We start from the raw sequence: 57,671 nt of genomic DNA, 5'->3' as shown, positions 1-57,671 counted from the left end.
AGACTGTTTGTTTTAGTCGGCCGCCAATTTGCACAAGTTCTAACGTTAATGCTTCACTTAGCAATCTATCATCTTTTTATTGGCGGTGTGCAAATCACTTCCGGTCAAGAGCATGACCAATTCAACCATTATGCATCGGTTTCTAATGAATGGACTGGATTAATCTCTGCTTATCACAATGAACTAATGCTAGAGCCATTTATCGTTATGGTTCCTGTAACCGCTTTTGCCCTTTTGGTGCTTTGCATTAACATCATGACGAAAGATTTAGAACAGCATTTTAAGAATCGATCTTTGTCTAAATAAAATGGCTGTTTTTGTATTCATTGTTGCTTTTGAGAGTAGTTGATCTCCGTTTTAAATTGATCACTTTTCGCGGGGCAGGCGGTGCCATGGTACGTTTCACTTTCAAGTGTCATACCTGCCCAGCTGTCCTAGAACGATTTTGGCGAAACAAGTCTAGTATGGAAAATTAAACAACAAAAACCGCTCTCTCAATTAAGGAGAACGGTTTTTCTTTAGTTACCAGCGCCTCTATACTTTGTCACTCCAACGTTCCATAACGTTACAGCGACCAAGAAAAACACGATTCCAACAACCGGTGTTAAGAACGCATACGTATACCACTCTTCACGTTCTAAGAAATAGGAAGATGGATATACACCGACAAACGCGAACGGAAGGATCCACGTTAACACATACTTGATCACTTTGTTGTAGATATCAACTGGATATCTTCCGTAGTTTCCGATGTTGTACATCATCGGCATTATATCTGTTCTCGAATCAGACCAGAACCCGATCGTTGCAAGAGCAATGAAAATACCTGCATACACGAGTGCTCCGCCTATTACTAACAGAATGAAGATGAACGGATCGTACCAGCTGATCTCTAGACCCAGCTTATCACCTGCATAGAACATGACCACTAATCCTGTAACTACACCGAACAGTGATTCTAACTCCATTCGTTCAAGTACAATTTGAAAAAGACTGTGAACGGGTCTTGTTAAGATACGATCCATCTCGCCTTTTACAATATATCTGTCTGTAAAATCCCAGATATTAAAGAAAGAAGCAAAGATCGAGAATGGAACTAAGAAGAATCCGTAAATAAAGATCATCTCATCCTTACTCCATCCGGCAAGAAGATTCGTATGGCCGAATACGACTAGGATAAAAACTAAATTTACCGCTTGAAATAATAGATCTGAAAAGATTTCGACGATCATATCAGCACGATACGTAAGCCTTGTTTTTAAATATTGTCCGACGTATTGAAAAAAGATTGAAATATACTCCATCTGCTTCTAACCCCCTTGAACCACAAGCTGACGCTTCGCCAAAATCCATAGCCCATACACCGGAATGATAAGGAGTAGCGACCATATTGCTTGGTTAAGAAGGGCTTCATAGATCTGTGAGCCTTTAAACCCTTCAGTAAAAATCATACTCGGGATATAGCTGATCCCTTGAAACGGCAAGTAGCTCATCACGTTCTGAGCCCACATCGGATAGAAACTTAACGGTAAGATAAGTCCAGAAAACAAATCGATCACGACACGTTTTGCCCGAATCAAGCCATCATTATTAAATAAGAAGAAAGTTGCGATTCCAGCTAACAGATTGATCTGTGTGTTAATGATAAAGCTGAACGTGATCGATAGGAAAAATAACAACCATGTACTTGCGTTCGTGGATAATTCAATAGGAAACACGAGCGCTACGATGATCATTCCAGGAACAGAGAAGAATAAAAGCCTGAAGATTCCTTCGCCTAAGCCTTGCATCATCTTCATGTTTAAATACGGATAAGGACGGACCATCTCAACGGCCACTTTTCCTTCTTTAATTTCCATCGCAATCTCTCGGTCGATGTTGTTAAAATAAAAGGCTCTTGCCATCCACGCAACAGCTATATACGTTGTCATCTGAGTGATAGAAAGACCTTGTATGTTTTCTTTTCCTCCATAGATGGCACTCCATAGAAAGTAATAAGCTCCTATATTAATGCTATAAATGAGTATTCCACTGTAATAGTTCGTTCGGTATGCAAGCATCATTAAAAAACGGATGCGAATCATCTCGATATACTTACCCATGACGAACAGCACCTTCAACATAAATATTTCGGATGATCTCTTCTGTTGAGATCTCAAGAATCTTCAAGTCAGCAATCTTTTTAGCCGCAGTCACTTTTCCGATCACACCTGAAATCACGGTCTCGTCAGCATCAACCGAAGCAACCCATACTAGGTCACTCTCGCCTTTTTCCCAAACCACAAGATGTTCTTGTGTAAGATGCTGCAACTCTTCCACCGTTGCTTTTTCACTAAACTGAAACTGAATCTGTTTTCCTTCTGCCCAATTTTCACGAAGCTCTTTTAGTGGTCCATCATAAATAATTTTTCCTTCATCAAGCATAACCACTCGTTCACAAAGCGCTTCAATATCTGAAAGGTCATGCGTTGTTAAAAGAATCGTCGTACCGTATTTCTCGTTAATTCTCTTTAGAAACTCACGAATTTTTAACTTTACGAGCACATCAAGTCCGATTGTCGGCTCGTCCAGAAACAATAGCGGCGGATTATGAATAAGAGCTGCAGCTAATTCACAGCGCATGCGTTGTCCGAGTGAAAGTTTGCGGACAGGCTTGTCGAGCAACGGTCCGATATCAAGTGTCTCGATCACATCTTTCATATGCTCTTCATACTGTTGATCCGGCACATTGTAGATCTTCTTTAATAATCTGAAAGACTCTTGAACAGCTATATCCCACCATAACTGCGATCTTTGACCAAAGACGACGCCAATCGTTTTTACAAACTTCTCCCGCTCTTTATGCGGATTCATACCGTTAACAACAATTTTTCCGTCAGTCGGGGTGAGGATCCCTGTCAGCATTTTAATGGAAGTCGACTTACCTGCACCGTTCTCTCCGATATAACCGACCATCTCTCCTTTTTTTATCGTAAAAGAGATGTCGTCCACTGCTGTCTTGATCGTATAGTTTCGTGTAAAAAGATCACGAAACGCCCCCTTCAGACCTGATCGGCTGGAGAAGGATTTAAATTCTTTTTTTAAACCTTGTACATCTATAATGTTCTGCATAGAAATGCCTCCGTAATTTTTTTCGCTATAAATGTTGTTCTTTAAAGTGGTTGATCTGCGCTTCAGGTGCTTCGCTTTCCGTGGGGCAGGCGGTGAGCCACTCGCCGCTTTGCGCCCTTAAGTGTCTCACCTGACCGCTAGTCCCACAGGAGTCTCGCACCTTCCGCTCCAATCAACTAGTCAATGAAGAAAATATCAAAATAGAAAGTAACCTTTCTTAGAGAATCCAATTCTTAGCCTTGTAAGGTCCAAATTTTGCAATGTGAAATTTAAAGTTTCCTAAATAAAGAAACTCAAGGCACTCGATAAGTTTACTCCAATCACATTCATAAACTCAAATAGTTGAGACTATCTTGTCATAGTTTCCCATCTCTGTTCCTCGCGCTTATTCATGCTACAATATGAATTGAACTTAACTGACGTATCGTTTACAGGAGGTATTTATAGATGAATCATACGAAATCTGAAGCTCTCTATGATGAAGCGCTTCTACATATTGTTGGCGGTGTTAACAGTCCGTCCCGATCATTTAAAGCAGTTGGCGGTGGTGCACCTGTATTTATGGAACGCGCACAAGGCGCATATTTTTGGGATGAAGACGGCAATCAGTACATCGATTATCTAGCTGCTTATGGTCCTATTATTACCGGACATGCTCATCCTCATATCACAAAGGCAATCGTGACAGCCGCACAAAACGGTGTTCTTTACGGAACGCCTACTTCTCTTGAAGTAAAATTCGCGAAGATGTTAAAAGAAGCGATGCCTGCGATGGATAAAGTTCGTTTCGTAAACTCTGGAACAGAAGCGGTCATGACAACGATTCGCGTCGCTCGTGCTTATACAGGACGCGATAAGATCATCAAGTTCGCTGGCTGCTATCACGGCCATTCCGATTTAGTTTTAGTTGCAGCTGGCTCTGGTCCTTCGACTCTAGGTACTCCTGATTCAGCTGGTGTTCCAAAATCTATCGCGCAAGAAGTGATCACCGTTCCATTTAATGATGTTGACGCTTATCGTGAGGCGATGGATAAATGGGGAGATCAGATCGCTGCTGTTTTAGTGGAACCGATCGTTGGAAACTTCGGGATCGTCGAACCGAAAGAAGGCTTTTTGCAAGCTGTTAACGATATCACCCATGAACATGGCGCACTTGTAATCTATGATGAAGTGATTACAGCTTTCCGTTTCATGTATGGAGGCGCACAAGATCTTCTTGGTGTTAAACCAGACATGACAGCGCTCGGAAAGATTATCGGCGGCGGACTGCCGATCGGCGCATATGGCGGAAAACAAGAGATCATGGAAAAAGTAGCACCACTCGGACCTGCATATCAAGCTGGAACGATGGCAGGAAACCCAGCATCGATTTCAGCGGGTATCGCTTGTTTAGAAGTTTTAAAAGAAGAAGGCGTTTACGAGGAAATGGACCGCTTGGGTGCTATTCTTGAAAAAGGTTTGCTTGAACAAGCTGAGAAACATGGTGTTTCCGTAACGATCAACCGCTTGAAAGGTGCTTTAACCCTTTATTTTTCAGATGAAAAGATCGAGAACTATGTACAAGCAGAAGCAACAGATGGTGAGATTTTCGGAAGATACTTCAAACACATGCTGCATGAAGGGATCAACCTTGCTCCATCCAAATATGAAGCGATGTTCTTAACAACAGCGCACACCGAAGAAGACGTTCGCGCAACGATCGAAGCAGCTGGCAGAGCATTCAGCTCCCTATAAGTTTTATAGAAATATGAAAGAATCCGTCATGGTACGGATTCTTTTTTTGATTTAAGGGAAAACCTGTAATAGAGCGTTTTTGTTTTTCATAAGGTATATAGGTCTGTTACTTTTCACAATTTGTTAACAGATATTTACTTGATTAAAAGGTCGAAACAGTTTATAGTGTTTGAGATTATTAACATTTTTTATGAGAAAGGAATTATTGCAGTTATGAAACTAGGAGCCCGAATGATTAAAACGGGTTTAGCCATTTCTTTATCGATCTACTTAGCGATGTTGTTTCAATTGGATCAGCCGGTCTATGCCGCGATTGCCGCTACATTTGCGATCCAGCCATCCATCTATAGATCGTATCAAACCATTTTAGAACAAGTTCAAGGTAACTTGGTGGGTGCCATTTTTGCTATTATCTTTGTAATTTTACTAGGAAACAACCCATTTGTTATCGGATTCGTTGTCGTACTTGTCATTGCAGCGAACTTAAAAATGAAGATTGAGAAAACGATTCCGTTATCCATCGTTACTGTGATTGTGATCATGGAGAGCCATACGGAAAACTTCATCGGTTTTGCGATCGACCGTTTCTTATTGATCATGCTTGGCGTATTATCAGCGTTCTTAGTTAACTTGGTATTCATGCCGCCTAAATACGAAACGAAACTGTATTATAAAATTTCCGATCACACGGACGAAATCATAAAATGGATTCGCATGATTACCCGTCATGCTACAGAACATAGTGCCATTAAAGAAGATCTGACTCATCTCAAAGAAAACCGCTTTAAGATGGATCAATATTACTTATTGTATAAAGAAGAACGTACGTATTTTAGAAGCAATAAGTACACCAAAACACGAAAACTGGTTCTTTACCGCCAGATGATACAAACGACAAACAAAGCACTAGAACTGTTGAAGAGTCTTCACCGCCATGAAAACGAATTGAACAACATGCCTGAACCTCTTCAAGAGCTGATCCAATTAAAACTTGATGGCTTGACCAACTTCCACGAACAGATGCTGTTGAAGTACACAGACAAGATCCGTGCACAGCATACGCTTGATATGGATGATGCTATCAATAAAAAAGCACTCATGAAATGCATCATGAGCTATTACAAAAATCCAGAGAACGAAGATTGGATCGAACTATTCCCCGTTTTCGCCCTGATCATAGATTACGCAGACCAATTGGAACACTTAAACACACTGGTAGAAAGCTTTAAGAACTACCACCAGGAAGACAGTGAAGTTCAGTTGGACCAGCGGTTTGAGGACTAACATGTGTTCGAAGCCAACCCTTTTTTGAGGGTTGGTTTTTTTGTTTGTGTGGGTAGCGAATTGTTGTGTACACCAGTCTATAGCGGACATTACTCGGTACGCCTCTGTCGAAATATGTCTAGGATTGTAGACTCGTGGATAAACCACTAAAACTTTAGGATTCGAGGATAAAACTCGTGGATTAAACACTATTTCTTGTGGATTCATAGGTGAAATTTGTGGATTGAACTGATTTTAAATGTGATATTAGGTATCTTGGTCTTTGAGCTAAACGTAAGAATGCGGCAAAATGGAGTTCCATGATCCTAACTAAAATTGTAGGAGGCGCTTCATTTGAAAAAAGAAAGAAAAGCACCTATTTTTATTACCAAATTATCTAAATTGGTCAAAAGAATTCCACCCAATCATTTTAAGAAACAAGAATTTCAAGATTTGTTGCGGAATCATTCATCCGGCTTTAAAGGCGAGCAGTCACTCGAATACTTTTATCGTTATCTGCCCAAGGATATTCTTTACTTACATGGTCTTCGAATATTAGACGATGAATATTTTTTTCAAATGGACACTCTTCTCATTACTCCAAGTTTCATTACAATCCTTGAGATCAAATATATGGCTGGCCATCTTTATTTTGAAGACCAATTCTTTCAATTCATTCGAACTCATGCAGGAAAAGAAGAGGCATTTCCAAATCCGATTGATCAAGTTTCTCGCCAAAAAATTCATCTTACTAGGGTATTAGAACAACACAAAATGAATTTCTTACCTATTGAGACACTTGTGGTTATGACACATCCCGCAGGAATTATTGAAGCGGCACCAGGTTATAAAAAAGCTAATGAGATAGTCATTAAGAGTTCGAGTTTACAACAAAAGTACGAAAGTCTAATACAGAAATATACAGAAACTATGATTACTCAAAAACAGGTTAAAAAACTTGCAAGACTTCTCCTTAAGTTAAGCTCCTCGTACGATCCAGATATTTGTGAACTTTTCCAAGTAAATAAAAATGAGCTCTCAAAAGGGGTATTTTGTCCAACTTGTCCTCACTCCATCATGAACTATGCTTGGGGGAAATGGCATTGTTCTACTTGTAATACTTCTTCAAAAACTGCGCACATTGAAGCTCTTCAAGATTACGCACTATTAATATCAAATCATATTTCAAACTATGAGTTTGCATGGTATTTAAATTTACAATCTAGCAGCCAAGCTTACCACCTTCTTCGTTCATTAAATCTACCCTCAACTGGTACAAATCGAACAAGACTCTACAACCTAACCCCCCTCCTAGAAAAAACCACATAAAAAAGAAGCTCAGCCTAAGCCAAGCTTCCTCACATTCAACTAATCGCTAACTCTTCATTCGTGGATCTAGTGCATCACGCAGGCCGTCACCCATAAGGTTGAATCCGAGTACCGTGAGCATGATCGCTAAGCCTGGGAACAATACGGTCCATGGCGCTTGAATGATAAAGTCTTTTGAATCCGCGAGCATCTTACCCCACTCTGGAGTTGGTGGCTGTGCACCCATTCCTAAGAATCCAAGAGCTGCTGCTTCAATGATCGCCGTTGCGATGGCAAGTGTTCCTTGAACGATAATTGGAGCGAGACTGTTCGGGAGGATATGATGAATCAGTATCCTGAAGTCGCTCATTCCGACCGCTCGAGCTGCTGTAATGTATTCCTCTTCTTTTACACTAAGCACCCTTGAGCGCAACAAGCGTCCAAACGTTGGAATGTTTATAATCGCGATCGCGATCAACGCATTTTTTAGAGAAGGTCCAAGTACAGACACAACTGCAATAGCAAGTAAGATACTTGGAAACGCCAGTAAAATATCAAAAATACGGGAAATGATGCCATCGACCCATCTTCCATAATATCCTGCAATAATGCCAAGCAAGGAACCTACGATAACGGAGCCAGCTACCGAGAAAAATCCTACCCAAAGCGAGATGCGAGCACCATGAATGACACGGCTTAAAATATCACGGCCGAATTCATCCGTTCCAAACCAATGTTCAGCAGATGGAGCGATGTGTTTATCTTTTAGCTCAACTTCACTATAGCTGTAAGGTGCAATCAGGTCCGCGAAAATCGCAATCAAGATAAATAGCGATACGATCGATAGACCGACAAGAGCGATCTTATTCTTTTTGAAGCTTCTCCAAGCATCTTTCCAAGGAGAGATTACTTTGTCTTCCACAGGTTCCACTGGCATATGCTGTGGCTGCGGAACTACGGGAGGTGTTGATCTTGTGAGTTCTGACATTCTAATCCCTCCTACTTGAATTTAATTCTCGGGTCAATTGCTGCGTACAGCAAATCAACGAGTAGATTGATTAATACAAAAATCGTTGCGACTACTAAAATACCAGATTGGATAACCGGATAATCACGATACGAGATCGCATCATAGATGTATGTACCAATGCCCGGCCATCCGAAAATCGTCTCAGTCAGGATTGCACCGCCCAATAGCAGTCCCGTCTGAAGACCGATAACTGTTACTACTGGGATTAACGCGTTTTTCAATGAATGCTTGTATACGACCCAAAACATTTTCATCCCTTTAGCACGAGCCGTTCGGATGTAGTCTGAGCGCATAACTTCAAGCATGCTTGAGCGAGTCATACGCGCGATAATTGCCATCGGTATCGTAGCTAGTGCAGCTCCTGGCAAGATGAGATGTTTGACTACCTCAGCAAACTGATCCATTCTTCCTTGAATCAATGTGTCGATCAAATACAGATGCGTGATCGGATCAACCGGGACACGAATGTTGTCTCTACCTGTAGTCGGTAGAAGATCAAAGTGAATAGAGAAAACATATTGCTCCATTAATCCAAGCCAGAAGATCGGCATAGAAACACCAACTAGCGCAAGAACCATAGCCGTATAATCGAACCAAGAGTTTTGAAACCACGCGGAAATGATACCTGCGTTAACTCCAATCACGATTGCAATAACCATCGCAACTAAAGCAAGTTCAATGGTAGCTGCTAGATACGGCCACACTTCTTCTGCGATCGGAACGTTCGTTTTTAATGAAACTCCTAGGTCTCCTGTAAAAAGACCTGTCAAATAATCAATAAATTGCGTGTACCACGGTTGGTCTAATCCAAGTCGCTGAGTTAATGCAGCAACAGCTTCCTTTGTGGCCTGTTGCCCTAAAATTAATTGTGCTGGATTACCCGGGATAGCGCGAATCATCATGAACACGATAAATGTCATCCCTAAAAGTACAGGAACGAGCGTTGCTAACCGTCTGATCGTATAGGCAAACATAGGGTCACCTCTTTCTTAAGAAGAATTACAAGTATGTTAGGTTACGAGTTGTGATTCTTGAAAGGCGTTGCTTTCCACTCCAGGATGCTCGCTTTCCGGGGGGCGTGCGGTGAGCCTCTTAGCGCTAGGCGCTATTAAGAGTCTCACCTGTCCCGCTGATCCCCCAGGAGTCTCGCACCTTACTTTCCAATCAACGTATCAAAGGGGTTATGAAAGACTACCTTTTAGAGAATCGTTTTCCAAAAAAAGAGGAGCAGGCTATTTTAGGCCATACTCCCCGCCATACATTATTCGAAAGATACGTCCGCGAAAGATTGAGAACCTGTTGGATGTGGAACGAATCCTTTAATCTTGCTTGCTCCAGCTAATTGAGGCTTAGAGTGAACAAGTGGTACCCATGGAGCATCTTCATGGATGATTACTTGTGCTTGTTTGTAAAGCTCTTCACGCTTCGCTTCGTCAGCCGTTGTTTGAGCTTCAACTAAAAGCTTATGAACGTCTTCGTTCGCATAACGAGAGTAGTTGTTAGAGTCGATCGTGTCTTTATCAAGAAGCGTATAAAGGAAGTTATCCGCATCTCCATTGTCACCTGTCCAACCTAACATGAACATTGGTGCTTCACCTTTTTGAACTTTCTCAAGGTAAGTACCCCACTCAAATGTTACGATGTTCGCTTTAATATTCACTTTTGCAAGTTTTGCTTGAATCGCTTCAGCTACTTTTTGACCATTTGGCATATATGGACGTGCTACTGGCATTGCCCAAAGATCCATTTCGAATCCTTTTTCCATACCTGCTTTTGCTAAAAGTTCTTTTGCTTTTGCTTCGTCATACTCACGATCTTGAATCTCATCGTTGTATCCAGCGATTGAAGGAGGCATTGGGTTTTTAGCCGGCTCAGCTGTTCCTTCATAGAAGTTGTCGATGATCGCTTGCTTGTCGATCAAGTGGCTGATCGCCTGACGTACTTCTTTTTTATCAAATGGTGCTTTTTCAACGTTAAATCCTAGGTAACCAACATTCATAGATGGACGTTCGAACAACTGAAGCTTCCCATTGTCTGAAACTTTTTTCATATCAGATGGATTAAGAGCATCCATTAAGTCGATTTCGCCTTTTGTTAGTGCATTCAAACGAGAAGAGTTATCTTTGATTACTTTAAACGTTACGCCATCAAGTTTCGGCATATCTTTTACCCAATAGTCAGCATTCTTTTCAAGAACGATCGTATCGTTTGGCTTCCAGCTCTTGAATTTGAAAGGACCTGTACCAACTGGCTCTTTGCTTAGCTTGTCGCCGTCTAATGACTTAGGACTCGCGATTGCGAACGGGCTCATGGCTACGTTCTTTAAGAATGGAGCTTGTGGCTTGTTCAACGTAATAACTACTTTGTTCTCACCATCTGCTTTTACATCTTTAATGACGTGGCCTTCGTCACCTTCAAACCCACCAAACATAGATCCGTAGTATGCGAATTTCTCACCATCTTTACTTTGTGCCCAGCGGTCAAAGTTCTTTACAACTGCATCAGCGTTGAACTTCTCACCATCGTGGAACTTAACACCTTCTTCAAGCTCGAATGTATACGTCAAGCCATCTTCAGAGATCTCCCATTTCTTTGCAAGACCAGGAACGATATCTGTGTTATCTTTTCCGTAGTTTACTAGTGGCTCATAGATTTGCTCTGTTACGATGAATGATTCACCGTCAGTAACCACAGCTGGATCAAGTGCTACAGAATCTCCGCCACGACCGTAGATCATGACATTGTTCGGATCGACTTTTTCGTCGTCTCCTCCACTGCTATCTCCTCCTGATGAACACCCTGCCAACGCAAGAGATAAAGCGAGCATTAAAGCAAATAAAGTTAATAAACTTTTCTTCATCTTCTTTCCCCCAGTTCTCATTTTAGTTATGCCTTTGTTTATATGTACGTGTCTGCCGTTATTCGTAAAGGTGGCAGGCAGCGTAGTGGCCTTCAGCAACTTCTTTTAAAACAGGCTTTACGGTTCCACAATGATCCATCGCTGCAGGGCAACGTGTATGGAACGGACAACCAGCAGGCGGATTCGATGGACTCGGAACATCTCCTTGCAGGATGACACGGTCCTTTCGATGCTCTACATCTGGTATAGGAACAGCTGATAAAAGAGCTTGTGTATATGGATGTTTTGGATCATCATAAAGCTTTTCACTATCAGCAAGCTCTACGATATGACCCAAATACATAACTCCCACTCGGTCACTGATATGGCGGACTACGCCAAGGTCATGCGCGATAAACAAATACGTAAGATCGAACTCTTTTTGAAGATCTTGTAAAAGGTTTAATACTTGAGATTGAATGGAAACATCCAGTGCAGATACCGGCTCGTCCGCGATAATGAGCTTCGGATTCACGGCAAGTGCTCGTGCGATTCCGATACGCTGTCTTTGTCCTCCTGAAAATTGGTGAGGATATCGCTTTGCGTGCCAGCTTGAGAGTCCTACCACTTCAAGCAGTTCTTTTACTCGTCTTTTTCGTTCCGCTTTATCTTTTACACCATGAACGATTAGTGGCTCTTCTAAAATTTTCTCAACCGTATGACGCGGGTTAAGGGAAGCAAAAGGATCTTGAAACACCATCTGCATCTCGCGGCGTTTCTTTCTCATCTCACTCGAGGATAATTTCGTTATATCCTCGCCTTCAAAGTAGATCTTTCCTTCAGTAGGTTCTAAAAGTCTCAGGAGCATGCGTCCTGTCGTGGACTTACCGCACCCGCTCTCTCCTACGAGGCCGAGTGTCTCCCCTTTTTTTATGTAAAAAGAGATTCCGTCTACTGCCTTTACTTCGCCAACGGTCTTGCTCAATAGTCCGCCTTTAATCGGAAAGTGCATCTTTAAATTTTCAACTTTAACTAATGGCTGTGTCTGACTCATGCAGATTCACTCCTTTCCCGTCCTCGTAAAGCCAGCATCTGACTTGATGACTGCCTTCTTGAGTTTTAAGATGAGGAGTTTCAGTTATACACCTTGTTCCTGCATGCTCACAACGTGGTGCGAACGAACAACCCGTTTTGACAGAACCGGGTTTCGGTACGTTTCCAGGTATAGAATATAGACGGCCAACCTTCTCCCTCATGTCTGGTACGGACTTGATCAACCCAACCGTATAAGGGTGCTTCGGATCTTGGAAGATGGTTTTCACTTCACCTTCTTCGACCACTTTTCCAGCGTACATTACAACAACGCGCTCACACATCTCAGCAACTACACCAAGATCATGCGTAATCATCATGATGGCGGTGTCTGTTTCTTTGTTTAGTCGTTTCATCAGATCTAAAATCTGGGCTTGAATCGTAACATCCAAAGCGGTAGTAGGCTCGTCCGCTATCAGAAGTTTAGGGTCACAGATCATGGCCATGGCGATCATGACACGCTGACGCATACCTCCTGATAATTGATGAGGATATTCTTTTACAAGCTCTTCTGCCCGTGGAAGCCCCACTAGCTTAAGCATCTCAACGGCTTTACCCATCGCTTCTTTTTTGGACCATTTTCTATGTATGCGTAGTGATTCAATAAGCTGCTCACCGATTGTTATAACCGGGTTCAAGCTTGTCATCGGCTCCTGAAAAATCATTCCGATTTCATTGCCTCTAATTTGCCGCATCCTTCTTTCTGGTGCTGAAGCAATATTTTCACCTTTAAAGAGAATCTCTCCTTCAATTTTCCCAGGCGGTGTAGGTACTAGTCCCATTACGGATAATGACGTCACACTTTTACCGCAGCCCGATTCTCCTACGATACCAAGCACTTCACCAGGATTAACGTGGAAATCAACACCGTCCACAGCAGGGATTGCGCCATCGTCTGTAAGGAAAGAAGTTCTTAAGTTCTTCACTTCTAGAACTGGATTTCCCATGAGATCTCACTCCTTTCTCTAAGCTGCCAAATTTCCTAGAATATTACTTCTCTGTTGAGAATTATGACACTACTCTGACAATTTGACAATATTTAATTTTCAGAATAGTCGACAAATATGTCTTATGTTGTAGTTCTTTCGTATGATTTTCATGTGCCTTTGAAACTACAATCCCGTTTAAAAGCTATAAAAAAGACCAGCATCTCTGCTGGTCTCGTCTAAAATTAACTTAGTTGTTGAACCATGAATAGGTCATAATAGGCGCCTTGTTTTTCCATCAATTTCTTATGGTTACCGATTTCTACGATCCTGCCGTGATCGATCACGATGATTCGATCCGCATGCGTTATAGTGGAAAGTCGGTGGGCCACAATGAACGTTGTTCGATCTTTTGCAAGTTTTTCTAAAGCTTCCTGAATCAAATGTTCACTCTCAAGGTCGAGGGCAGAAGTTGCTTCATCAAGAATAAGGAGCGGTGGATTTTTTAAAAAGACACGAGATATAGCCACTCGCTGCTTCTGACCGCCAGATAGTTTAACTCCACGTTCCCCGATCTTGGTATCATAACCCTCCGGAAGGCTCATTATGAATTCATGTGCATTAGCCGCTTTAGCAGCCGCAATCATCTCTTCATCTGAAGCCTCTGGATTACCCATAAGAATATTCGCGCGAACAGATTCACTAAAAAGAATATTATCTTGAAGAACCATACCGATATTATCTCTTAGTGTTCGCACTTTAAAATCGCGGATATCCGTTCCATCGAGCTTGATGCTTCCTTCTGATACGTCATAAAAGCGTGGAATCAAGCTGATCAACGAAGATTTACCTCCGCCACTCATTCCCACAAGAGCAATCGTTTCCCCTGCTTCAACCGATAAGGAAACATTATGTAACACATCAGCTTCTTCCTCGTTGTAAGTGAATGATACATTTTCAAAATCAAGCTTTCCTTTTACCGATGTTAAGGGTTTCGCCTGAGGAGAGTCTTCAATATCATAGGACTCATCTAAAAACTCAAACATCCGGTCCATAGACGCGATCGATTGTGTCAGTGTTGTAGATGAATTCACTAGTCGTCTAAGTGGATTATATAGTCGATCCATATACGCTACAAAAGCAACTAAAGCCCCAATTGTAATGTTTCCTTGAATGCCTTGATACGCTGCAAACCCAATAACAAGAAGTGGCGCGATATCTGTTACAGTATTAACTACCGAGAATGTCTTTGCGTTCCATTTTGTGTGATCCATTGCACGGTCTAAGAAGTTGCGGTTTCGTTTATCAAACTGAACCTGCTCGTGATCTTCGAGTGCAAAACTGCGAATGACTGACATACCTTGAACGCGTTCATGCAGATGGCCTTGCACTTCAGCCAGAGCCTGCGAACGATCTTTCGTTAATTGACGAAGTCGGGCATAGAAAAATTTTACCGAAAACCCGTAAACCGGAAGCATGGATAAGGCTACGATCGTTAGCCAGAAATCCATAGAGAACATGATGGCCGCAGCAATAATTATCGTCGCCATATCTAGCCATACATTCATAAGACCGGTAATGACAAACGTTTTTGTTTGCTCAACGTCATGGATGACTCTTGAAATAATTTCGCCTGATTTATTGTTCGAATAAAAACGCAAACTCAAGCGTTGGATATGATCAAACATCTTATCACGAATGTCATATAAAACCTTCGTCCCCACCCACTGTGCATAATATTGTCTCCAGTATTCGATTGGTGGTCGAAGCACAACAAATATGAGTGCAGCTCCGCCCATGAGCCAGTAAAGTTTGTTTAACTTCTCATCTACCGGCAATGAGACTTGAATGATATCATCCACTACATATTTTAAAATCAGTGGTGTTAGCAACGGGATACCAAACTTGGCTAACCCGATTAAAATCGTCCAAAAGATTTGCCACTTGTATGGTTTTACAAATTTCAAATAACGTTTAATACTATCCATTTCATTTCACCATTCTTTCTTTCATAAAAAGAAAACTTGGCAAAGCGCCAAGTTAACCAAAGATAAAAAAAGGATAACCTGTTGACTCTTCAACAGGTTTTCCTTTTTATCGGAATTCTAAATATCTTTCGTACCATTGTTCCACAAATCCAGGTTCAAACGGCCCCTTTTTTTGTGTGACCATCAAGATTAATTCTTGAAGGTTCTTCTTAATAATCGTATCGAGCTGACTCGGATACCTCATCATTCTTTTATGCAGCTCATATTCATCTTCATCCAATAAGATATAAGTGCCATCTGGAAATACTTTTATATCAAGATCATAATCAATATACTTCAATGCTTCCTTGTCCCACATGAATGGTGAGCCTAGGTTGCAGTAGTAATAAATCCCGTCTTCTCGTATCATTCCGATCACGTTAAACCATTGCTTCGCGTTAAAGTAGCAAATGGCCGGTTCCCTCGTGCGCCATTGACGCCCGTCAGATTCAGTAACAAGAATCCGGTCGTTACCACAAATCACCTGACTAGGAGTCCCTTTCAAAATAACCGTATCTTCCCAGTTTCTATGAAGATAACCGTTATGCTTATAGCTTTGGATATTGATTATACTTCCGGTTGCAGGAAAACTCATCTCTCTCTCCTTTCTGCCCGAGTTCCGGAAGCTAATGTTACCTATTGAATTGTTAATTCTCCTTCCTCTTTAACCAATTGTCGGTAATTCACCAGCTCCATTAATAAACCTCGTTCTTCATTTTTTTCGATGTTTTTATTCCCGATCATTACTTTCTTTCATAACACACGCTTTTTTTCTCTTCTTTATTATATCGTTTTAAGAATAGTTTGGAAATGTACTTGTCCCTGTTTTTTTCATAAAAGCGCCTTTTTTCAAATAATTCCACTCGTCACTAGTATTCCCATCGGTCATGTTTAGAAAACGTATGTAATTCTTGTGAATGTCAGATAAAAAATGAAGAGGAACCAAAAAATGCTCCCTAGTGATTAGGGAGCATTCCTGGATAGAGGTTATTTTTGTTGTTGGTTTTTACCTTGTTGAGACTGTTGGTTTTGTTGGCGAACTTCTTGAGCGTTAGTTTCGCTAGCAAATTCAGTCCCGTAAGATTGACCAGCTTGTTGTTGTTGAGCGTTTTGTTGCTTTTGACGAGCTTGTTGTTGTTGTTGTTTTTGTTGTTTGTCCATGTTTTTCACCTCCACGAAATATAATTTACCCGGTGTAGTCCTTTTTTATAAGCACTTTTTTTATTAGATATTTCCAGTATTAAAACATTGAGATATAGGGGATAAATTAATGAATAACTAAATCTTGATAAAAGGAGGGACAACTCATGTATGTAGGAAGAGATATGACGGAATTGAGTATGACGAGTAAGACCGATTGGAAGGATGCGGAACTCGCATATTTTCACCACTCTTTGCAGCAGGTGGCTCCTTATTTAAACGAAGAAGGAACTAGCATGCACCGCGAGATCATTAAGGAGATTGAAGCAAGAGGCGGAATGAAACGAGATGAAGCCGATTGGACGCATGGGACTGAGGTTAAATACGATTGATATCCTGATTGACTGGGAATCGCTTATAAACCCTGGGAATCGCTCATAAACCCTGGGAATCGCTCATAAACCCTGGGAATCGCTCATAAACCCTGGGAATCGCTCATAAACCCTGGGAATCGCTCATAAACCCTGGGAATCGCTCATAAACCCTGGGAATCGCTCGTCCAGCAAGCCTACCAGCTGCTGGACGAGCACAAACAAACAAGCCCCTGCACACTGCAGGGGCTTGTTTTTCCTTCATATCCTTTAAAAGTTACTATAAGACTGTCCGCCATCCACGTTCAGCGTACTTCCAACGACCCATGATGACTTTTTGGAAGCTAAAAACACTACAACGTTGGCTACTTCTTCTACCGTCCCAAATCGGCCAGCAGAAATATGTTCCTCTACAAACGAATTGATTTTGTCTGGATCTTGTTCCAATCTTTTTTTCCAATTTCCTGTTTCATGCAAGATCGATCCAGGGGCGACGCCATTTACTCGAATCCCCTTCTTGATCATCTCGTCACCAAATGACTTTGTGAAGGAAATCATGGCTGCCTTGCTTGCATTGTACGTAGGCTTACCACCAGATTCCCGGCCAAAAATAGATGAAATATTAATAATAGCTCCACCGTCTGATTTCCCGCTCATTATCGCTGCCGCTTTCTTGCTCAGATCAACAGCTGAAAGAAAATTCAGATGCATCGCTTCTTCAAACTGCTCGATGCTTGTCTCCATAACAGAAGACCCATTGCTTCCACCTGCATTGTTAACCAAAACATCAATCGTTCCAAACTTTGTAACGAACTCATTCATCACTTCTTCACGATTATCGGCATTCGTTACATCACCTTGAAAAATTTCGATCCCATCTTTTTGAGCAGCTTCCAGATCAGCCAAGTTACGACCGACGATTCCTACTTTTGCACCTTCTTCTAAAAAGGCATGAGCAATACCTTGACCGATCCCTTTAGATCCACCTGTAACAAGCACAACTTTTCCTTCAAGATCTAAGTTCATACAATTAATGCCTCCTTTATAAGCCGAATGATTTTTTGATGAGAGACAGGAAATGGATATGTGTCAAGCTCGTCTACACTGACCCATTTCCAATCCGCCGGCAGCTGTTCTAAATTATCTTCACTTTCGATTTTTCCCTGCCAAATTTGAATTTCCCATTTCAAGTGAGAAAAAACATGCTCAATGTATCCTGCTTTATCTTCTACAGATGCTCCCAAATTCGTCTGTTCTTGTACATATCCAACCAACGCATTTATTTCTGCATCTTTGTGCTCTCCCACATACTCGGTGTTCGGAAATTCCCACATGTTAGCAAGCAAGCCTTCTGATGGTCTTTTGTGAATAAGAATTTTTCCATTACTATTCACTAGCACACCTGCAGTCATCTTAGCTGTTCTTACTTTTGTTTTTCCTAACTTTACAGGAAGTTCAGCTTGTCTTCCACTCTCAAACCCTCTGCATAATTCTCGCATCGGACATAATAAGCAAGCTGGTGATTTGGGTGTACAAATCAATGCACCTAGCTCCATTAAAGCTTGATTAAAAGAAGACGGATCTTCATGTGAGATCAGTTCCCTCACTGCTTTTTCAAAGAGTATACGCGTTTTTGGTTTACTGATGTCTTCTTCAATCAATAGAATTCGTGATAAAACACGCATAACATTACCATCAACGGCAGGTTCTGGAATACCGTACGCAATACTTAGAACCGCGCCTGCTGTATATGGGCCAACTCCCTTTAATCCAGCGATCTCTTTTGGCGTATTCGGTACTTTTCCTCCATAAGATTCGCATACTTCTCTTACTGCGGTTTGTAAGTTTCGAACTCGGGAATAATAACCTAGACCCTCCCATGCTTTTAAGACTTTTTCTTCATCCGCATAAGCGAGGTCCTGAAGCGTTGGGAACAGTTGAGTAAAACGTTCGAAATAAGGAATAACCGTATCTACTCTTGTTTGCTGAAGCATAATCTCAGAGACCCAAACACGATAGGGGTCTTGATTTTCTCTCCAAGGCAATGTTCGTTTGTTCTCGTTATACCAAGTTAACAAATGGTCTTGAAATTGTTTCACATATGAATCATTGAGGGAAAATATACTATTACTTGTTGTGTTCAATTTACAGATCTTCCTTTGTATTAAGCTTTTCAAACGCCCAGCAATGGACTTTTTCAAGTCCTCCTGTTACACATTCATTAAGAGTTGAAAAAACAGGATGCTGTAGAGACATTCGATTTTTTTTAATCGTATCATATGATGCTTGATCGTTAACTTGGAAACATTCAACATATAATGATGGCTGATCAGCTGCCTTATACCATTTAATATCCGTAGCACCACAAGCTTTAAGCTCACTAATTACAGAAACCATTTGAGACTCATAATATTGAATGGAATCCGGACTTACTTTATACTCCATAAAAACCGTTAACATATTATTTCACTCCATTCCTACATAGGAGGTGATCGCCTTGGATACAGGCACACATATTGTAATGGGGCTCGGGTTAGGTGGATTAGCGATGCTGGACCCTGCAATTGCAAATGATCCAGTAACCTCCCAAGCCATTCTTGCTGGGACACTAATCGGTTCCCAAGCACCCGACTTTGACACAGTACTTAAACTTAAAAATAATGCGGTATACATCCGCAACCATAGAGGGCTTACACATTCATTGCCTGCTCTTGTGATCTGGCCGCTGCTTTTATTTGGGGCTATCTCATTATTTGTTCCTGAAGCTGATAACGGAAAGCTTTTGTTATGGACAGCGATCGCAGTTTTCCTTCATGTATTCGTTGATATCTTTAATGCTTACGGCACACAGGCACTGTACCCTGTTTCAAAGAAATGGATCGCACTAGGTGTCATCAGTATCTTTGATCCCTTTATCTTTTTCTTGCATATAGGAGGTTTGTTGCTCTGGTATGTTGGTGTTGATCCAGGATACACGTTCCTAACGGTATATATCATACTTGTCGTTTATTACATTATTCGAATCATGTCCAGGCAGCGAGTAAATAAGATTGTGCTGAAAAAGATTCCAGAAGCTGAAGAGATTTATGCTAGCCCTACGATTCGTTGGGGACAATACCATCTTGCCATTAAATCGAAGCATGAATTCTTTGTAGCCGGTTTGAAAAATGGAAAAGTTACGGTTTGGGATACGTTTGATCGTCTAGCTGTTCCAAAAACGAAATTGATCGATGCAGCGAAAAAAGATAAAAATATATCTGCCTTTCTTTCCTTTTCTCCTGTACACAGGTGGGAAGTCGAGAAAAACGATCACGGGCACCTCGTTCAATTTATTGATCTTCGATATAGAAGTAAAGGACACTATCCTTTTGTCGCGATGGTACAGTTAGATGAGAACTTGAACATCATTACTTCTTTTACAGGCTGGGTTTATTCTGAAGACCGCTTAAAAAAGAAGATGGAATTCTCTCCACTCGACCTCATCAACAATAATGAATAGGAAGAAGACGGGCTTATTGAATAGGCCCGTCTTTTTTTACAAATCGCTGAAATTTAGGATTGTTTGAAAAATACTCATGAAGCTTATGGCCATATGAAGTAATCAGTTGGGTTACCATCTTCTCAGTAACCTCTTGTCCTTCATACTCCCATCCCGCTTTCGCTCGAGTAGACTCAAAATCTTCCCATAATCCTTCCACCCATTCCCTTGCTTCTTGATTTGTAAGGGCTGGGTTCTTTTTTTGCAGTAATTTCGCCAATCTGTCAAAACGCTCTTCCATTATTCTCCCTCCTTAACCAATTTTTAAAGAAACCCCCGTCACATAAAGGGTTCTCTCACGTTTCATACTAGTTGAGAACCGATAATAAGGAGGTAATCACATGCGCAATAAATCGAAAAACTTCCCTAATCGGATCTCCTTCTCAGGTGAGCCGAGATCAAAAGAAGAATTCTCTTCTAAACGGCCAGATGGATCCATTCGTGACCATCCGCAGGAACGAATGTTTTTGTCCAATCAACACCGAGATGATCAGTAACTCTTGCGGTTATGAATTTCATTCTGGGGGGTGAATCAGTTGAACAAGAAAGACTACTTCTCATCAACGCGATTTAACGGTAAATATTCTGACCCCTTTCACTCACCGCGTGCCAATTCGAAGCATGCGTACAACCAAGTGAACGGGGAGACCCAGCAAGCATTAAATAACTATGTGCTTGAAATTCAAACACGTAAGCGTTCATAGTGACGAATAAAGGAGCGGTCCTGTACCGCTTCTTTATTTTTTTAGAGCCTTTGTTGATTTTATTTTTGAAGTTATTTTCTCTTAATGTTTACAGATCCATCTCTGACTAGTTGATTGGAGTGTAAGGTGCGAGACTCCTGGGGGATCAGCGGGACAGGTGAGACACCTAATGGCGCAAGGCGCCGAGGTGGCTCACCGCACGCCCCCCGGAAAGCGAGCACCTGAAACGGAAATCAACCACTTCCATGAACATCAATGTAAAACCAGTTAACCTTCAAGAACTGAAATCGGCAACGCTTCGAGTGCACTTTGATTATTTTTGTAACCCCAGGCAAAAATACCATTTAGGTACAGCACAGAAAAAGTCGATCCTGGGTCCCCTTGAATTCCGTACTCTTTCCCGCTTTCGATCGTTGACGGGTCCATCAGATAGCATTTACCCATCGCGATCTTGCGTTCATAAACTGCGTACTCACTTACCATACCCATTTGTTCTGCTTTTTGTGCTTTTGCTCGAAGGGAAGCAATTTCGCCTTTAATTTCAACTTCTGTCATCTCGCTGAATCTTTTTTCCATTTGATTACTTCCTTTCTTTTCTGTACCCTATATATGCTTAAGAATTAACTACATAGGAGTGATAATTTTGAGTAAGACTGTCATTATTACGGGCGGCGGTTCAGGCTTAGGACTCGCACTAGCCCGCGAATATAATAAAACGTACAACGTATATCTCGTTGGTCGTAATGAGAAAAAATTAGAGGAAGCTGTTCAATCATTCACTCACAGCGAAAACAAGGTATCGTTTAAAGTTTGTGATGTTACGAATTACGAACAAACAGAATCCATATTGCAATCCATCTTTCAAAGTGAGAACGTTCACTTGTTGATCAATAATGCAGGTATGGGAGTTTTCGAGCCTCTTGAAAACTTATCTAAAACAGATATTACAGGAATGCTTGAAACGAATGTTTATGGCACGATTTTCCCAACGAAGATTGCTTTCCCGTTATTTAATAAACAGGGCTTTGGCAAGGTCATGAATATCATTTCCACTGCTGGCTTACGCGGAAAGGTAAATGAATCCGTCTATTGTGCTTCTAAGTTTGCCGTTAGAGGATTTACAGAAAGTCTCGTAAAGGAATGGGACGGATCGAATATCTATCCCACAGCCGTCTATATGGGTGGAATGGATACGCCATTCTGGGATGAATCCACTCATATTGCAGATCGCTCACGTTTAAAGTCTCCAGAGCAAGTTGCGTCACTAATCGTTGAACAGGACGACAACCGACCTGAAATCTTTATAGATCGTTAATTTCATCCCCGTTAAGCAGTTCTGAAATCACTTCGGAATTGAAGCCTTTGCTGTAAAGAAATTTCTTCATGCGTGACTCATATTCAAAGCCACTATACTTCTTATATTTTTGGTGAGCTTTGCGAGCATGCGCCAGCAAGGCTTCTTTTTCATCTTCAGCAGATTGACTGATCTTCGCTTCTTGAAATGCCATCTCAATAACATCCCACATATAGCCTTTTTGCTGAAGCTGCTGAGCAATCCTTTGCTTTTGTTCTTTCTCAGAACGTTTCTTTCCGCTTGAAAATTGTTTTTGAATAAACGCAATGCTAGCTTCTAGTTGCTCGTCATAACTGAACTGATCAAGTGCTTCTTCCGTGTGACGATCACTGATTCCTTTTTTCTTCAACTCCTGCCGAATCATTCCGGGTCCTTTAAAGGATGTGTTCATACGGCTTCTTACGAGTGATTTTGCGAATGTTTGGTCATTCACAAAATCATACTCCGAAAGTTTTTGCAGAACGCGTTTGATCGTGGCTTCAGGAACTTCCTTCTTTTCTAGATATACCTCGATCTCATGAGCCGTTCGCATTCGAAAAGATAAATAGTGAAGAGCTTTATTAAAAGCTTTTCGATATTGATCTTCTTCAATGATGGATTCCCATTCTTCTTCATCGATCTCCATACCTTTTTGAAGTGAAAACTTTATTAAAACATCTGCGTCTACGCTAAACGCAAATTCTTCTTTTGGGCCTTTTTTTATAAAAATATTGAATCGTTCGTCGTTTTTTTGCTGAGCAGAAATCCTTGTTATAACAGCCATCTACCCACCTTCTTTCACCAAATAGTGTACCATATCTTATGGATTTCGTACTGTTTAAACATCCTTCAAACAATCGATTTGTATCTGTATGGATTTGTTAACAAAAAGCGCACTGATCCATTCATGACATAAAAAAGCACCCTCCCCGTTTTGGAGAGAATGCTTTTTCGTGAAAGTGCAACCTGCACTTATGAAGGCTTATCAACAACGTTTTGCATTTGCGCCATATTTATTCTCGAGCAACTCTGCAAAAAACTCTTTTTCAGTAGGCGGTGTGCGCTCTGGATGATTTTCTTTTAGGTGCTTCACATATGCTTGATAATCAGGCAGATTTGAGATGCCCTTTCCGATATATAAAAGGATCTGGAAGATGTTTTTCACCCATTGCCAAGCGGCTTGAAATGTCACGATACATCACCAAGCTTTGTTTGTACAAACGGCTCTTCTGATGTTTCTAAAGGCTTCTCGCTCTTGACCGCCTTGTACCAGATGCGCATCGCATCAATCAGCACTCCTAAAATAAGCAACATAAAAATCGCGGTTAAATAAGCGTTTAACGTATTGTTGAAGACTAGCTGTTTAGCAGCTTCCATGGAAGGTACAGTTGCAGGCAAATTGCCGCTCGCTATTGCTTCCTTCATCACTTCTGCTTGTTTCAAAAAACCAATTTTCGGAACATCAGAAAAAATCTTTTGCCAAGCAGCTGAGAACGTTACGATCATCAACCAAGCAAGGGGAACTAATGTGACCCATACGAACTTCTTCTTGCCCATCTTCAAGATAACAGTTGTTGCCACGATAAGTGCGATGGCCGCTAACATTTGGTTAACGATACCGAACAACGGCCATAGTGTATTGATTCCGCCTAACGGATCAGTTACACCAACAACTAAGAAATAACCCCAGCCTGCAACGACTAACGCACTCGTGAAATATACAGCCGGCATAGAGTCTGTTTTTCGAAGCGGCTTATATATTTGTCCGAGAAGATCCTGCAACATAAACCTGCCTACCCGTGTACCTGCGTCTATGGTGGTTAGTATGAACACGGCTTCAAATAGTATCGCAAAATGGTACCAGAACGCCATCAATTGTGGCCCACCGATCACTTGCGAGAAAATTTGGGCGATCCCTACTGCTAACGAAGGAGCACCGCCTGTACGAGAAAGAATCGATTCCTCATCCACATTTTTAGCGAGCTCATTGATTTCATCTGCTGATACTGTGAAACCCCAAGAGGATATCGTGGTAGCAGCGGTCGCGACATCCGTTCCGATTGCAGCACCTGGTGAGTTGATCGCAAAGTAAATTCCTGGAGTTAATAGCGTTGCCGCAACCATCGCCATAATCGCAACAAATGATTCAGTTAACATTCCGGCGTAACCGATCATAGGAGCATGCTGCTCGTTCGCAATCAGTTTAGGAGATGTTCCTGAAGAGATCAGAGCATGGAAACCAGAGATGGCTCCGCATGCAATCGTAATGAACAAGAACGGAAAAAGGTTCCCTGCGAATACAGGCCCTGTTCCATCAATAAATTTAGTAAGTGCAGGCATCTGAATCTCAGGCATTACGATAAGAATACCGAGTGCCATCATTCCGATTACCCCTACTTTTAGAAACGTACTTAAATAGTCTCTTGGTGCAAGAAGCATCCAAACAGGTAGAACGGATGCAAGGAAGCCATAAACAATCAGCATCCAAGCTAAAGTCTCACCATCGAAAGTAAAAAGAGGTGCTAGTGTTGGTGAGTCTGCTACCCATTGGCCGCTGACCAAAGCAAATATTAACAATACAAAACCAATTATAGACGCTTCCCCTACTCTTCCCGGGCGTAAATATCGCATATAAACACCCATGAAAAGAGCGATTGGAATTGTCATGGCAATCGTATATGTACCCCATGGGCTGGACTTGAGTGCGTTAACAACTACTAGTGCAAGCACGGCAATTAAAATAACCATAATAGCAAAAACACCGATCAGCGCTAGCATTCCACCAACTGCCCCTATTTCTTCCTTTGCAATCTGACCGATTGATTTACCTCTACGTCTCATGGAAATAATTAAAATAACAAAGTCTTGTACAGCACCAGCAAGAACAGCTCCGACAATAATCCAGATGGTTCCTGGAAGATATCCCATCTGTGCCGCTAATGTTGGACCTACAAGGGGACCTGCACCTGCGATCGCTGCAAAATGATGTCCATAAAGGACCCATTTGTTAGTTGGTACATAATCCTTCCCATCTGCATACCTTTCTGCAGGTGTTGCATTGTTTTTATTAAGGCTGAAGATTTTTGTAGCAATAAATCTTGCATAAAAGCGGTACGCAATAGCATACGTACACAATGAAGCAACAACAAACCAGATCGCGTTGATCTTCTCATCTCTTTGAAGCGCGATGATCGACAAGGCGATTCCACCAGCTAAAGCAATCCCAATCCATAAGAGCGCTTTCAAAAAGGGGTTCTTCTTTTTTGCTTGCACATTTCTTTGGAGCTCCATAAGCCTTCTTTCCTCCTTAATAGGGTAATATAATATGTACAAGATGAATTATATCAAATATTCATAATTTTTAAATAAATAAATTGGAAAGAGGTGGATTACCTTGAAAAGAATCTTAGTAACCGGAGGCACTGGCTTTGTAGGGGGATTTCTAACCAAGCACCTTACAGCGCTTGGAAATGAAGTCTATATTCTGACAAGAAAAGATAAACAGTCAGAGAAAAAAGGCGTTCAATATGTGCAATGGATGGGAAGCAATGAACCTGACCTGCCTCCGATCGATGCCGTTGTTAACCTTGCTGGAGAATCTATTAATGGCAGATGGACCGATGAAAAGAAAAAATCGATTTTAAACAGCCGCTTAAAGGTGACAGAAGAATTATTAAAGCTTGTTAAGAAGATGCCTCAAAAGCCTTCTGTTTGGGTTAACGCTTCTGCCATAGGGTATTATGGTACTTCTGAAACCGAAGTGTTCACAGAGAGATCCTCAAAGCATGGCTCTGACTTTTTAGCTGAAGTCGTAAAAGCCTGGGAAACAAAAGCATCAGCAGCAGAATCCCTTGGTATCAGAACGGTTTTCACACGGTTCGGCCTCGTACTAGGTAAAGACGGTGGAGTACTTCCCCAGCTAAGCCTTCCCTATCGATTCTTTGCAGGGGGTACGGTTGGTTCAGGCGAGCAGTGGGTTTCATGGGTGCACGTAGAAGATGTAGCAAAACTCATTACAGAAGCCATAGAGAATGAACAATACTCAGGACCTGTAAATGTTACTTCCCCACATCCTGTTAAGATGAAAGAATTTGGTCAAGTAACAGCTGACGTTATGCATCGCCCACACTGGCTCCCGGCACCATCTATAGCTTTTAAAATCATGTTTGGAGAGATGAGTATGTTGATTCTCAAGGGACAGCACGTCCTTCCTGAAAAAGCGGGAAACTTAGGCTATACGTTTACATATCCTCACTTAAAGGGGGCTTTACATGATTTGTTACAATGATAATAAAAATAATTTATCAGGTGACACATTATGAAAACATTAATCCAAAAAGCAAAAGTATATCCGATTACGAGCAGCGAACTTCAGCAAGGAGATGTTCTAGTAGAAAACGGCAAAATCTCAGCTGTCGAAGCACACATAGAACCGTCAGCTGACATGGAGATCATCCAAGCTGAAAACCTGCATCTTCTTCCAGGATTCATTGATGTTCATACTCATTTAGGTTTGTATGATGAAGGAACAGGCTGGGCTGGAAATGATGCTAACGAGACGCACGAGGTGCTCACTCCTCACATCCGTGCGATCGACGGCTGCCACCCTCTAGACATCGCCTTTAAAGATGCTGTTCGTTTTGGAGTAACTACTGCTCACATCATGCCCGGAAGTGCAAATGTTATTGGTGGAACAACCTCTGTTATCAAAACGCATGGTCATGACATTAGAAAGATGATTATTAAGGAAACAGCAGGACTTAAAATCGCGTTGGGTGAAAATCCAAAACGCATTCATAGTGGACGTCATAATGATTCCATCACTCGTATGGGAATTATGGGCATGCTTCGTGAAGCCTTCTATCAAGCAAAAGATTCAGCGTATCAAGATAATTTGCGTGTTGCACCGATCGCAGCTGCTTTAAACCGTGAGATTCCTGTTCGCATTCATGCTCACCGTGCAGATGATATTCTTTCGGCTATCCGTTTTGCGGAGGAATTCAACTTAGATTTTCGTATTGAACACTGTACAGAAGGCCACCTTATTGCAGACTCATTTAAAGACTTGAACTTGAAAGTAAGCGTTGGTCCTACTCTGACACGAAAGTCCAAAATCGAACTGAAGAACAAATCATGGGAAACGTATCGTATACTATCTGAAAATAATGTTGATGTTTCCATTACGACCGATCACCCTTACATCCCTATACAGTATTTAAACGTTTGTGCGGCAATTGCTGTAAGGGAAGGTTTGAGTGAAAAAAAGGCGCTTGAAGGGATCACCATCGCTCCTGCCAGAAATCTTGGAATAGATGATCGAGTAGGCAGTATCGAGCCAGGAAAAGATGCAGATTTATCCCTTTGGACCGAGCATCCGTTCCACTTTTCTGCTACCCCTGTTATGACCATGATTGACGGTGAAATAATTTACAAAAAATCTACAAAATAACTATTTTCTTTTTTGAAAAAATGTCTTATGATACAAATAGAGCAACATGCGGATTAAGCGAATCCGGAATATTTTAAAAGTCGCTCAAGAGTCAAATACAACATTATTTTCATAAATTAAATATTGAAGCAAGGGAAGGCAATTGGTGCGCCACCAGCTATGACTGGTCCTAGTGGGTTCGATTCCCACCCCGAATTAATTTTTATTCTTAATTCGAGGGTGGGGGATACTTCTGCCCTCTAGGAGGGATTAAATTGTTGAAAAAGCGTGATTTATCAGAGAGTCATGTTCTTTACAATTTAATGGTGCACCCAGACGTCTTCCCTTTTGTGCGTCAAAAAGCGGCTTCATTCGAAGAATTTCTATTTCTAACGAAGCAAACGATCGAGGAAGAGGACCAAGGAAACATTATTTCCAGAACGATTTTGGATGAGTGGCTTAATCCAATCGGCACCATTAATTTATTTGATGTCCAAGATGGCTATGGCTTTCTTGGCACCTGGATTGGTCAGCCTTACTTTGGAAAAGGGTACAATTCTTTAGCAAAAGATGCTTTCTTTTCTGAATTGTTTTATGAAAAAGATATCCACACAATCTTTATGCGTATTCGTAAAGTAAATATTCGTTCACAAAAAGCAGCTGAAAAAATTCCCTATGTGACGTTAGCCAACGAAACAAGAAAAGATGTTTATGATCAGTTAAACCAAGGTCAGGATATCTATAACCTATATCAGATTGAAAAAGATAACTATCTCATGCACATGCTTCGTACTCAATCACAGCCTCTTGAAATTGTGGAAGAACAGTTAAAGGAAGCTTAATACAGGTAATGTGTACACTTACTCTGCGCATACTAATGAACATCACTCCTATTGAGTGGTGTTTATTTTTTCTAAGGAGGTAAAGTTATGGAAAGCCGTAAACAACAAGCAAAAGAAAGAAACAACGATCTAACAAAAACACAAGAAATTCTATATAAAGAGGAATTAAAGTCTGCAGAATCAACGGCAGAGACACAAGAAATGACAAACGAAGATAATTCCTAAGTTTTTCTTCATAGGCACGTCCCGTGGAAAGCGAGCATCTGAAACGGATTTTCTAAAAGGATGATTCTTCCTATAATATTTAGCTGAAAAATGCACATTCTATAGTTGAGGACAAGTTCCTCAATTGCTTTTGTTTTACGTTTCAAACATCGTGATATCTTTAAGGAGGTATTTGTGTGGAAAAACGTAACCGAAAGTCCTCATTGCACAATAATGCTAAAGCTTCTCAAGCCAAAGGACTTGATGTCGAGTACTCAAGTGAATTGGCAGATCAAAACGATCTTGAAGCACAAGCACGTGCACAAGCCGCTGACCGACGCCAGAAAAAAAGTCGTCGCTAAGTGCAAAAAAGACCTGCTGGGATAGCAGGTCTTTTTTTAGTATAGAAATCCTTATGGTTTTAATATATTGTGGACAAAGTTATCCACAACACTGTTGATAATGTTGATATTTCAAATTAACATAATAGTTATTGTGTGCAAATTTGTGCAAAACACAATAGTTATGCACATTTTCTGTGGAAAAACATGTGGATAGTGTGTATATTTCTGAATTTTTTAAGCTTTAAATATATTATTTCATTTCAATCGTTTTAATGATTCTTGCTGGGTTACCCCCAACTACTACGTTAGCCGGAACATTTTTGGTGACTACAGCTCCAGAAGCTACAACCACATTATCTCCAATTTTTACACCTGGATTAATAATGACTCCCCCACCGAGCCAAACGTTATTTCCAATTTCAACAGGTTTTCCATACTCTACACCCGAATTTCTTTCACTTGGATCTAATGGATGTGTAGCCGCATAAACATGAACACCTGGTGCCAGCATACAATTATCTCCAAATCGAACTTCACACACATCTAAAATGGTACAGTCAAAGTTGGCATAAAAGTTTTCCCCAACATGAATGTTATGGCCATAATCACATTTAAAGTTCGGTTCTATTCCAACATTCTGACCGGTTGATCCGAATAATTTTTTTATTAAAGATGTACGCTTATCCACTTCCTCTTCTGTTGTTGCATTGTACTCACGAGTCAGTCTTCTCGCTTGAATTCGTTCGTTTACAAGCTGCTCATCATCGGGACGATACATCTCGCCATCTATCATTTTCTCTTTTTCCGTTTTCACACAGCATCATTCCCTTCGTGTCTTGACTTATTTCAGTACTAACGTACAAACAGCTTCAACTTGTGATGTTTGCGGAAACATATCCACAGGAGTAATTTGTTCTACTTTATAACCATTACTTATTAACATGTGGACATCTTTTGCTAAGGTTGACGGATTACATGAAACGTAAATCATTTTTTTAGGTTTTGTTTTTATGATTGTTTCTAAGAAAACAGGATCACACCCCGTTCTTGGTGGATCCACTACTACAACGTCGGGTTGCCAGCCTTCTTTAACCCATTTCGGGAGAAGTTTTTCTGCTTTTCCCGTTTCATAAAAAGCATTTTTGATGTGATGTTTGTCAGCATTTTTTCTAGCATCCATGATGGATTCTTTAATAATATCCATCCCTCTCACTTCTTGGGCATCTTTTGCAAGCCACATGCCGATCGTGCCTGACCCACAATATGCATCAACGACCTTTTCATTACCAGTAAGGTTCGCCTGCCTTTTTACCTCGTTATATAAGTTCACGGTTTGCTCAGGATTCAATTGAAAAAATGCACGCGCTGATAGCTCAAAACGAAGATCGCCAAGATGCTCAGTAATCGTATCTTTTCCGTAAATCTCATCCGTCTGATCACCAAATACAAGCGAAGTTTTCTCTTCGTTTACATTTTGAACAAGAGATGTCACTTGAGGCAGTCTTTTCTTGATCTCTTCAATAAAAAGTTCTTTTTTCGGCAACTCATTGGTTGCAGTTACGATTACTAGCTGAATTTCATCTGTACGGAAAGCCGTCCTAACTACAATCGTACGAATGCTTCCAGTTTGTTCTTTTTCGTCATATACAGGAAGGTTCAGATCTCTAATAATCTGTTTCACTTTATTCGTTACAATATTCGTATCTTCGTGTTGAACGAGACAGTGATCAATGTTAATCAGCTTGTGTGAGTTGCTGCTGTAAAGACCAGCAATGATAGTATCATCGATCTTACCCACCTGAAACTGAGACTTGTTGCGATAAGCCCAAGGCTCATCCATTCCAATTGTTTTTCTCACATTCAATTTATCCCTATGAATCTTTGTGTATCGCTCGAAGGCTTGCACAACAATATCTCGTTTTTCTTTTAGTTGCGCTGGATAGGACATATGCTGAATCTGACATCCCCCGCACGTCTCATAGATCGGGCAAGGTGGTGTTACTCTATCCTTTGACTTTTTAAATACTTTTTTAATCTTTGCTTCTGCTCGATTTGGAAAGACTTTTGTAATAATAACCGACATTTCTTCACCCGGAATCCCTCCAGGGACAAATACAACTTGTCGTTCATGAAATCCGATCCCTTCTCCATTGATACCTAATCGTTTAATGGATAAAGGAATTGTCTCACCAATCTTCATAATGGGATTATTTTGTTTAGTATTCTTCATCATATCTTCACTCGTTTCTTAGCTAAAAGTGGCTTTCCTTATTGTAGACGAAACTTGCTTGTTCTACCAACTTCAATCTCAATCAAAAAAAGAGTTTATATAAAAATAATACTAAAGTCAGATTGTCTTGAATTTTTATAATCTCTATAATAGCTTTAACGAAAGCGCTTTCGTAAATAGCGCTTATCATTTTTTGTATTTTCGAAACCGCTTTCGTTTCAGTATTTATAATAAAGGAGGATATTGCTCAGTGAAAAAAATCTATGCCTTTGCTCTCTCTGCTTTATTAATAATGCCTAGCGGGGGGACTGCCTCTGCAGATGACGATGTGGATAAAGAAGTACAAAAAAAGAAAGGGAAAGCGAAATGGTCTCTTACTTGGTCAGATGAATTTAACAAACCTCAAATTGACCCAAAAAAGTGGACGTATGATATCGGTAACTGGATAAAAGATGAAGATGGGAATCTCATTACACCAGGCTGGGGAAACAATGAAAAACAGTATTATACGAACTCAGATGAGAACTCATTTATCAAAGACGGTAAATTGATTATCCGTGCTAAAAAAGAAAGTACGACTGATGACTCAGGTACTTATGATTATACGTCTGCCAAATTAAAAACAAAGGGATTATTCAGTCAAACGTATGGCCGGTATGAGGTTCGCGCTAAATCTCCTACTGGTAAAGGATTGTGGCCGGCGGTTTGGATGTTGCCTGAAAAGGACCGATATGGCGGATGGGCTGCATCAGGGGAAATAGACATCATGGAAGCTTGGGGAAGTAAACCTAATAAAGTAGCTGGCACGCTCCATTATGGGGAGACTTGGCCAAACAATCGGTATACAGGAAAAGAGTTTGAATTCCCTTTTAACGAGGGAATCAATACTTGGCACACATATGCCATCGAATGGGAACCTGGTGAGATCAGATGGTATGTAGATGGTGAACTGTACCAAACGCAAAATGAGTGGTATGCAAAAGGACAAAATAATCCGATCAAGTACTCGTATCCAGCGCCATTTGATCAAAACTTTTATTTAATCATGAACCTAGCTGTTGGCGGATGGTTTGATGGAGATCCTGATGAAACGACTACGTTCCCTCAACAGATGGAGATTGATTATGTTCGTGTATATGAGATGAAAAACCGCGATTACCGAGATCCAGTGGAACCTACTCCAAAACCTGTTGAACTGCCTGAAGATGCTAAACAACCTCTTGAAGATGGAAACCTGATTTATGACGGAAACTTTGAAAGACCTTTTACACTTATCAATCAAAATGAACAGCCTTTCGATCCATCCTACTGGAATCTTGTTACCCTTCCCGACTTTGGTGGTGAAGCTTCAGCTGATAAAGAAATGATCGATAATACGAATTTTGCAGTGATCACTCCACAAGTTCCTGGAGCATTTTCACATTCTGTTCAAGCGATCCAACTTCTTTCACTCGGTAAAAGCGGACGTTACAAAGTTAGCTTTGATGCAAAAGCAGCATCTGATCGACAAATGACTGTTAAAGTTGGCGGTGGCGCAGAGCGAGGTTGGGGTAAATACTCCAATGAAGAAAATATCAAATTAGGCACTGCACTTTCAAGTTATTCCTTTACTTTTGATATGCTTGCCGATACAGACCTTGCTGCTCGATTAGAATTCAATCTAGGAAACAACGGAAGCGTTCCTGTTTGGATCGGTAACGTGCGTGTAGAAGAAGTTACAAATGAGCCCATTGATGAGTCCGCCTCTAAGCCACCACTTCGCGATGGTAACCACATTTATAACGGAACATTCGATCAAGGCGCGATGGATCGATTAACGTACTGGAACTTTGTTTCCAAACACAAAAAAGATAGAGCTGTTGTTAGCGAGAAATCTCGTGAATTTCATGCTGATTTAAAGGGACACTCTACTAACAAAACAGATAGATACCTTGTTCAAAAAGGAATCCAATTGATCAAAGGAAATGAATACCTTTTAACTTTTAAAGGAAAAGCCGATAGAGCTCGATCCATTGCAATTGGTGTGTTAGATGAAAGCGGCAAACAGTACTATGTAACACCAGCTAAAGTAACTCTGAACAAAAAGAGTGATACGCACGAGGTAAGGTTTACGTATGAAGGAGAAACGTCAGATTATAATAGCCAGTTAATCTTTTACTTAGGCGGCAATCCTGCTGATGTTTACTTAGATGATATTGTTTTGAAAAAATTAACCAACATTCCTGATTACAACGATGTGGACATGAAACCATTAAAAAATGGAGATTTTCTTTCCGGCCTTTCATTTTGGAGCCCCTACATTCATTACGATGCTAACGCTGAAATTATGAGTGAGGAAGGCAAAGCCATGATTAACATCAATTCTGAAGGAAATGAGCCATGGAGCGTTCTTTTAGAACAAGGCAATTTAAAATTAGTTAAGGGATTGAATTACGAACTACGTTTTTCGGTTTCCTCACAGATCGCTCGCAACATAGAGGTAACGTTAGAGAACGCACAGTACAAGCGTTATTTTGCTGAGAGCATTGAAATCGGAACTGAAAAAACCACCTATACGTACAAAATAACCCCTACTGATACAGATACGTTGTCTTTAAAGTTCCTTTTTGGAAAAAGTCTAGGATCACCACTAGGCGAACATGAGATCTATCTCGATGACGTGCAGCTATCTGTTTTAAAATAATCCTTGAACGCTTAAACCACTGTTTTCTCAAAAGCAAAGGTTTAAGCGTTTTTTGTATCCTTTTAGTACAAAAAGAAACACCTTCGCAAAGTATGCAAAAGTGTTTTTAAGACTTAAACAATAATGGTGTTGGCACAGATTTCTTAAGCTGTAAGTCGTCTAAGCTTTTGAATGTGTAGCCTCTTTTTTGAAGGGCTTCAATCGTGCGTTCGAGTGCATCTGCATTGTCTTTAGAAACCGTATGCAGAAGCATGATGCTACCTGGATGAATCTGCTTCATGATCTGATTGTATGAATATTGCCAACCACGCTGTTTATTGGTTTCCCAATCTAAAAAGGCAAGTGACCAGAACACATGTGTATAGCCTTCTTGTTTAGCAAGCATAATCGTTCTTTCGCTAAACACTCCTCTTGGAGGTCGAACATAATTCATATCAGTTTTACCTGTTATCTCCGTGTATCTGTGCTTTACTTTTTCAAGCTCGTTCTTCAAACGTGCATCAGACACTTGGGTAAGATCTGGATGGTAATAAGAGTGATTCCCAACAATATGCCCTTCTTCAGCCATTCGCTTAATAAGGTGAGGGTGAGTCTTCATAAATTGTCCGGTTACAAAAAAGGCTGCAGGTACTTTCTTTCTCTTCAAAACATCCAAAACGTTATCGGTATAACCGTTTTCGTATCCGTTATCAAAGGTTAAATAGATATCTTTTTTGGTCGGGTCCCCAATAAAAAGGCTATCGTATTTATGGACGAGCTCCATGTATCTTGCATCTGTAATCGGAGGCTTCTCTTCCCCTTTTTTCTCAAAGTACCATTCCAGTCTTTGATTGGATACGCCTCTTTGAGCATAAATAACATGCGTTTGTGTAAAAAATATGATTGAAACCAATATTAGGCACAGGAGCCGATTGATTTTCATTAAACTTCCTCCTTCAAGCGACAACCTATACCTTTATTTTGGTGTAATTGTAGAAAACCATGCTAGGGATATAAAGGAAACGAGTGTAATTTGTTGAAACCAAATATCTTGGCGCTTTGTATCCGATAGTTTATATGGTGAATCTTAAATTTTTCTGCTTCAATCCACAAATTTTGATGCCTAATCCTAAAGTTTTGTGCTTCAATCCACAAGTTTTAATGCTCAATCCTAAAGTTTTTGTGATTTATCCACAAGTCTACAAATATAGACATTTTTCGACACTCCCTATTCATATCACGCGGTAAAAATAAAAAACCACAGTTCCATATCAGAACTGTGGCTCACACATTCATTTTATTTAAATACGGGATCTTTAAACTGTTCTAACTTCTGTAAGGACGATTTCTCCACATGCTCATGAAGACTGTTTCCGTGTGAATCCATCGTAACAACTGCTGTAAATCCATTAACGCGAATGTGCCACATCGCTTCTGGAACACCGAATTCCATCAGGTCAACACCTTCTACTTTCTCCATGCACTCTGCGTAATATTGTGCAGCACCGCCGATAGCGTTCAAATAAACACCACCATGTTCTTTAAGAGCTGCTAATGTTTTTGGACCCATTCCACCTTTACCAATAACTGCGCGGATTCCGAACTTTTTCATAATGTCGCCTTGGTAAGGTTCCTCACGAATACTTGTAGTCGGTCCTGCCGCTTTTACAACCCAGTTTCCTTCAGCGTCTTTTGCCATTACTGGCCCGCAGTGGTAGATGATTTGACCGTTTAGATCGATTGGAGCAGGATTATCCATTAAGTGTTTATGAATAGCATCTCGACCCGTGTGCATCATTCCGTTGATCGTCACAACATCTCCGACTTTTAGCTCACGGATTTGCTCTTCGGTAATAGGAGCTTCAAGCGTGACGCTTCTCGTCTTTTCTTCCTGCTGTTCAACAGCCGCAGCTGCTTCCTCTTCAGCTTTAGTGAAATCCACTTCTTCACCTTCTGTATACAACCAATCTTGAATTTCTCCCGTTTCAGCGTTAAGTTTTACCCCTAAACGACGGTATGCCCAACAGTTATAAGCCACAGACACAAAGAAACTCGCTGGAATACGATTGATCACACCAACTTTACAGCCAAGTAATGTCGTTTCACCGCCAAAGCCCATCGTACCGATACCAAGCTTATTCGCGTTCTCCATCACATACTCTTCAAGTTTACGAAGATTTTCGTTCGGATTAACGTCATCTACCGAACGGAATAGCATCTCTTTAGCAAGCTCATAACCTGATGTACGGTCGCCACCGATACCAACACCGATAAAGCCGGCACTACAGCCTTGGCCTTGAGCTTGGTAAACGGAGTGCATGATACATTTACGAATACCGTCTAGATCACGTCCCGCTCGTCCTAAGCCTTCTAATTCAGCAGGAAGGCTATATTGAATGTTTTTGTTCTCACAACCGCCGCCTTTTAAGATCAGACGAGCATCGATGTAATCTTCTTCCCACTGCTCAAATTTAATAACAGGCGTCCCGTCTCCTAAGTTGTCTCCACTGTTGTCTCCAGTGATCGAATCAACTGAATTCGGACGAAGTTTCGTGTCTTTTGTTGCATCCGCGATCGCTTGACGGATGGCTTTTTTCATCTTAATCTGGTTCGCTCCTACAGGAACTTTAATTTTAAAAGTAGGAAGTCCCGTATCCTGACAGATCGGCGAGACATTTTCATCTGCTTTTAAGATATTATCTGTAATCGTATCTAAAGACATCGCAGCACGTGTTCCGGCATTTTCTTTTAGCTTAGCTGCAAGAATGGCACGGCGAACGTCTTTTGGCAATTTCGTTGATGTTTCAACAATCAGCTTGTACATGCTTTCTTGAAATTTCTCCATCTCTTCACTACCCCTTTGTGACTTGCTATTGTAAGCGTAATCAAATTATTAATGAGTTCATTATAACAAAAAAAACCGTCTCTTTAATAAAGAAACGGTTTTCGGGCTTATTTTTCTTCCCAATCGTGACGGAACTGTTTGCACTTTTCTTCTAAGTCGTCCAGCATTCCGATGATTCGGTCGATCTCTTCAATTCCTGCTGTTTCAGCATCTATAGAATCTAAAACATCAACTAATAAGTCAATACGATTTTTAATATATTCTTTTTGAGAGGATTTATCCTGAATAGAGTTACCCATGTTGATCTCTCCTTTCCATCCCTTCTACTTTAACAAGGTCACGGGATTTTGCCAACAGAATATTATCCTTTTTCTTTAATGAGGCTTCGGTTAAGATAGATACTGTCCATTTATGGTCGCAAAGGAGATGTATGATGGTGTTAAAAACCGAATTAAAAGCGATTACCCCAAAGAACGATCCGTGGGAAGCTTATTTAGATATGAGTGAACATAATAAACTTCAGCTATCCAATATAGAAATAACGACAACCACATTGTGCAACATGCGTTGTGCACACTGCGCTGTCGGATACACGCTGCAAACAAAAGACCCTGAGCCTCTTCCACTTGACCTTGTCATCAAAAGACTCGATGAGATACCTCAATTAAGAGCATTCAGTATTACTGGCGGTGAGCCGATGCTTTCCTTAAAATCAGTAAATAATTACGTTGTGCCACTTTTAAAATACGCAAGAGAACGTGGTGCACGCACTCAGATCAACTCAAATTTAACTTTAGATTTAGCACGCTACGAAAAAATTATTCCGTATTTGGATGTGCTTCACATTTCCCATAACTGGGGAACGGTGGAGGAATTTTCTGATACTGGTTTTGCGATGATGGAAAAGAAGCCTTCTGTTGAACAACGCCAAGCGTATTTCACCCGCTTAGTTGAAAACGCACAAGCTTTAACAAAAGCCGGTGTGATGGTATCTGCTGAAACGATGTTAAATAAGAAGACGTTGCCCTACTTAGAAGAGATACATAAACACGTTCTTGAGATGGGCTGTCAGCGCCACGAGATTCACCCTATGTACCCAAGTGACTTTGCTAGCACATTGGAAACCATCTCTTTAGAAGAAATGCGTGAAAGTATTCATCATCTACTTGATATTCGTGATAAGAATACTTGGATGCTATTTGGGACCCTACCCTTTTATGCTTGCTCTGAAAACGAAGAGGATCTGAGATTGATCAGAAGACTTCAAACAGAAGAAAATGTTACAGTGCGTAATGACCCTGATGGAAGATCGAGGTTAAACATCAACCTGTTTGATGGCAATATTATTGTTACAGACTTTGGGGATGCTCCTGCTCTCGGGAACATTAAAGACACGAGCTTGCTTGATGCTTATGAAGCATGGAACCAATCAGAACTTGCTAAAGAACTAAGCTGTCATTGCCCAGCTGTGCAATGTTTAGGACCGAACGTGCTTGTAAAGCATTCTTACTATCAAGAAGTTGATTTTAAAAATAATACCTCAAAGCTTTAAAGCGTTAAAAAGTTATAAACTTTACAAAAGTAAGTTTAAACCGTATAATAGGAGGCAAATATAGACTGTAGAAAAAGCATCGTTTTTTCATATAGATTGAGGTGAATGATAATGGATTATAGCACGATGTGTCCGAAGTACGAAGTAGCCATGGATATTATCGGCAAAAAATGGACAGGACTCATCATTCGCGTTTTGATGGATGGCCCTAAACGGTTTAAAGACATCAAGTCCCAGATTCCCGAAATGAGCGATCGTATGCTTACAGAACGGATGAAGGAATTAGAGTCTGTGGGAATTGTGAAACGTAACGTTTACCCAGAGACGCCTGTGCGAATTGAGTATTCACTGACGGATAAAGGTAATTCTTTAAAAACAATCATCAATGCCATTCAAGACTGGAGCGAACAATGGGTGGACCATTGTTAATTTTTTAAATGCTGAGAGATGGTACTTTTAAACCGTCCTCTTCATTGACAGTTGATTGAAGTGAAAGGTGCGAGACTCCTACGGGACGAGCGGTCAGGTGGAGACTCCTAATGGCGCAAAGCGGCAGGAGGCTCACCGTTCGCCCCGTGGAAAGCGAGCACCTGTAGCGGAAATCAACTACTTTCAAAGTACAACAAAGGTGAAGCAAAAAGAAAGGACAGCTGATTAAGGAGCTGTCCTTTTTTACATATTGCTTGTATGAAAACTGAATGATACGTGGTCTTGAACCGGAATCCAAGCACCAATTCCTTGCTGTGTAACGTTTTGAATGACGATCTCTCTCTTACCGCCTTTTAGAACGATATACACTTCTCCGTAAGTTACTCTTCCTCTTTCATTTACGGCTGGGACATAACTATTTAAATATCCTACCTGTTTCGGTGACACATGGTATACGTTTGATTTCTTTGTACCCGCACCAACAGCAGTTTGGAACGATAACGGCAGCTTCGATTTTTCTGCTGCTGTGATGAGCATCATCTTTTGAACGGCTTCACTATTAGGAATAGAAGCTGTCAGGCCACCACTCACTTTTTTATGAGCTGTTTGATTATAAGACAATTTCGCAACGGCTTTTGCACCCCTATTGTCTAAACGGTTCGTGTTAATCTGTTGATGTTCCCAGTTCACGGTCGTCTCTGTTGATTGATAAGACAGCGGCCATTGACCTAAGTAAATTTTTGCACGGTACCAAAAAGCTACTTTTGATCCATTGATTGTCGACTCATTCAATAATCGAATGAGATCCGGATTTGTGATTGGAACATCAGACGTTTTAAGCATTGCTTTTGCGAGCTTGCTCGGTTCTAAGTACGGAAGATCTTGTGCAGAGTTAGGATACGTGTTCTCTTTTGATATGCTAAGAACAGAACTCGGTACTTTTATATCTGCCTTTGGAGCAGTCTTTTCTATTTTTTCTGCTTGTTTTTGTTTTTGTTCTGGCTGTTGTTTTGTTTTTTCAGCTGCTAGCGCTGTATTGGATAACACAAAAAGCATGACAAATAACATAATAAAAATTCTCTTTTTCATAACATCCTCCTTTCCCCTATTTTTTTCTAACCCACAAAATTTATCCACGTTCCTTACTTTGTTTCGTACGGGTATTGTTGGAAAATAAAAAAACCTGATTCACTAAAGAACCAGGGTATTATTCAAGCTTGAATGGTGAAACTTTCGGTGATTTTTATACTATCTTTAACGGACTGGACCATGGAGCAATTTTTTCGAGTTACATGTAATGCTTTTTCAACCTTTTCCTCAGACAAATTCTTACCTTTTATTATAAAGTGAAGATGAATTTCAGATACTCTGTTAGCCTCTTTTTCCACTCTAGTCTCTTTAGCTTGAACAGTAATATCTTCATAAGGCATTCTCATCCGCTCTAATACTTTACGTAGAACTCCACCACTGCATACGGCGATAGATGAAACGAGCAGTTGAAACGGCCGATAACCATACTCCGCGTTCCCGCTTATTTCGAGTGTTCCATATTCAACATCCGTTTCAAATCCATTTTCAGTCATTTTAAATTCCAAATTTACACACCTCTAATCTTGAACTTTACACTCAACTTTTTATGATTTCCATTGTACAATGGTTTTAGTTTGTTTTGAAAAGGAGATGCTCATGCAGCTTTCTACGTATAAATTCTCAGTTTTAGTCAGCATTGTTTTTATTTCAGGTTTCGCACAAGGCATGCTGCTTCCTTTAATTGCAGTCATTTTTGAACAGGACGGTACATCCGCTTCCTTAAACGGTTTTCATGCAACAGCTCTTTATATAGGGATCTTGATCGCTTCTCCATTTATTGAGAAGCCTCTTAGAAGGTTTGGGTATAAACCACTCATATTAGCTGGTCTGTTAGCTGTCGTACTCTGTTTTGCAATGTTTCCCGTCTGGAAAGTATTTTGGTTTTGGTTTGTATTAAGACTGTTGATCGGTATTGGAGATCATATGCTGCATTTCTCTACGCAAACTTGGATCACGACAAGTAGCCCTGAAAAAAAGAGAGGCAGAAATATCTCTATATATGGGATCGCGTTCGGAGCAGGATTTGGAATCGGACCTCTTATGACGAAGATGTTAGAAGTGAACGAAAACCTTCCTTTTTGGCTTGCTGCAGGTCTTTGTTTTCTTTCTTTTCTTCTAATGACATCGATACGCAACGAAAGACCTGAAACAGAATCTGCTCGTACTTCTGGCATTACTGCCATCGATCGCTATAAAGATGTACTGAAATTAGCATGGGTATCTTTGTTGCCGCCTTTTGGTTACGGCTTTTTAGAAGCAACTCTCCATGGCTCTTTTCCTGTTTTTGCACTTCGTAACGGGATAAGCTTAGATTGGGTAGCAGTTCTGCTTCCAGCCTTCGTGTTAGGCAGCCTTGTTTTCCAGCTGCCACTTGGAATTCTTAGTGATAAATTGGGGCGAAAACCAATTCTCATCTTTTCTTTCGTTTCCGGCTTCTTCTCGTTTTTGGCAACATATTGGAGCATGAATAACTTTTGGCTTCTTATCAGTTTGTTCTTTTTATCTGGAATGTTTGTCGGATCGATGTTCTCTCTAGGGATCGCGTATATGAGTGATCTACTTCCTAAATATCACCTACCAGCAGGTAATATCTTAGCAGGCATCAGCTTTAGCATAGGCAGCATGTCTGGTCCTATGATCGGCGGAAGCTTCATAAGCTGGTTCGATGGCGGTGCTTTTGTATTTGCCATCTGCGGTATGTTATTTGTACTCTGCTTACCGATTCTTTTTATTAAAAATAAACATGAGATCGCGCTTAAGTCTAAAACAGCTTAGAAATAATATTTTTCTTTTTACACCATATTAGTAAAGCAGGAATTTTGACTTTAGTTTTTCAATCTTTAAACTAGAAATTAGATAACTTAACCATCTTCAAAACAAGGAGTAGATTTTTTATGATGAGATTACGTTCGGATATGCCAGAACTTACTGGTGCTACACAATGGATTAATGGAGAAGTTTCTAAAAGTGACTTGATTGGAAATAAACCAACACTTATTCATTTTTGGTCTGTAAGCTGCGGATTATGTAAGGATGCAATGCCTAACATTAATCAATTCCGCGATGACTATAAAGACGAACTGAACGTTATAGCGGTTCATATGCCTCGTTCAGAAAAAGATTTGGATATCGATCAAATTAAAGAAGTAGCAGCAGAACACGATATTACACAGCCCATCTTCGTTGATAACGACCACGCTCTAACAGACGCGTTTGAAAATGAATACGTACCTGCTTATTATGTTTTTGATGCAGAAGGAAAGCTTCGTCATTACCAAGCTGGTGGGGACGGTATGAAGATGCTGACAAAGCGTGTTAACCGTGTACTAGGTAAAGAAACAAAGTAAGTATACAAAAACCGGACAGCTATATTCGCTGTCCGGTTTCTTTTATCTTATAAAATTCTTGCTTTAGAGACGCTTTATTTTAGCAATCGTTCAATCCAACGAAAGAGCACCGCTAAGAACTTATATAAAAACAGTCCTAGCATAGCACCGATACCGTTAAGAAATATATCATCAATATCAAAGATTCGTTTAAAATACTCATATTGTAGAACTTCTATAATAAAACTTGTACCAAAACCAAAAATGAAAATAAAACGCCATGAGTTAAACACTCGGTAAATTAAAGGCAGCAACAAACCAAATGGTACAAACAAAATAACATTTCCTATTATGTTCTTCAGAATGAGCCAATCATCATCGCTTCTCCACATCAGCCTTATACTGTCAAACAAAACGAGATTAGCTGATCTTCCATAAACGTACTCATTAAATGAGAAAAGAGTGGCTTTAATCAAAACTGCCATGTACACGATAAAAAGAAGTGTACCTAAAATGCTAAAGATGAATCTTACTTTTTTCATACTGCCTTTTCTCCTGCCTTTTTTAAAGAAATTCCCATAAGTTCCTTTTTAGTGTAACACGCAAAGCTCTTAAGGAGATACAGGTAAAAGACACAAACTTTCTCCCATTACCTATACACATTTCGCATAGTTCAATCAAAACATGTACTTCTTATGCACTTTTTCACTGCCGTTTCTAAACAAATAAAAAAGCCGCCCTGCTAAGAGGACAGCTTTATACTTGTTCGTGTTCGATTAATGAAAGTCATTCTTTTTGTTAGAAGACTTACTCGTCTTGTGCTGACTATCATTTTTGTTGTTCTTATTGTTGTGGGTCTGTTTATTGCTTTTTCCCATATCAATAATACCTCCTTAACGACAAGGTATGTATAGTTTCCCCTAGGATTCAGCCTTTAACAAGCCCCTTTTCTTGGCAAAATCAATCTTAAACTTATGGAATGTGGCATTAAGGACTCCACCTGATAAAAGTACGATGCCTGTAAGATAAAACCAAAGCATAAGAACAATAATCGCTCCAATACTTCCATAGGTAGCTGTATAATTTCCAAAATGATCCACATAAAATGCGAAACCGAACGAAACGATCTGCCAAAAGAATGTAGCAACAAGTGAACCGTACCAGATCTCACTATATTTTAGTTTTTTGCATGGAGCTAAATAATAAAGAACAGATACAACTGTCGAGATGATAAGAAAACTAATCAACCACCGTAACACTCCCCAGATTTGCAGGAACTCATCACTCAACCCTAAATAAGAAAACGCTGCGTTCCCAAGCATCTTTCCGAATACAGGAAAAACAAGTGCAACTACAAAAGCAAAAATAACACCAAACGTTAAGAAAATAGCCAACAACCTTGTTTTAATGAAACTACGGCATTCTTTAACTCCGTATGCTTCATTTAACGTCTTAATTACTGCATTTATCGCATTAGAAGCTGACCATATCGTAGCTAGAATTCCAATAGATAAGAGACCACCGCTTCTGCCTTCTAATACAGCAAGTAAATTCTCCCGAACAGAATCCATCGCCTCTGTTGGTACAAAATGCTCTAACAGATCGAGCGCTTCTTTCGGTTCTATAAAAAAGGCACCGAGCGTTAATAAGAAGATAAGAAAAGGGAACAGGGAAAGCAGAAAATAATAAGCAAGCTGTGCTGCAAGTCCTGTAACATCTCCTCTTTGAAAACCATGCATGAATTCAATTCCAAATGCTTTGGCTTTCATATGTTTGAGTATATGCCATAACGTCAAAGTTCCTCTCACCCCTTACTTATTTTTATACATTTCCCTTTATCTTTCCCCTTACTTAGGGTGATAAAAACTTTTTTCAGGATAAGTTTATAATTTTTTATAATGGGTAACTTAAGAATAATTCCATATTACAACCTACAAAAAAAAAGGAGGAATTTTACATGAGTTTATTATGGGCACTTATAATTGGAGGAATCATCGGTTGGTTAGCAGGTCTTTTAACAGGGCGTGACGTACCAGGCGGAATCATCGGTAACATCATCGCAGGTTTTGTTGGTGCATGGTTAGGTGGATTATTATTAGGTGATTGGGGGCCAATGGTAGCAGGATTCGCAATCGTTCCAGCTATTATCGGTGCAGTTGTAGTAGTACTTATCGTAAGCTTCATCATGCGCAGTATGCGTAGCCGCGCTTAATAAGATTTACTAAAACATAACCTATTTCAAAAAGAAAAGCTGGCCAAGGTCGATCATAACATGATCTTCCTTGGCCAGCTTTTTACTTTGCTACAATAGTTATGCAATTCATTTAGGTTGCATAAGGATTCCCGTTCGTTTAGTCGAGATTATAGCGCTGATTAATGCTCTTACGTCAATATTTAAATCCATGCTCAGCTACTTTAAAATCTCTTTTTAAACACATAGCTCGGCATCTCATAATTCATCTTATCTGTATAAAAACGGTGAGCGTCTTTACGGTCCACATTTGAACTCAGTGCAACACAATTACAGTTATTTTGAAGTGCAAAGGACTCCAAAAATCCAAGAAGTTCCTCACCATATCCTTTTGATCTTTCGTTTGAATCAGTGATTAGATCGTACAAATAAATATGCTTGCCGTCGTAAAGGTTTGTCAGCATCGCAAAACCGGCCACAGCAACAATTTTACCTTCATGGACATTGGCGAATAACGTATAACCTTCTTTCTCCATCTGCAAAAATAATTCATAGAAAAGGTCTTCTGAAAGATGTGTACGAAGCTGATTCATAACTGGAAAAGCATTGCGTACTTCTTGTTCTGATGATAATTGACGAATTTCACCCATCCGATGTCCTCCTGATTATAACGATTCTCTATTTTTTATTTCGATTAGAAGCCTCTCACAGCCGATTGTCACAAGATCATATACTTCTTGAAAGTTACCTGTAAAGTATGGATCTGGTACATCCTCTTTTTCAACTTCAGGTACAAAGTCCATTAGTCTTGCGATCATACCTGTTTGGGTTTGCCCCGCCATCCTATGCATGTTACCGATATTCTCAGCGTCCATCCCGATGATATAATCGTAGTCTGTTAAATCTTTTGTCTTAACTTGCCGTGCTTTTTGGCCTTCATAGGATATTTGGTTTTCTTTCAAGATGTTTCTTGTTCCCTCATGCGGCGGTTCACCTGCATGCCAGTTTCCTGTTCCAGCAGAATCAATCAAAATGATTTCAGATAAGCCTTCTCGTTTTACAAGATCTCGAAAAATTGCCTCCGCCATAGGAGATCGACATATGTTTCCTAAGCATACAAAGAGTACTTTAATCATGAATCATACCCCTTTCGTCTTCCTTTTAAAGGTATAACAATTTCATCCAATAATAAAGAGGAAATATACATAAAAAGAAAACCGAGCTTCTACCAAACCCGGTTTCATTTGTTCTGTAAACTATGCTGTTGAATTTACAATAGATTGTTTCGAAAAGCTGCTTGCCCTCGGAACACGAGCATCCTGTGACGGATCGAAATCACTAAGTACTTTGGTATGAACTGGTCTTTTTGTGAAGTTCTTCTTAACTGTCTTTTCTTTCACTTCACTGACTAGTTGATTGGAGTGCAAGATGGGAGACTCCTACGGGACGAGCGGTCAGGTGGAGACTCCTAATGGCGCAAAGCGGCAGGAGGCTCACCGCACGCCCCGTGGAAAGCGAGCATCTGGAACGCAAATCAACTGCTTACAAAGCATCGTTTGCTATAACCGTCTAGTTAAGCCAGATAAGCCTCTCGAACAGACTCATTTGTAATGAGCTCATTCCCTTGACCAGCCATCACGATCTCTCCAGTCTGAAGCACATACCCTCGATTGGCGATTTGCAGAGCCTGAAATGCGTTTTGTTCAACGAGAAGAATCGTCATTCCTTCTTTATTGAGATCACTTATAATATCAAAAATTTGTTCTACAATAACAGGGGCTAATCCCATTGAAGGTTCATCAAGCAGCAATAGACGCGGCTTGGACATAAGGGCACGACCCATGGCGAGCATCTGCTGCTCACCGCCACTCATCGTACCTCCTTTTTGGGTTAAACGTTCTCTCAACCTTGGAAAATAGTCGAAGACCTGTTCCATTCGTTCCTTGATGACTTTTTTGTCTTTTACGATAAAAGCACCCATCTCTAAATTCTCTTTTACCGAAAGTCTTGGAAATATCCTTCTTCCTTCAGGAACGTGGGCAATACCCGTTTGAGCAGTAATGTGTGCAGGTTGTTTAGAGATATCCTTTCCTTCATAGATAACAGAACCTGTTTTCGGTAGAACCTGTCCGCTGATCGTCTTTAATGTTGTGGATTTCCCTGCACCGTTTGATCCGATTAATGTAACGATTTCCCCTTTTTCTACAGAAATGCTGATACCTTTTAGCGCATGAATACCACCGTAATATGTGTTAATATCTTTTAATTGCAGAATACTCATCGTTCTCCTCCTTACGCTGGTGTTACGGCACTTTTTCCAAGATAAGCTTCAATCACTTTTACATCATTACGGATTTCAGCAGGCTTTCCTTCAGCGATCTTTTCACCATGATCCAATACAAAGATCTGTTCAGATATCTCCATGACTAGCTTCATATCATGTTCGATCAAAACGATTGTTACGTCTAGGTCCTCTCTCATACGATGGATAAACTCCGTTAACTCACGCGTTTCTCTCGGGTTCATCCCTGCTGCAGGTTCATCTAGCAGCAAGAGTTTAGGTTTCGTAGCCAGTGCACGCGCAATCTCTAGCCTACGCTGAGCTCCATAAGATAGATTCTGAGCATCTTCGTTCAGATGCTTGGCAAGGCCGACATATTCAAGCCAATGGTAAGCCTCTTCTTTTGCCAGCTGTTCTTCTTCTCTTACTTTTTTTGTTTGAAACAGAGTACCAACGATTCCCGCTTTCAACTGTTTATGCAACCCTACCATTACATTCTCGAGAACGGTAATGTTTGAAAAAAGACGAATGTTTTGGAACGTACGAGCAATTCCGTGCCGGGAAATCTCGTGTGGCTTCAATCCAACTAAAGAAGTCGGTCCGAGTTGCACATTCCCATTATCCGGCTGGTATACCCCTGTGATTAGGTTAAAAAAGGTAGTCTTCCCTGCTCCGTTCGGTCCGATCACAGCTGTTATCGAACCTTTTTCCACTGTCATATCAACTGAATTTACAGCAACCAGTCCACCAAACTGTTTTGTAAGATTACTAACTGTTAAAATCGACATCTTTATACCGCCTCCTATGCCTGAAACCCTTTGTCAGGTTCAACCGTAATCTGTTCTTTTCTGTGCTTTTTAGACCCCTCTTTAAGAGACTCTTCATCAAACACAGGATTTTTAGATGGTATTAACCCTTGAGGGCGATAGATGGCAAATATGATTAAAATCGCGCCAAAGATAAATCGTTGCATTTTTGCTGGAGCAAGTGCTTCTGGAAAGCTGATCACACCGTCAAGACTCAATTGATTTAAGTAATTTGTTACCTCTGTTAGCACCTGTAGATTTAGTATGGTAATCACCGCTGCACCAAGGATTACACCTGGCACACTTCCCATGCCTCCTAAGATAACCATTACTAGGATGGTGATAGATTCTAGTAATGTAAAACTCGTCGGATCAACGAATGTTTGTTTCGCTGCAAAGACAACTCCCATCATTCCTGAAAAAGAAGCCCCGATTGCAAATGCTAAAAGCTTTGTACGCACAAGGTGGATACCCATTGATTGTGCAGCGATCTCGTTCTCTCTAACCGCTTTCCATGAGCGGCCGATTTTTGAGAACTCGAATCTTCTAACAGCTAGAATGACAAGAAACAAGATACCAAGAACGATATAGTAGAATTGGTTTGGATATACAAACTGATAACCGAAGATCTCTGGAGGTTTAACAGATGCTAATCCCATTGCTCCATTCGTGATATTCACAGGTTTATCTAGATTATTAAACACAATTCTAATGATCTCACCGAAACCAAGCGTAACGATCGCTAAGTAGTCTCCTTTTACACGAAGTACAGGGATACCTAATAAGACACCAAAAAGTGCAGCTACAAAGCAGCCTATTAAAATAAAGATCCAAAAGCTCTCCCCCGATAACGGGAACGTTCCGAATGGCATAAAGTTAGCAGCTTGTCCTGTTGCAAAGATTCCATACGTATATGCCCCGATTGCAAAGAAGGCCACGAACCCGAGGTCTAGTAAACCTGCTAAACCAACTACAATATTAAGTCCCAATGCCATCGCTACATAGATACCAACAACCGTAGCGACTTCCATGTAAGATTGATAACCTGGTCCAGTGCTTGATACAAAAGGTATTACGCCGATGAGGACGACCCCTGCGATCAACCATTTTAGCCGGTCTGGCAACTCTGTATAGTACAGAAGCAACAATGAGAACAACAGCAAGAGAAAAGCTGTTACAGATGCTTGAGCAAGATATAGGCTCAACGAGGTAATCAGTACATAAAGGACGAGCAGAATAATTTGTGCCAGCTTGTTGCCTTTTAGTTTACTTGTCAGCTTATTCATCGCTCTTCACCTACACTTTCTCAGTAACTGCTTTGCCGAACAGTCCTTCTGGTTTGAAAATTAATACGACAATTAGAATGGCGAACGCGAATACATCTTTATACTCTGCGCCGAAGATCCCACCCGTTAAGAGCTGCAGATTGGCAGCTGCGAACATCTCTAAAATCCCTAACATTAATCCTCCAGCCATAGCACCGCGTATATTTCCGATGCCTCCAAGAACAGCAGCTGTAAATGCTTTTAATCCTAGAATGAAGCCAATGTACGGATCAATCGTTCCATATTGCACAGCAAATAGAACACCTGTTGCTCCACCTAGAGCTGATCCGATAAAAAAGGTCAACGAGATTACTTTGTTCACATTGATAGACATAAGGGAAGCTGTTTCACGATCTTGAGCTACTGCTCTCATCGCCATGCCCCACTTCGTTTTATTAACGAAAAAGTCCAGGCCAATCATCATGATCACTACTGCAATGATTAAGATCAATGTAGATGTTTTAAAGAAAGCATCACTAAACGAAGAGGATATGCTAGAAAATTTTATGGAAAATTGCTCATTAAACATAGATGGACCTGTTAAGATATAATTTCCTCTTTTGTATTCCGTAATAAAACGTACGAGATCTTGCAGCAGGAACGATACACCGATCGCCGAGATCAACGTGATCAGTTTAGGCGAATTCCTGAGTGGTCTGTACGCCATCCGCTCTATCCCAACACCCATGAAACCGGTCAGGATCGACGTAACGACCAACACAAGAATTAAAGCAAGAATGGCAGGCATCGCCGCTAACCAGCCCATGCCTGTCATGAGAATCAGCATCGCAACTCCGATAAAAGCACCTGTCATAAAAATTTCACCGTGGGCGAAATTGATGAGCTCTAAAATCCCATAAACCATCGTATAACCAAGTGCAATAACTGCGTATATCGCACCAAGAGCAATACCATCTACAAGTACTTGAGGCAGACTTTGTAAAATTTCAGCTAACATAAATATTCCTCTCTTTCACGTCTGGGGAGTGTATGTAAAAAAGAAGAGGGACATGGCCGTTAGGGTCATTCCCTCTCTTGTAAACATAAGTTTACTTACTGATTTCGCCTTCTTGAACGCCTGGATATTTAGCTTCACTGAACTTGTAGATGTATACTTTTGCAAACTTGTTGTCTCCGATATCATCGAAACCAACCTTCGTAACAACACCTTGGAAATCTTGAATCTTACGAATTTCTTCTGCTACTTTCTCACGTGCCGGAAGGTCTCCGTCACTTCCTTCGATTGCTGCCTCAAGTCCTTTTAATAGAACACTCATAGAATCATAGCCATAAGCTGAATACGATTCTACGTTTTTGTTGAACTTCTCTTTGTATTTAGAAGAGAAATCTTTGCCTTCTGTTGATTTGCTCGCATCAGCTGCTACAGAAGTATAATAAACGTCTTTTACAGAATCTCCTGCGATCTCAACTAGAGTAGAGGAGTCCATACCATCTCCGCCCATGAATGGAATCTTAATTCCTTTGTCACGAGCTTGTCTGATCAACTGACCGCCTTCTGTGTATAATCCACCAAAGAAAACTAAATCAGGTTTCTTTGATAATACTTGTGTGAGTACACCGTTAAAGTCTTTCTCACCAACGGTAATTCCTTCGTAACCAAGAATTTCTGCTCCAGCTTCTTCAGCTGCCTCCTTAAATGCATCGGCAAGCCCTGTTCCGTAAGCTGTTTTGTCCTGGATAACGAAGATCTTTTTTGCTCCTAATTTATTGATCGCAAAGTCTGCACCTGCAGGACCTTGGAAATCATCACGTGCTACGATACGGTTCACTGTTTTAAGTCCTCGGTCCGTTACCTCTGTCGCAGTATTTGCTGGTGATACCATCGGGACTTTATATTTTTCATAAACTTCAGATGAAGGGATGGATACGCCTGAATTCAAGTGACCTACTACCCCAAGGATTGATTTATCTGATCCAATCAGCTGTGCGTTTGCTACACCTTTTTTAGGATCTGCTTGATCATCATACGGCTGAAGCTGGAGCTTGTACCCTAAGTCTTCAAACTTCTTCTTGTTTTCTTCCAACGCCAGTTGCGCACCAAGCTTAATAGATTCCCCAAGTGTTGCACTTCCGCCAGACAAAGGAGTTTGCGTTGCAATCTTGATTACTTTTCCGCTTCCTCCCCCTCCATTGCTTCCTTCTGAGCCACCAGAAGAATTACAACCTGCCAAAAGTCCTAGTGATAATGCGGAAACCGCTAATACTTTTAACCCTCTCTTAATCCCCACCTAAAATCCCCCTTGTTTGAATATTATGATAATTTCCACTATTTAAAAAAATAGTACATGAAGAAAAGGGATTAGACAACTAAATTTTTGGAAAAATAGAATTTTTATGTTAAATTTAAAAGTTTTCCCTATTATTCAACATATTTCTTTTTCATTCGATGCCTAGAACTTTAGTAGGAAATAAAAAAGGTTCACTGTTATATCCTCTAAATTAAATCCTTTAAATTAAAGACTTTGCCATTTCTACTGTTTCTTCACAAAAACTGACGAGGCAGAATAATTAAAAAAGGACTTTCACGGTGCACATGTAATATATATATTGAATAATGCAATATATATGTTACGATTTATTTGTAAGGAGGGATTATATCCTTTGGAAAACAAAGTTAAGATAGCTCGTATACAGGTTGATTTAACGCAACAACAGTTAGCTGAAAGAATAGGTGTTACTCGGCAAACAATTAGCTTGATAGAAAAAGGAAAATATAATCCAACATTAAAGTTATGTCTAGATATTTGCTATGCAGTTAATAAAACATTAGATGAAGTATTTTGGATAGAAAGGAAGAGTGATTAATAATGAAAAAAATAACAGATGAACGTTTAGTATTACAGAATTTAAAAAACATCCGCATTGCGTATATTATTCAAACAGTTGGTATTCTTGGAATTTTAGGATATGACTTAGTTACAAAAGGATTTGACGGAATGAGAGAAAATCCCCTATGGCTTGTATTTATATTAACCACAGCTATTTCCGCTTATTTATCAATGAGTATTAGTGCAGACCATGAAAGCAATAAAATTAACCCCCAAAAGAGTCTAAGTATTTCATTGGTTGTGATTGTTTTCATTTCAACTGTTGTCGGATTTTTTGTATCTCTTACTGATGGTTTTGATATAATTGATGGAGTAATTATGGGTGGAATTTTATTTATTTGCGGCTTTATTCCAATAGTCTATATCTATAGTCTAAGGAAAAAAAGACAAGATGCCGATGAATAGGACTTTTCACTAACAAGGGCTTTACTTGAATGACAGAAATAAAACAAGATGAAAAACGCTTGAAGAAATCTTCAAGCGTTTTTTTGTGCTACATTAACTGTAAATTGTATCGCTATCTCTATTGCTTTTTGTAATTGAAATAGGACTGTTCATTTTAATTTTCTTCACATTAACTGAACTACTTAGTTATATCAGTGAACCTTCTTTTATGGATATATTTATTTGTTCAAAATCTTCACATGATACTTTCGTGTCCGTGGACCATCAAACTCACAAAAGTAAATTCCTTGCCAAGTCCCTAAGAGAAGCTTGCCGTTTTGAATAAACACAACTTGCGAAGAACCAACAGTACTTGCTTTAAGATGTGAAGCGGAGTTGCCTTCAGCATGGCGATACTTCGGGTGTTCCCACGGATATACCTCATCCAGTCGCATAAGCATATCATGAACAACATCCGGATCTGCATTCTCGTTAATTGTTATTCCTGCTGTCGTATGCGGACAATATATGTACATCACACCATCGTTTACACGCTGCTCTTCTAGATAAGCCTCCAATGTACTCGTAATCTCATACATCTCATCTCTTTGATGCGTTTGTATCGTAAATACATGTGCCATCTTATCCCTCCTCAATCTTCTTATTTTGATGTTTCCCTATGAAAATCCTTTTTAATACTTGAAAGTTAATCGATCAGTATCAATAGGCAAAAAAAAGAGAGGAGTGGCCATGAAACCATTCCTCTTCTATTTCAATTATTTACGATGAACGCGCGTACGGTCACCAGCGAGTTTTTTCCACTTTGCTCTTTCGGCATTCGCTAACTTCTGATCTTCTTTGCGAGCGAAGTACGCTAATTCACGTTGAAGTTTTACATAACTGTTATAGCGGTCTTCTTTTAACTCACCTGTTTCAATCGCTTCTTGCACTTTGCACCCTGGTTCATTTTGATGGGTACAATCACGAAAACGGCATTGCTCCGCATATCCTTCAACATCCTGAAAGCTCTGGCTTAAGCTGTTGTCGCCTTCCCACAATTGAAGTTCTCTCATTCCCGGAGTATCGATTAAGATTCCACCACTATCAAGAACAAGCAGTTCACGATGTGTGGTCGTATGTTTTCCTTTTCCATCTTCTTCACGAATAACGTTTGTTTTCAATACCTCTGAGCCGAAAAGTTTGTTTGCAAGCGTCGATTTCCCAACACCGGATGAACCTAATAGAGCAACGGTTTCACCCTCTGTAATATATGCTGCAAGTTCATCAAGACCCGAACCAGTTTCTGCACTAACTGCAAATGTAGGAACACCAAACGCAATGGTTTCCACTTCATCTAAGAACTTTTGAACATCATCACAAAGATCCGCCTTGCTTAAAACGATAACAGGAGTCGCACCGCTTTCCCAAGCCATTAACAAATAGCGTTCGAGTCTACGAAGGTTGAAGGCCTGATTTAGAGCATTCACTAAAAAGACTGTATCTACGTTTGTCGCGACAATCTGTTCATCTGTTGTTAAGCCTGCTGCTTTTCGAGAAAACTTACTCTTGCGGGGCAGTATACCGTGAACGTAAGCTTTTCCTTCATGCGAAATAGCCTGAACAGCGACCCAATCTCCAACAGCCGGAAAATCATGACGCCCTGTTGCATTAAAGCGAATCTTCCCTGTGATCTCACCTAGTAATTCACCATGCTCCGTCAGAACACTATAAAGTCCTTTATGTTCTACACTAATTCTTCCTGGAACAAGATCTTGATTTTCATATGTTTTAAACGATTCTTCAAATGTTTGATTCCAACCTAGTGATTTTAAATTCAATGTAATACCCTCCGAATAAATGTTGTCATTTTTTTAGTCTTTTTTTCGCAAATTATGTCGCTTTTGAAAGTGTTGATTTCCGTTCCAGGTTGCTCGCTTTCCACGGGGCAGGCGGTGAGCCACATTCGAATGATTCACATTTAAGTGTCTCACCTGTCTAGTTGCAGTGGCTAGCCCGTAGGAGTCTCGCATCTTCCACTCCAATCAACTTTCAAAGATGTAAAGAGTTAAAAGCAACAATCCTTTAGCGTTTTACAAAATAAAATAGAAAAAGAACCTAAAGTTATACTTAGGTTCTTTACGGAAAGAAAGGTACACAAATACCCCTCTTCATATAAAAAACCATGGCACTGTTGTACAGCCCATGGTTAAATGACAAATTTAAGCGAAGAAATTACACGCAAATAAACTACTAGCGGTTCTTCATTGTCCCAATAGGCTGTACATAAATTACACTCTCTGAAGTCATTCCATTAAGTTGTCTCATGATACATACCTCCTTGGGTTTCATTAAGAATTAGTTACTTTACATATACACTATAGCAGGATATGCATAAATTGTAAATAGATGCATATTTTTATTTTTGAACAGAAGCATTCTGATACCCTTCAATGATTCGTTTGATCATAGGCATATCCATATGAAGGGGTGCAGCTTCTATTTCTTCTAGCATTTGTTGAGTGTTGCTGTCATCAAACGTAATGTTTCTGTTCAAGTAGTTTTTATAAACGTCAATCACGCTGTTGAGAAGCTTTTCTTCTTCATTTAAAGAAGGCTCGTAATCATAAGGAGCAAGCTTAAACAGCTGTAGTCCCGCTTTTTCCCTCATAACCTGAAAAACATCTGCACTAAGCGGCGGATTGTTATTTGTAATATGATAGATTTTTGTTTCTCTTCCCTTTTTTAGAACACCAGATAAAATATCTGCTACATAATCAACAGGAACAAGATTCTGCGTACTTCCTTCTTCACACAATAAGTGGAATACACGATCACCCATTCCTTTTCTTTGAAATCTCTTTTTAAAGACTTCAAGGCTACGGAGTAAACCATACAGGGTAAACTTAGAATCTGCTTCTCCTGTTTTAGAGTCGCCAATAATGATTGCCGGTCTTAAGATACTTACGTTAAAACGATCTGTAAACTCCATACATAGATGTTCAGCTTTACACTTACTTTCTTCATATGGATTGTTGAATGTATTGTTCAAACTGTGCAATTCTTCTTTAGCAGATTCGTCTTTGCCAAGAGTGTATGCTGTGCTTACATAATAAAAATGCGCAACCCCCATTTTTTTTGCAGCATGTAGTGCATGTTGTGTACCTGTATAATTTATTTGAAAAAGTTCATCTTTAAGGTCCAAGTCGAATTTCACAAGAGCAGCCATATGATAAAACACATCAATTTTATCTGAAAGTTCTTGCTCCGCTTCCTTCGTCATACCTAAGTGAGGAGCTGTGATATCCCCTTGTATGATATGAATAACGCCGTTCAAATCAGCTGTCTTGTGAAGAAGCTGCTCAGCTTTTTGTAAGTTTCGCGCTAACACATAAAGTGTATGACCTTCACGCGCCAAGTTTTGAATTAAGCGACCACCTAAAAAACCAGTTGCTCCGGTTAAAAATATATTCATTCAGCTGTTCCTTCCTATTCCTATATCAGCATACTTCTGCTTATATAGTACCACAACATTACTTGTATGTTGCCGGTTTCAAGAGATCTGCTAAATAAAGCCCAAAAATAAAAGCTGCTAAAAAGCAGCCTTATTTTTCATCATCGGGTTTAGCAATATTAACAGCGGGCATCTCACTATTCATATAATCAGTGGGATGGCCATCAGTTTGTTTTTTCTCGTCATAAAAATAAGCGTTGATCTCTTGTTCTGCATGAGCAGTCGGATCTTCAATGGGTTTATGATTCTTGCTTTCTTGGTCCATAGTTAATCTCCTTTTCCACATGTTTCACAAGCTTTAAATACTTCTTCATACTGAAGTTTTTCATTCGCATCAAACGAATGGTTGCTGAATTGAACAATGCCTTCTTGATCGATAACAAAACATGATCGAATGGCAGTTCCATTCTCTTCGTTAAGAACACCGAACTTCTGTGTTACTTTTTTATGCCAATCGGCTAAAAGAGGGTAAGGTAAGGTTCCTAAAGCTGCCGCAAAGACATTGTGTGAGTATATGTGATCAACACTGATCGCGAGCACTTCTGTATTTGCATCTTCAAAGCGTTTATAATCCTCTTTCCAAGAGGTAATTTCCTTAATTCAACCAGGTGTGAAATCTAGTGGATAAAAAGCCACAAGGACATTTTTCTTTCCTTTATAGTCTGACAATGAAATATCTTTTTTTAATGTGGATGGTAACGTAAAATCAGGTGCAACATCACCTTTTTGTAGCAACTATCCCACCTCCTTGCGTCTTTAAGAATATACTTCCCCTAACATATAAAAGAAAACGTTGGAATATATAGTTATTGTAAGGTGACGTGATGTCTAAAAGCTGAAGACTTATAAAACCCATTTCAAGACTTATAAATTTTTTTGAGGACGTATAAAAAAGTTTGGAGACTTATAAAATTTTCCGGGGACTTATAAAAAAATATTTCAGTACAAAAAAGCCAGGGACCGCGTACCCCTGACTTCATAATTACTATAATGTTTCCGTTTCTATTGTGATTTCACTGTTTTTTCAGTTGTATCTTCTAAAAAACAACTTCAACTGCCAAAATTGCGGCTTTAATAGCTGCATGTAGCTTTGCATTTTTAGAAGCGTGCTCAGCTGCTGATGAACGAATGACATATAATTTTCACGCATGAAACTTTGATGTTGCTTGCACGTACTTTAAGTATGGAAAGAAGGAGGAATTTTCATGAGAAGTGCGAATCCTGCATTAAAAGGCTCCACTTTTGACAAGTTCAGGGGGACGTCTTTTAGCAAGAAAATGACTTTATCAGGAACAGTAAACAAAACGTTTATTCTTCTGCTTATTTTAATGGCATCTGCAATATTTACTTGGTATCAATACAACTTAGGTAAACCTGTCAGTCATTTGATCGTGATCGGTTTGGTCGGAGGTCTTGTTACAGCATTAATCGTTGCATTTGTTCCTAAAACAGCACCATTACTTGCACCGGTATATGCTGCACTGGAAGGTCTAGCAGTTGGGGGAATATCAGCAAACTTCGAGGCTCAATTCAATGGCATTACATTGCAAGCAGTCGCTTTAACATTTGGAACGTTGTTCGCCTTACTGCTCGCATATATGTTTAGGATCATAAAAGTGACTCACAATTTCCGATTGATTGTTTTCTCAGCGACTATGGGAATCATGCTTGTTTATCTTACAAGCTTTATCTTAGGTTTTTTCGGAATGAGTGTACCTTATCTACACAGTACAGGTCCGATTGGGATTGGAATTTCCCTATTTATCGTAGTGATTGCTGCACTTAATTTAGTTTTGGATTTTGATTTCATTGAATATGGAGCAGATCGTGGGGCGCCTAAATACATGGAATGGTACGGTGCCTTCGGACTTATGGTTACGTTAATCTGGCTGTACTTTGAAATTTTACATCTGCTTGCTAAATTAAGAAGAAACTAAAAAAAGAGAAGCCTACAAA

The 57,671-nt window shown here is 40.2% G+C and carries 65 protein-coding genes (1 of these 65 running past the window's edge); 24 read left to right on the top strand and 41 right to left on the bottom strand.

Translation table 11 applies throughout. From position 1 onward, the window contains the following. Positions 1-306, top strand: partial view of an ABC transporter permease gene (locus tag IHV12_RS20625; RefSeq protein WP_197134101.1) — the end only. Its footprint begins 618 nt before the window's first position; the window shows 306 of its 924 coding nt (coding positions 619-924); its start codon lies beyond the left edge, outside the window; its stop codon occupies positions 304-306. A gap of 212 nt (positions 307-518) precedes the next feature. Here IHV12_RS20625 and IHV12_RS20620 read toward each other — a convergent pair whose 3' ends face one another. From IHV12_RS20620 to IHV12_RS20610, 3 genes are read right to left on the bottom strand one after another with little or no spacing between them, the layout of a single operon-like run. Continuing rightward, complete coding sequence (locus IHV12_RS20620; protein WP_197134098.1) at positions 519-1,304, bottom strand: ABC transporter permease; 786 nt, start codon at positions 1,302-1,304, stop codon at positions 519-521. A 6-nt stretch (positions 1,305-1,310) separates the two neighbouring features. Then, positions 1,311-2,102, bottom strand: coding sequence for an ABC transporter permease (locus IHV12_RS20615; RefSeq protein WP_144703842.1), 792 nt, complete (start codon positions 2,100-2,102; stop codon positions 1,311-1,313). Further along, positions 2,095-3,111 (bottom strand): ABC transporter ATP-binding protein, encoded by a 1,017-nt coding sequence (locus tag IHV12_RS20610; RefSeq protein WP_197134095.1) that lies wholly within the window; start codon positions 3,109-3,111, stop codon positions 2,095-2,097. The genes IHV12_RS20615 and IHV12_RS20610 overlap by 8 nt, the downstream gene beginning before the upstream one ends. Positions 3,112-3,558: 447 nt before the next feature. On the opposite strand from IHV12_RS20610, the gene IHV12_RS20605 reads away from it, so the two are divergent. The 3 genes from IHV12_RS20605 to IHV12_RS20595 all read left to right on the top strand — a co-directional run bounded on the left by IHV12_RS20605 (position 3,559) and on the right by IHV12_RS20595 (position 7,437). Further along, complete coding sequence (locus IHV12_RS20605; protein WP_197192125.1) at positions 3,559-4,845, top strand: glutamate-1-semialdehyde 2,1-aminomutase; 1,287 nt, start codon at positions 3,559-3,561, stop codon at positions 4,843-4,845. A gap of 213 nt (positions 4,846-5,058) precedes the next feature. After that, on the top strand, positions 5,059-6,129 hold the full coding sequence (locus tag IHV12_RS20600; RefSeq protein ID WP_197134076.1) for an FUSC family protein: 1,071 nt from the start codon (positions 5,059-5,061) through the stop codon (positions 6,127-6,129). 333 nt (positions 6,130-6,462) lie between these two features. Continuing rightward, entirely contained in the window at positions 6,463-7,437 is a 975-nt protein-coding gene (locus IHV12_RS20595; protein ID WP_197192124.1) for a nuclease-related domain-containing protein, read from the top strand. Positions 7,438-7,483: 46 nt separating this feature from the next. On the opposite strand, the gene IHV12_RS20590 is transcribed toward IHV12_RS20595, so the two are convergent. The 8 genes from IHV12_RS20590 to IHV12_RS20555 form a co-directional block, all read right to left on the bottom strand. Continuing rightward, positions 7,484-8,404, bottom strand: coding sequence for an ABC transporter permease (locus tag IHV12_RS20590; protein ID WP_197134071.1), 921 nt, complete (start codon positions 8,402-8,404; stop codon positions 7,484-7,486). An 11-nt stretch (positions 8,405-8,415) separates the two neighbouring features. Further along, positions 8,416-9,420, bottom strand: coding sequence for an ABC transporter permease (locus tag IHV12_RS20585; protein WP_197134068.1), 1,005 nt, complete (start codon positions 9,418-9,420; stop codon positions 8,416-8,418). A 287-nt stretch (positions 9,421-9,707) separates the two neighbouring features. Next, the gene (locus IHV12_RS20580; protein WP_197192123.1) at positions 9,708-11,306 is read right to left on the bottom strand and encodes an ABC transporter substrate-binding protein; all 1,599 of its coding nucleotides are present in this window, start codon (positions 11,304-11,306) and stop codon (positions 9,708-9,710) included. A 58-nt stretch (positions 11,307-11,364) separates the two neighbouring features. Then, entirely contained in the window at positions 11,365-12,339 is a 975-nt protein-coding gene (locus IHV12_RS20575; protein WP_197134062.1) for an ABC transporter ATP-binding protein, read from the bottom strand. Further along, positions 12,314-13,324 carry an ABC transporter ATP-binding protein gene (locus tag IHV12_RS20570; protein ID WP_197134059.1) on the bottom strand — a complete coding sequence of 337 codons (1,011 nt, stop codon included), beginning with the start codon at positions 13,322-13,324 and terminating at the stop codon, positions 12,314-12,316. Before IHV12_RS20570 ends, IHV12_RS20575 begins: the two co-directional genes overlap by 26 nt. A 224-nt stretch (positions 13,325-13,548) precedes the next feature. Continuing rightward, a complete protein-coding gene (locus IHV12_RS20565) occupies positions 13,549-15,291 on the bottom strand; it encodes an ABC transporter ATP-binding protein (protein WP_197192122.1) in 1,743 nt (580 codons plus the stop codon). 106 nt (positions 15,292-15,397) lie between these two features. Beyond that, the gene (ntdP, locus tag IHV12_RS20560) at positions 15,398-15,925 is read right to left on the bottom strand and encodes a nucleoside tri-diphosphate phosphatase (protein WP_066242704.1); all 528 of its coding nucleotides are present in this window, start codon (positions 15,923-15,925) and stop codon (positions 15,398-15,400) included. A gap of 392 nt (positions 15,926-16,317) precedes the next feature. After that, on the bottom strand, positions 16,318-16,491 hold the full coding sequence (locus tag IHV12_RS20555) for a gamma-type small acid-soluble spore protein (protein WP_082861254.1): 174 nt from the start codon (positions 16,489-16,491) through the stop codon (positions 16,318-16,320). Positions 16,492-16,637: 146 nt separating this feature from the next. Here IHV12_RS20555 and IHV12_RS20550 point away from each other — a divergent pair, with 146 nt between their 5' ends. Beyond that, entirely contained in the window at positions 16,638-16,862 is a 225-nt protein-coding gene (locus IHV12_RS20550; RefSeq protein ID WP_153238266.1) for a hypothetical protein, read from the top strand. A 249-nt stretch (positions 16,863-17,111) separates the two neighbouring features. On the opposite strand, the gene IHV12_RS20545 is transcribed toward IHV12_RS20550, so the two are convergent. Genes IHV12_RS20545 through IHV12_RS20535 form a run of 3 tightly spaced genes read right to left on the bottom strand, consistent with a single transcriptional unit; the run spans position 17,112 to position 19,301 of the window. Then, positions 17,112-17,867 carry an SDR family NAD(P)-dependent oxidoreductase gene (locus IHV12_RS20545; protein ID WP_197192121.1) on the bottom strand — a complete coding sequence of 252 codons (756 nt, stop codon included), beginning with the start codon at positions 17,865-17,867 and terminating at the stop codon, positions 17,112-17,114. Then, a complete protein-coding gene (mutY, locus tag IHV12_RS20540; protein WP_370568859.1) occupies positions 17,864-18,940 on the bottom strand; it encodes an A/G-specific adenine glycosylase in 1,077 nt (358 codons plus the stop codon). Before mutY ends, IHV12_RS20545 begins: the two co-directional genes overlap by 4 nt. 46 nt (positions 18,941-18,986) lie before the next feature. After that, positions 18,987-19,301, bottom strand: coding sequence for a hypothetical protein (locus IHV12_RS20535; RefSeq protein WP_197192119.1), 315 nt, complete (start codon positions 19,299-19,301; stop codon positions 18,987-18,989). Positions 19,302-19,338: 37 nt separating this feature from the next. Here IHV12_RS20535 and IHV12_RS20530 point away from each other — a divergent pair, with 37 nt between their 5' ends. Further along, positions 19,339-20,340: a metal-dependent hydrolase gene (locus IHV12_RS20530; RefSeq protein ID WP_197192118.1), complete on the top strand. Its 1,002-nt coding sequence runs from the start codon at positions 19,339-19,341 to the stop codon at positions 20,338-20,340. 13 nt (positions 20,341-20,353) lie between these two features. Here the strand turns inward: IHV12_RS20530 and IHV12_RS20525 are convergent, their stop codons facing one another. Beyond that, entirely contained in the window at positions 20,354-20,620 is a 267-nt protein-coding gene (locus IHV12_RS20525; protein WP_144703885.1) for a YfhJ family protein, read from the bottom strand. A 100-nt stretch (positions 20,621-20,720) separates the two neighbouring features. On the opposite strand from IHV12_RS20525, the gene sspK reads away from it, so the two are divergent. After that, a complete protein-coding gene (gene sspK / locus IHV12_RS20520) occupies positions 20,721-20,876 on the top strand; it encodes a small, acid-soluble spore protein K (RefSeq protein ID WP_066242730.1) in 156 nt (51 codons plus the stop codon). 30 nt (positions 20,877-20,906) lie between these two features. Then, the gene (locus IHV12_RS20515; protein WP_370568716.1) at positions 20,907-21,083 is read left to right on the top strand and encodes a YpzG family protein; all 177 of its coding nucleotides are present in this window, start codon (positions 20,907-20,909) and stop codon (positions 21,081-21,083) included. A 267-nt stretch (positions 21,084-21,350) separates the two neighbouring features. Here the strand turns inward: IHV12_RS20515 and IHV12_RS20510 are convergent, their stop codons facing one another. Beyond that, positions 21,351-21,659: a YfhH family protein gene (locus IHV12_RS20510; protein WP_197192117.1), complete on the bottom strand. Its 309-nt coding sequence runs from the start codon at positions 21,657-21,659 to the stop codon at positions 21,351-21,353. Between the two features lie 58 nt (positions 21,660-21,717). Here IHV12_RS20510 and IHV12_RS20505 point away from each other — a divergent pair, with 58 nt between their 5' ends. Beyond that, a complete protein-coding gene (locus IHV12_RS20505) occupies positions 21,718-22,398 on the top strand; it encodes an SDR family NAD(P)-dependent oxidoreductase (protein ID WP_370568858.1) in 681 nt (226 codons plus the stop codon). Here the strand turns inward: IHV12_RS20505 and recX are convergent. From recX to IHV12_RS20490, 3 genes are all read right to left on the bottom strand, one after another. Continuing rightward, on the bottom strand, positions 22,385-23,200 hold the full coding sequence (gene recX / locus IHV12_RS20500; RefSeq protein WP_197192115.1) for a recombination regulator RecX: 816 nt from the start codon (positions 23,198-23,200) through the stop codon (positions 22,385-22,387). The two genes, IHV12_RS20505 and recX, sit on opposite strands and share 14 nt — an antisense overlap. 201 nt (positions 23,201-23,401) lie before the next feature. Continuing rightward, positions 23,402-23,608: a YbdD/YjiX family protein gene (locus tag IHV12_RS23125; protein WP_197134032.1), complete on the bottom strand. Its 207-nt coding sequence runs from the start codon at positions 23,606-23,608 to the stop codon at positions 23,402-23,404. Then, entirely contained in the window at positions 23,605-25,707 is a 2,103-nt protein-coding gene (locus IHV12_RS20490) for a carbon starvation CstA family protein (RefSeq protein ID WP_197192114.1), read from the bottom strand. The genes IHV12_RS23125 and IHV12_RS20490 overlap by 4 nt, the downstream gene beginning before the upstream one ends. A gap of 103 nt (positions 25,708-25,810) precedes the next feature. On the opposite strand from IHV12_RS20490, the gene IHV12_RS20485 reads away from it, so the two are divergent. The 5 genes from IHV12_RS20485 to IHV12_RS20465 all read left to right on the top strand — a co-directional run bounded on the left by IHV12_RS20485 (position 25,811) and on the right by IHV12_RS20465 (position 29,252). Then, positions 25,811-26,704, top strand: coding sequence for a TIGR01777 family oxidoreductase (locus IHV12_RS20485; protein WP_231618343.1), 894 nt, complete (start codon positions 25,811-25,813; stop codon positions 26,702-26,704). A 30-nt stretch (positions 26,705-26,734) separates the two neighbouring features. Continuing rightward, positions 26,735-27,865 (top strand): amidohydrolase, encoded by a 1,131-nt coding sequence (locus IHV12_RS20480; RefSeq protein ID WP_197134026.1) that lies wholly within the window; start codon positions 26,735-26,737, stop codon positions 27,863-27,865. Between the two features lie 254 nt (positions 27,866-28,119). Further along, entirely contained in the window at positions 28,120-28,686 is a 567-nt protein-coding gene (locus tag IHV12_RS20475; protein WP_197192113.1) for a GNAT family N-acetyltransferase, read from the top strand. A gap of 87 nt (positions 28,687-28,773) precedes the next feature. After that, positions 28,774-28,911: a hypothetical protein gene (locus IHV12_RS20470; protein WP_197134020.1), complete on the top strand. Its 138-nt coding sequence runs from the start codon at positions 28,774-28,776 to the stop codon at positions 28,909-28,911. Positions 28,912-29,087: 176 nt separating this feature from the next. Next, positions 29,088-29,252, top strand: coding sequence for a YfhD family protein (locus IHV12_RS20465; RefSeq protein WP_197134017.1), 165 nt, complete (start codon positions 29,088-29,090; stop codon positions 29,250-29,252). Between the two features lie 232 nt (positions 29,253-29,484). Here the strand turns inward: IHV12_RS20465 and IHV12_RS20460 are convergent, their stop codons facing one another. Beyond that, complete coding sequence (locus IHV12_RS20460; RefSeq protein ID WP_197192112.1) at positions 29,485-30,048, bottom strand: maltose acetyltransferase domain-containing protein; 564 nt, start codon at positions 30,046-30,048, stop codon at positions 29,485-29,487. A 27-nt stretch (positions 30,049-30,075) separates the two neighbouring features. Further along, positions 30,076-31,467 carry a 23S rRNA (uracil(1939)-C(5))-methyltransferase RlmD gene (rlmD, locus tag IHV12_RS20455; RefSeq protein ID WP_370568857.1) on the bottom strand — a complete coding sequence of 464 codons (1,392 nt, stop codon included), beginning with the start codon at positions 31,465-31,467 and terminating at the stop codon, positions 30,076-30,078. A 247-nt stretch (positions 31,468-31,714) separates the two neighbouring features. Between rlmD and IHV12_RS20450 the strand changes: the two genes are divergently transcribed. Further along, on the top strand, positions 31,715-34,147 hold the full coding sequence (locus IHV12_RS20450) for a carbohydrate binding domain-containing protein (protein ID WP_370568856.1): 2,433 nt from the start codon (positions 31,715-31,717) through the stop codon (positions 34,145-34,147). Positions 34,148-34,253: 106 nt separating this feature from the next. On the opposite strand, the gene pdaA is transcribed toward IHV12_RS20450, so the two are convergent. The 3 genes from pdaA to IHV12_RS20435 form a co-directional block, all read right to left on the bottom strand. Further along, complete coding sequence (gene pdaA, locus IHV12_RS20445) at positions 34,254-35,063, bottom strand: delta-lactam-biosynthetic de-N-acetylase (RefSeq protein WP_370568860.1); 810 nt, start codon at positions 35,061-35,063, stop codon at positions 34,254-34,256. Positions 35,064-35,423: 360 nt separating this feature from the next. Beyond that, a complete protein-coding gene (locus IHV12_RS20440) occupies positions 35,424-36,971 on the bottom strand; it encodes a fumarate hydratase (protein ID WP_144703919.1) in 1,548 nt (515 codons plus the stop codon). Positions 36,972-37,078: 107 nt separating this feature from the next. Then, positions 37,079-37,270: an SE1561 family protein gene (locus tag IHV12_RS20435; protein ID WP_066243343.1), complete on the bottom strand. Its 192-nt coding sequence runs from the start codon at positions 37,268-37,270 to the stop codon at positions 37,079-37,081. Positions 37,271-37,404: 134 nt separating this feature from the next. Between IHV12_RS20435 and yfkAB the strand changes: the two genes are divergently transcribed. The 3 genes from yfkAB to IHV12_RS22965 all read left to right on the top strand — a co-directional run bounded on the left by yfkAB (position 37,405) and on the right by IHV12_RS22965 (position 39,181). Continuing rightward, positions 37,405-38,523 (top strand): radical SAM/CxCxxxxC motif protein YfkAB, encoded by a 1,119-nt coding sequence (gene yfkAB, locus IHV12_RS20430; RefSeq protein WP_197192132.1) that lies wholly within the window; start codon positions 37,405-37,407, stop codon positions 38,521-38,523. 111 nt (positions 38,524-38,634) lie between these two features. Next, on the top strand, positions 38,635-38,952 hold the full coding sequence (locus tag IHV12_RS20425; RefSeq protein WP_066243338.1) for a winged helix-turn-helix transcriptional regulator: 318 nt from the start codon (positions 38,635-38,637) through the stop codon (positions 38,950-38,952). A gap of 97 nt (positions 38,953-39,049) precedes the next feature. Continuing rightward, positions 39,050-39,181, top strand: coding sequence for a hypothetical protein (locus IHV12_RS22965; protein ID WP_255552662.1), 132 nt, complete (start codon positions 39,050-39,052; stop codon positions 39,179-39,181). Between the two features lie 14 nt (positions 39,182-39,195). Here IHV12_RS22965 and IHV12_RS20420 read toward each other — a convergent pair whose 3' ends face one another. Together IHV12_RS20420 and IHV12_RS20415 are read right to left on the bottom strand one after the other, a co-directional pair. Then, positions 39,196-40,041, bottom strand: a complete 846-nt coding sequence (locus IHV12_RS20420; protein WP_197134002.1) for a YfkD famly protein — start codon at positions 40,039-40,041, stop codon at positions 39,196-39,198. Between the two features lie 122 nt (positions 40,042-40,163). Beyond that, positions 40,164-40,547 (bottom strand): OsmC family protein, encoded by a 384-nt coding sequence (locus IHV12_RS20415; protein ID WP_197192110.1) that lies wholly within the window; start codon positions 40,545-40,547, stop codon positions 40,164-40,166. A gap of 91 nt (positions 40,548-40,638) precedes the next feature. On the opposite strand from IHV12_RS20415, the gene IHV12_RS20410 reads away from it, so the two are divergent. Both IHV12_RS20410 and IHV12_RS20405 read left to right on the top strand, forming a co-directional pair. Then, positions 40,639-41,817, top strand: a complete 1,179-nt coding sequence (locus IHV12_RS20410) for an MFS transporter (protein ID WP_231620824.1) — start codon at positions 40,639-40,641, stop codon at positions 41,815-41,817. A gap of 122 nt (positions 41,818-41,939) precedes the next feature. Beyond that, the gene (locus IHV12_RS20405) at positions 41,940-42,389 is read left to right on the top strand and encodes a redoxin domain-containing protein (protein WP_197134137.1); all 450 of its coding nucleotides are present in this window, start codon (positions 41,940-41,942) and stop codon (positions 42,387-42,389) included. Between the two features lie 74 nt (positions 42,390-42,463). Here the strand turns inward: IHV12_RS20405 and IHV12_RS20400 are convergent, their stop codons facing one another. Both IHV12_RS20400 and IHV12_RS20395 read right to left on the bottom strand, forming a co-directional pair. Then, on the bottom strand, positions 42,464-42,910 hold the full coding sequence (locus IHV12_RS20400; protein ID WP_197192108.1) for a VanZ family protein: 447 nt from the start codon (positions 42,908-42,910) through the stop codon (positions 42,464-42,466). A gap of 378 nt (positions 42,911-43,288) precedes the next feature. Then, entirely contained in the window at positions 43,289-44,137 is an 849-nt protein-coding gene (locus tag IHV12_RS20395; RefSeq protein ID WP_197134135.1) for a YihY/virulence factor BrkB family protein, read from the bottom strand. Between the two features lie 188 nt (positions 44,138-44,325). Here IHV12_RS20395 and IHV12_RS20390 point away from each other — a divergent pair, with 188 nt between their 5' ends. After that, positions 44,326-44,580, top strand: a complete 255-nt coding sequence (locus tag IHV12_RS20390; protein ID WP_137791560.1) for a GlsB/YeaQ/YmgE family stress response membrane protein — start codon at positions 44,326-44,328, stop codon at positions 44,578-44,580. A 203-nt stretch (positions 44,581-44,783) separates the two neighbouring features. Here the strand turns inward: IHV12_RS20390 and IHV12_RS20385 are convergent, their stop codons facing one another. From IHV12_RS20385 to IHV12_RS20350, 8 genes are all read right to left on the bottom strand, one after another. Then, positions 44,784-45,209 carry a GNAT family N-acetyltransferase gene (locus tag IHV12_RS20385; RefSeq protein ID WP_197192107.1) on the bottom strand — a complete coding sequence of 142 codons (426 nt, stop codon included), beginning with the start codon at positions 45,207-45,209 and terminating at the stop codon, positions 44,784-44,786. A 15-nt stretch (positions 45,210-45,224) separates the two neighbouring features. Then, the gene (locus IHV12_RS20380) at positions 45,225-45,695 is read right to left on the bottom strand and encodes a low molecular weight protein-tyrosine-phosphatase (protein WP_197192106.1); all 471 of its coding nucleotides are present in this window, start codon (positions 45,693-45,695) and stop codon (positions 45,225-45,227) included. 120 nt (positions 45,696-45,815) lie between these two features. Beyond that, complete coding sequence (locus tag IHV12_RS20375) at positions 45,816-45,986, bottom strand: hypothetical protein (RefSeq protein ID WP_197133985.1); 171 nt, start codon at positions 45,984-45,986, stop codon at positions 45,816-45,818. A 146-nt stretch (positions 45,987-46,132) separates the two neighbouring features. Then, the gene (locus IHV12_RS20370) at positions 46,133-46,840 is read right to left on the bottom strand and encodes an ABC transporter ATP-binding protein (RefSeq protein WP_197192105.1); all 708 of its coding nucleotides are present in this window, start codon (positions 46,838-46,840) and stop codon (positions 46,133-46,135) included. Between the two features lie 11 nt (positions 46,841-46,851). After that, entirely contained in the window at positions 46,852-47,628 is a 777-nt protein-coding gene (locus IHV12_RS20365) for an ABC transporter ATP-binding protein (RefSeq protein WP_197133979.1), read from the bottom strand. A gap of 14 nt (positions 47,629-47,642) precedes the next feature. Further along, positions 47,643-48,932, bottom strand: coding sequence for a branched-chain amino acid ABC transporter permease (locus tag IHV12_RS20360; protein ID WP_197192104.1), 1,290 nt, complete (start codon positions 48,930-48,932; stop codon positions 47,643-47,645). Between the two features lie 10 nt (positions 48,933-48,942). Further along, positions 48,943-49,929, bottom strand: a complete 987-nt coding sequence (locus IHV12_RS20355) for a branched-chain amino acid ABC transporter permease (RefSeq protein ID WP_197192103.1) — start codon at positions 49,927-49,929, stop codon at positions 48,943-48,945. Positions 49,930-50,020: 91 nt separating this feature from the next. Beyond that, the gene (locus tag IHV12_RS20350) at positions 50,021-51,220 is read right to left on the bottom strand and encodes a branched-chain amino acid ABC transporter substrate-binding protein (RefSeq protein WP_197133970.1); all 1,200 of its coding nucleotides are present in this window, start codon (positions 51,218-51,220) and stop codon (positions 50,021-50,023) included. A gap of 373 nt (positions 51,221-51,593) precedes the next feature. Here IHV12_RS20350 and IHV12_RS20345 point away from each other — a divergent pair, with 373 nt between their 5' ends. Continuing rightward, positions 51,594-51,797, top strand: a complete 204-nt coding sequence (locus tag IHV12_RS20345; RefSeq protein WP_197133967.1) for a helix-turn-helix transcriptional regulator — start codon at positions 51,594-51,596, stop codon at positions 51,795-51,797. A gap of 2 nt (positions 51,798-51,799) precedes the next feature. Continuing rightward, the gene (locus IHV12_RS20340) at positions 51,800-52,225 is read left to right on the top strand and encodes a hypothetical protein (RefSeq protein ID WP_197192102.1); all 426 of its coding nucleotides are present in this window, start codon (positions 51,800-51,802) and stop codon (positions 52,223-52,225) included. 218 nt (positions 52,226-52,443) lie between these two features. Here the strand turns inward: IHV12_RS20340 and IHV12_RS20335 are convergent, their stop codons facing one another. The 5 genes from IHV12_RS20335 to IHV12_RS20315 form a co-directional block, all read right to left on the bottom strand. Then, positions 52,444-52,845 (bottom strand): secondary thiamine-phosphate synthase enzyme YjbQ, encoded by a 402-nt coding sequence (locus tag IHV12_RS20335; protein ID WP_197133961.1) that lies wholly within the window; start codon positions 52,843-52,845, stop codon positions 52,444-52,446. Between the two features lie 135 nt (positions 52,846-52,980). Then, on the bottom strand, positions 52,981-54,042 hold the full coding sequence (rsgA, locus tag IHV12_RS20330) for a ribosome small subunit-dependent GTPase A (RefSeq protein WP_197192101.1): 1,062 nt from the start codon (positions 54,040-54,042) through the stop codon (positions 52,981-52,983). 578 nt (positions 54,043-54,620) lie between these two features. Next, positions 54,621-55,676 (bottom strand): SDR family oxidoreductase, encoded by a 1,056-nt coding sequence (locus IHV12_RS20325; RefSeq protein ID WP_197192100.1) that lies wholly within the window; start codon positions 55,674-55,676, stop codon positions 54,621-54,623. 130 nt (positions 55,677-55,806) lie between these two features. Continuing rightward, positions 55,807-55,980, bottom strand: coding sequence for a hypothetical protein (locus tag IHV12_RS20320; protein ID WP_197192099.1), 174 nt, complete (start codon positions 55,978-55,980; stop codon positions 55,807-55,809). A 2-nt stretch (positions 55,981-55,982) separates the two neighbouring features. After that, on the bottom strand, positions 55,983-56,450 hold the full coding sequence (locus tag IHV12_RS20315) for a redoxin domain-containing protein (RefSeq protein ID WP_255552660.1): 468 nt from the start codon (positions 56,448-56,450) through the stop codon (positions 55,983-55,985). Between the two features lie 470 nt (positions 56,451-56,920). Between IHV12_RS20315 and IHV12_RS20305 the strand changes: the two genes are divergently transcribed. Then, positions 56,921-57,652: a Bax inhibitor-1/YccA family protein gene (locus IHV12_RS20305; protein ID WP_197192098.1), complete on the top strand. Its 732-nt coding sequence runs from the start codon at positions 56,921-56,923 to the stop codon at positions 57,650-57,652. The last annotated feature ends 19 nt before the right edge of the window (positions 57,653-57,671 follow it).

Source organism: Fictibacillus sp. 7GRE50, from assembly GCF_015903875.1.
Lineage (GTDB): Bacteria > Bacillota > Bacilli > Bacillales > Fictibacillaceae > Fictibacillus > Fictibacillus phosphorivorans.
Note: the sequence above shows the minus strand (reverse complement) of the source record. Positions and strands in the feature narration are given on the sequence as shown.

Bases quoted from the DNA above. Each gene is read 5' to 3' on its own strand.
- IHV12_RS20620 (WP_197134098.1), bottom strand. From the start codon at position 1,304: ATGGAGTATATTTCAATCTTTTTTCAATACGTCGGACAATATTTAAAA.
- IHV12_RS20615 (WP_144703842.1), bottom strand. From the start codon at position 2,102: ATGGGTAAGTATATCGAGATGATTCGCATCCGTTTTTTAATGATGCTT.
- IHV12_RS20610 (WP_197134095.1), bottom strand. From the start codon at position 3,111: ATGCAGAACATTATAGATGTACAAGGTTTAAAAAAAGAATTTAAATCC.
- IHV12_RS20605 (WP_197192125.1), top strand. From the start codon at position 3,559: ATGAATCATACGAAATCTGAAGCTCTCTATGATGAAGCGCTTCTACAT.
- IHV12_RS20600 (WP_197134076.1), top strand. From the start codon at position 5,059: ATGAAACTAGGAGCCCGAATGATTAAAACGGGTTTAGCCATTTCTTTA.
- IHV12_RS20590 (WP_197134071.1), bottom strand. From the start codon at position 8,404: ATGTCAGAACTCACAAGATCAACACCTCCCGTAGTTCCGCAGCCACAG.
- IHV12_RS20585 (WP_197134068.1), bottom strand. From the start codon at position 9,420: ATGTTTGCCTATACGATCAGACGGTTAGCAACGCTCGTTCCTGTACTT.
- IHV12_RS20580 (WP_197192123.1), bottom strand. From the start codon at position 11,306: ATGAAGAAAAGTTTATTAACTTTATTTGCTTTAATGCTCGCTTTATCT.
- IHV12_RS20575 (WP_197134062.1), bottom strand. From the start codon at position 12,339: ATGAGTCAGACACAGCCATTAGTTAAAGTTGAAAATTTAAAGATGCAC.
- IHV12_RS20570 (WP_197134059.1), bottom strand. From the start codon at position 13,324: ATGGGAAATCCAGTTCTAGAAGTGAAGAACTTAAGAACTTCTTTCCTT.
- IHV12_RS20565 (WP_197192122.1), bottom strand. From the start codon at position 15,291: ATGGATAGTATTAAACGTTATTTGAAATTTGTAAAACCATACAAGTGG.
- ntdP (WP_066242704.1), bottom strand. From the start codon at position 15,925: ATGAGTTTTCCTGCAACCGGAAGTATAATCAATATCCAAAGCTATAAG.
- IHV12_RS20555 (WP_082861254.1), bottom strand. From the start codon at position 16,491: ATGGACAAACAACAAAAACAACAACAACAACAAGCTCGTCAAAAGCAA.
- IHV12_RS20550 (WP_153238266.1), top strand. From the start codon at position 16,638: ATGTATGTAGGAAGAGATATGACGGAATTGAGTATGACGAGTAAGACC.
- IHV12_RS20545 (WP_197192121.1), bottom strand. From the start codon at position 17,867: ATGAACTTAGATCTTGAAGGAAAAGTTGTGCTTGTTACAGGTGGATCT.
- IHV12_RS20535 (WP_197192119.1), bottom strand. From the start codon at position 19,301: ATGTTAACGGTTTTTATGGAGTATAAAGTAAGTCCGGATTCCATTCAA.
- IHV12_RS20525 (WP_144703885.1), bottom strand. From the start codon at position 20,620: ATGGAAGAGCGTTTTGACAGATTGGCGAAATTACTGCAAAAAAAGAAC.
- sspK (WP_066242730.1), top strand. From the start codon at position 20,721: ATGCGCAATAAATCGAAAAACTTCCCTAATCGGATCTCCTTCTCAGGT.
- IHV12_RS20510 (WP_197192117.1), bottom strand. From the start codon at position 21,659: ATGGAAAAAAGATTCAGCGAGATGACAGAAGTTGAAATTAAAGGCGAA.
- recX (WP_197192115.1), bottom strand. From the start codon at position 23,200: ATGGCTGTTATAACAAGGATTTCTGCTCAGCAAAAAAACGACGAACGA.
- IHV12_RS20490 (WP_197192114.1), bottom strand. From the start codon at position 25,707: ATGGAGCTCCAAAGAAATGTGCAAGCAAAAAAGAAGAACCCCTTTTTG.
- IHV12_RS20480 (WP_197134026.1), top strand. From the start codon at position 26,735: ATGAAAACATTAATCCAAAAAGCAAAAGTATATCCGATTACGAGCAGC.
- IHV12_RS20470 (WP_197134020.1), top strand. From the start codon at position 28,774: ATGGAAAGCCGTAAACAACAAGCAAAAGAAAGAAACAACGATCTAACA.
- rlmD (WP_370568857.1), bottom strand. From the start codon at position 31,467: ATGATGAAGAATACTAAACAAAATAATCCCATTATGAAGATTGGTGAG.
- IHV12_RS20440 (WP_144703919.1), bottom strand. From the start codon at position 36,971: ATGGAGAAATTTCAAGAAAGCATGTACAAGCTGATTGTTGAAACATCA.
- IHV12_RS20435 (WP_066243343.1), bottom strand. From the start codon at position 37,270: ATGGGTAACTCTATTCAGGATAAATCCTCTCAAAAAGAATATATTAAA.
- yfkAB (WP_197192132.1), top strand. From the start codon at position 37,405: ATGGTGTTAAAAACCGAATTAAAAGCGATTACCCCAAAGAACGATCCG.
- IHV12_RS20425 (WP_066243338.1), top strand. From the start codon at position 38,635: ATGGATTATAGCACGATGTGTCCGAAGTACGAAGTAGCCATGGATATT.
- IHV12_RS20420 (WP_197134002.1), bottom strand. From the start codon at position 40,041: ATGAAAAAGAGAATTTTTATTATGTTATTTGTCATGCTTTTTGTGTTA.
- IHV12_RS20410 (WP_231620824.1), top strand. From the start codon at position 40,639: ATGCAGCTTTCTACGTATAAATTCTCAGTTTTAGTCAGCATTGTTTTT.
- IHV12_RS20405 (WP_197134137.1), top strand. From the start codon at position 41,940: ATGAGATTACGTTCGGATATGCCAGAACTTACTGGTGCTACACAATGG.
- IHV12_RS20400 (WP_197192108.1), bottom strand. From the start codon at position 42,910: ATGAAAAAAGTAAGATTCATCTTTAGCATTTTAGGTACACTTCTTTTT.
- IHV12_RS20395 (WP_197134135.1), bottom strand. From the start codon at position 44,137: ATGAAAGCCAAAGCATTTGGAATTGAATTCATGCATGGTTTTCAAAGA.
- IHV12_RS20390 (WP_137791560.1), top strand. From the start codon at position 44,326: ATGAGTTTATTATGGGCACTTATAATTGGAGGAATCATCGGTTGGTTA.
- IHV12_RS20385 (WP_197192107.1), bottom strand. From the start codon at position 45,209: ATGGGTGAAATTCGTCAATTATCATCAGAACAAGAAGTACGCAATGCT.
- IHV12_RS20380 (WP_197192106.1), bottom strand. From the start codon at position 45,695: ATGATTAAAGTACTCTTTGTATGCTTAGGAAACATATGTCGATCTCCT.
- IHV12_RS20370 (WP_197192105.1), bottom strand. From the start codon at position 46,840: ATGAGTATTCTGCAATTAAAAGATATTAACACATATTACGGTGGTATT.
- IHV12_RS20365 (WP_197133979.1), bottom strand. From the start codon at position 47,628: ATGTCGATTTTAACAGTTAGTAATCTTACAAAACAGTTTGGTGGACTG.
- IHV12_RS20360 (WP_197192104.1), bottom strand. From the start codon at position 48,932: ATGAATAAGCTGACAAGTAAACTAAAAGGCAACAAGCTGGCACAAATT.
- IHV12_RS20355 (WP_197192103.1), bottom strand. From the start codon at position 49,929: ATGTTAGCTGAAATTTTACAAAGTCTGCCTCAAGTACTTGTAGATGGT.
- IHV12_RS20340 (WP_197192102.1), top strand. From the start codon at position 51,800: ATGAAAAAAATAACAGATGAACGTTTAGTATTACAGAATTTAAAAAAC.
- IHV12_RS20335 (WP_197133961.1), bottom strand. From the start codon at position 52,845: ATGGCACATGTATTTACGATACAAACGCATCAAAGAGATGAGATGTAT.
- IHV12_RS20325 (WP_197192100.1), bottom strand. From the start codon at position 55,676: ATGAATATATTTTTAACCGGAGCAACTGGTTTTTTAGGTGGTCGCTTA.
- IHV12_RS20320 (WP_197192099.1), bottom strand. From the start codon at position 55,980: ATGGACCAAGAAAGCAAGAATCATAAACCCATTGAAGATCCGACTGCT.
- IHV12_RS20305 (WP_197192098.1), top strand. From the start codon at position 56,921: ATGAGAAGTGCGAATCCTGCATTAAAAGGCTCCACTTTTGACAAGTTC.